The organism is Kitasatospora sp. NPDC086791, assembly GCF_040685975.1.
Taxonomy (GTDB): Bacteria; Actinomycetota; Actinomycetes; order Streptomycetales; family Streptomycetaceae; genus Kitasatospora.
In genome coordinates, this window is record NZ_JBFBOC010000021.1 from 57,672 (window position 1) to 104,684 (window position 47,013).

Here is a 47,013-nt window from a genome sequence, read left to right on the forward strand (position 1 = left end):
GTCAACTGGGTGGTCGGGTCGCCCTGGGCGCCGGCCGCCGGAGGGGTGGCGTTCGGAGTCGGGGTGGCCGTGCCCGGGGCGGTCGGGGTCGGGGTGGCCGGGGTGGTCGAGGGCTGGGCGGTCGGTGCCGCCGCGGCCGGGCCGCGGTTCTTCTCGCCCGGGGTGGGCGTGGTGGTCAGCAGCGCGGTCCGGGTGGCCTGCGTCGCCTGGATGCCCTGAGCCGGGGCCGCCGCGGCCTTGGCGGCCTTCTGGCAGAGCTGGACCCAGCCGTCGAGCTCCTGGACGGTCGTCTGGGCGTCCTTCAGGGTGTTGACCGAGATGGTCTTGTTCACGTGCGCGCGCTGGTCCTGCGGGAGCCACTTGAGCTGGATCCCGCTGTACGAGTCGCGCACCGAGGACAGGCTCAGCCCGGCCAGGTTCTGGTTGATGCCCTGGTAGACCGCGACGTGGTCGCCGTCCTCGCCGATGTAGTACTGGTCCTGGGTCCACTGGTAGCCGAAGTAGCCGGCGCCGCCGAGCAGGCCGAGCGTGACCAGGACGGCCACCGACACGGTCAGGCCCTTGCGCTTGCGCTTGCGGGGCGGCTCCTCGTCGAACTCCTCGGTGCCGTACACCGAGGGCTCGGCGGAGCCGTAGCCGTACGCGCCCTCGTAGCCCTCGGCGGGGCCGAAGCCACCCGCCGCCGGGTCGTAGCCGGCCTCGTAGCCCTCGGCGGGGCCGAAGGCGCCCTGCGGGCCGCGGCCGAGGCCCGCCGCGCGGCCGGCCGGGGTGTCCGCGATCGAGCGGTCGGCGGCGGCCGAGGACGGCGGGGCGTCGGCGACCGCGCCGACCACCACCGGGACGTCGTTGAACTGGCCGCTCATGGTGTCCGTGGCACCGACGTCGATGACGTCCGCCACGATGCAGGTGATGTTGTCCGGACCGCCGCCGCGCAGCGCGAGCTGGATCAGCTCCTGCACGGTCTGCTCGGGCGAGTAGTAGCTGCCGAGGGTGTCCTGGAGGGTCTGGTGGCTGACCGGGCCGGAGAGGCCGTCGGAGCAGATCAGGTAGCGGTCGCCGGCCCGGACCTCGCGGATCGACAGGTCGGGTTCGACCTGGCCGCGGCCGTCCAGCGCCCGCATCAGCAGCGAGCGCTGCGGGTGGGTCTCGGCCTCCTCGGGCGTGATCCGGCCCTCGTCGACCAGGCGCTGCACCCAGGTGTGGTCCTGGGTGATCTGCACCAGCGAACCGTCGCGCAGCAGGTAGGCGCGGGAGTCGCCGACGTGCACCAGGCCCATCCGCTGGCCCGTCCACAGCATCGCGGTCAGCGTGCAGCCCATGCCCTCCAGCTGCGGGTCCTCCTCGACCATCTGCCGGAGCCGGTCGTTGGCACCCTGGACGGCGTCGCCCAGCAGGGTCAGCAGGTCGGCACCCGGCACGTCCTCGTCCAGCCGGACGATCGAGCCGAGCACCTCGGAGGAAGCGACCTCGCCGGCCGCGGCGCCGCCCATGCCGTCGGCCACGGCCAGCAGCCGCGGCCCGGCGTAGCCGGAGTCCTCGTTCCCCTCCCGGATCAGTCCCTTGTGGGAGCCGGCGGCGAAGCGCAGCACCAGGGTCATGCGACCTGTGCCCCCCTCTGGGTCATGGACGGGATGCTGTCCCTCATGCGCTACTACTTCCGCAGTTCGATGACGGTCCTGCCGATACGGATCGGCATGCCCGGCTGGAGCGGAGTGGGCGCGGTCAGGCGCTGCCGGTCCAGATAGGTGCCGTTGGTGGAGCCTAGATCCTCGACCGTCCACTGCCCAGTCTGATCCGGATAGATCCTGGCATGCCGGGAGGACGCGTAGTCGTCGTCCAGCACGATGGTGGAGTCGTGCGCGCGGCCGAGCGTGATGGTCTGGTCCTGCAGCGCCACGGTGGTGCCGGCCAGCGAGCCCTGCACCACGACGAGCTGGGTCGGGCCGCCGCGGCGGCGGCCGCCGCCGGACTGGGTCTGGGGGGCGGCCGGGGCGGCCGCCGGGGAGGGCGTGGGGCGACCCGCGGCCTGGGTGGGGGCACCGCCGCCCGCCGTGGCGGACGCGCCGCGACGGGAGGAGCGGGGGTTCACCTTGGTGCCGAAGAGGTCGCTGCGGATCACCTGGACCGCGACGATGACGAACAGCCACAGCACGGCCAGGAAGCCCAGCCGCATGACCGTGAGGGTCAGTTCTGACATGACCGTCCCGCCAGTCGGTGAGCGAGGCGCGCGAACAATTCGGACACTACCCTTCGACCTGCCGGTAGACGATGGTGGTGGAGCCCACGACGATTCGCGAGCCGTCGCGGAGCGTAGCGCGCTGGGTGTGCTGTCCGTCCACCACGATGCCGTTGGTGGACCCCAGGTCGAGCACCATCGAAGGACTGCCGGGCCGGATCTCGGCGTGCTTGCGGGAGACCCCGGGGTCGTCGACCCGGACGTCCGCCTCGGTGGAGCGGCCGAGCACGCAGGCCGAACCGGTGATCTGGTGGCGGGCGCCGTTCACCTCGATCCAGCGGCGGACCGAGGTGCCGCCGTGGCCGGCGCCGGGGAGGTTGCGGACGTTGCCGCCCGCCGGGGAGGGCGCGCCCGGGGGCATCACGGGGGGCGCGGCCGGCGGCGGGGGCGCGGGCGCGTTGTACTGGCCGGCGCCGGGCTGCTGCCACGGTGCGCCGGGGGCCGGGGCGGCCGGCGGGCGGTCGTAGCCGGGCTGCTGCGGGGCGTACTGCTGGGGCTCCTCGGCGGCGAGGGTGCGGCTGCGCACCCGGTACAGGCCGGTGTCGAGGTCGTCGGCCTTCTCCAGGTTCACCTGGAGCGGGCCCAGGAAGGTGTACCGCTGGGCCTCGGCGTACTCGCGGACCATGCCGGCGAGCTCGGTGCCGAGCTGCCCGGAGTAGGGGCTGAGGCGCTCGTGGTCGTGCGGGCTGAGCTCGACGATGAAGTCGTTCGGCACGACGGTGCGGTCGCGGTTCCAGATGCTCGCGTTGTTGTCGCACTCGCGCTGCAGCGCACCGGCGATCTCCACGGGCTGGACCTCGGACTTGAACACCTTGGCGAAGGTGCCGTTGACGAGACCCTCGAGCCGCTGCTCGAACTTCTTCAGCACTCCCATGGGGCACCCCCTTCCAGGGTTCGTTCGCCTGCCTGCCCGCCGGATCCCGCGGGGGAACCGGTCGTGCCCACTTGCGGTACTTCCGTACTGATCGTATCCACGCCGGGCCCTTCCGTACGGTTCCCGGACCGTGTGGTGGCCGGGGGTGGGCTCGGACACACAGGGTGACGCATTCCGGGTACGGCACGCCAGGTGTGCCGGTCGGAGCGGCTGCCCGTCCGTCGCGCACGCGTTCGTCGGGCATCCGTTCGGGTGCGGCCGGTTCCGCCGGAGAACCGATTCGGAGCAGCCCCTCCGGCCGTGCTAATGTTTTCCACGTCGGAAGGGCCGCCCGGAAGGGAGGCCGGTCCAAAGAAGCGCGAAGACCTCATGGTACCGAGCGGTTCGGAAGATCGGTCGGCAACGAGGACAACACCCATGCGCGGGTGGCGGAATAGGCAGACGCGCTGGATTCAGGTTCCAGTGCCCGAAAGGGCGTGGGGGTTCAACTCCCCCCTCGCGCACAGCGAAGCCCCGCAGATCTACGGATCTGCGGGGCTTTTTTGTTCACCCTCCGTCGTTCCCTTCCCGGTCGTTCCTTTTCCGGCACCGGCCCGGCCCCGGGTGCGGTGGATCAGGAGCGGGTGGCGGGCAGCTCGGCGCGGACCTCGAAGCCGCCGTCCTGGGTGGGGCCGGCGACGAGGGTGCCGCCCAGCAGCTGGGCGCGCTCGCGCAGGCCGACCAGGCCGTGGCCGCCGCCCGGGAGGGTCTCGGCCGGGTGGACCGGCGGGGCGTCGTTGCGCACCTCGACCCGCAGCCGGCGGCCCTTCGCCCGGACCCTCACGTGCACCGCCGCCTCCGGGGCGTACTTGGTGATGTTGGTGAGCGCCTCCTGCACGGTGCGGTAGGCGGCCCGCTGCACCGCCTCCGGCCACGGGCGGTCGCCGGGGTTCAGCTCCGAGTCGGCGGTCAGGCCGCTCTCCTCGATCAGCCGGGGCAGGTCGGCCAACCGGGGCTGCGGGGCGAGCGGGGCGTCCGGCAGCCCGCCGGTGCCGCGCAGCACCCCGACCATCTGGCGCAGCTCGTCCAGGGTCCGGACGGAGAGTTCGCGGATGGTGCGGGCGGCGGCCACGGCGGCCGGGTCGTCGGTGCTGACCTGGAGCGCGCCGGCCTGGATGCTGATCAGGCTGACCTGGTGCGAGACCACGTCGTGCATCTCCCGGGCGAGCCGGCCGCGCTCGGTGATCAGTACCCGCTCGGCCAGCAGCCGGCTCTCCCGCTCCTGGCCGCGGGTCAGTTCGTCCAGGCGGGCGGCCAGCTCCCGGCGGGTGCGGGCGAGCAGGCCGGTGGCGGCCGGGCCGGCGGCCAGCATCACGGCCTGGATGGCGTCGAGGGCGCTGGCCCGGCTCAGCGCGATGAGGTCCGCGGGCAGCGGCCAGTGGAAGAACTCGACCAGGGTGAAGAGGACGCCGCAGGGGACCACGATCCGGGGGCGGGGGCGTTCGGCGGCCACCGTGTAGACGGCGGTGATCGGGGCCAGCCAGATCTCGTCCACCCAGGTGCCGGGCATGGTGAGCAGCAGCACCGTGACCGGGAAGCGGCGGCGCCAGAACAGGGCGACGGCGGCCAGCGTGGAGAGCGCCATCTGCCACCAGGCGGCGTCCCTGGCCACCAGCGCGGCGTCCAGCAACGAGTACAGGACGGGCAGCAGCAGCATCAGCCAGGGGGCGGTGCACCAGGCCGGCAGCCGTCTGGACGGCAGCTGGTCGGCGGTCGTCATGCCCCGTCGCCGGGCTTGGGCCGGACCAGCCCGGCCCGGTGGGCGAGGACGGCGGCCTGCACCCGGTTGGCGGCGCCGAGCTTGCCGAGGATCGCGCTGATGTGGTCCTTGACGGTGCCGGTGCCGAGGAAGAGGCGGTCGGCGATCTCGGCGTTGGACAGGCCCTCGCCGAGCAGCGCGAGCACGTCGAGCTCCCGGCCGGTGAGGGTGCGGGCGAGCGCGGTCGCCTCGGCGTCCGGGCCGCCGCCGTCCACGTAGCCGCCGATCACGGTCCGGGTGACGGTCGGGGAGAGGATGTTGCCGCCGGCCGCGAGCACCCGGACCGCGTGCACCAGTTGTTCCGGGGCGGTGTCCTTGAGCAGGAAGCCGGCGGCGCCGGCCCGCAGCGCGGCGCCGATGTACTCGTCGGTGTCGAAGGTGGTGAGCATCGCCACGGCGGGCGGGTCGGGCAGGGCGCGCAGCCGGCGCAGCACCGAGATGCCGTCGAGGTCGGGCATCCGGATGTCGAGCAGCGCCACGTGCGGGCGCAGGCGCTGGACGTGTTCCTCGGCCTGTCCGCCGGAGCAGTCGCCGACCACTTCCAGGTCGGGGGCGGAGCCGACGATCAGGCCGAGGCCGGAGCGGACCAGGATCTCGTCGTCGACGATCAGCACGCGGGTGGTGGTGATGGTGCCTCCTCGGTTCGGGCGGCCGGGTGGGGGCGGTCCGCGTGGGTCGTTTCCGAGGGTAGGGGTAGCGGGGGCGGGTCGCCGAACGCTCGGGGGGTGGCAACCCCCGCCGTTCGGCGGGGGTGGGAATCCGCTACCCGGTTCACGTAATTCTCAGGCCCGGTGGGGAACCATGGAGTTGGCTGACCCTTTCCGGCCCGCTTCCCCACCTGGGCGGACGGCCGGTCGGGCGTCGCCGGTCAGTCCGTCGGGCCCGTGCGGGCGCCCGCCGCCGGGCCGTACGCGGATGCGCCCCACCATCTGATCGTTTGGAATTGAGCTGTGTCGTCCACTGTGAAGTCGGAGCCGTCCGCCACGACCCCCGGGCCCCGGCCCGTCGGCGTGCTCGACCGCTGGCGCCCGAGGGCCGCCGTGGCCTCCGTCTGGTACCTGCGGCTGATCGCGCTGCTGAACGTGGCGACGGTGCTGCTGGTGCCCTTCCGCAACCAGGTCAGCGAGCACAACGAGGGTGAGTACTTCACCCCGTACCTGATGACCTCGGGCCTGGCCAGCGCGGTGCTGTCGGTCTTCCTCGCCGTCGCGATGCGGCGGCGCAAGCGGGCCGCCTGGATCTTCAACGCGGCGCTCGGCGGCCTGTTCGCACTGCTCTACCTGGCGCTCATGCTGGTGCCCGGCGGGCACTTCTACCAGCACCCGCTCAACTACTTCTCCACCATCCTGACCTGCCTGTTCGTGCTGGCGCTGCTGGTCGGGCGGAAGGAGTTCACCTCCAAGGGCGACAGCTCCAACCCGAAGACCGCGGCGGCCACCTTCGTCGGCGGGCTGCTGTTCGGCGGCGCGGTCGGCGCGCTGCTGGTCTGGGCCACCAACGACCTGAGCGGCGCGGGCTTCTGGGACCTCTTCCGGTACTCGATCGGCCGGATGATCACCATCACCCCGTCCGAGCACCTGCGCTCCGTGATCGCCGCGCCGACCTGGGTGAACGCCGCGATCAACGCGATGGGCGGGGCGCTCTTCCTGCTGGTGCTGTACGTGGCCTTCCGCAGCCCGCGGGGCACCGAGCTGCTGACCCCGGAGGACGAGGCGCAGCTGCGCGGACTGCTGGACAAGCAGGGCGAGCGGGACTCGCTCGGCTACTTCGCGCTGCGCCGGGACAAGGCGGTGATCTTCTCCCCCAGCGGCAAGGCGGCGGTGACCTACCGGGTGATCGGCGGCGTCTCGCTCGCCTCGGGCGATCCGATCGGCGACCCGGAGGCCTGGCCGGGCGCGATCGACGCCTGGCTGTCCGAGGCCCGCGAGCACGCCTGGGCGCCGGCCGTGATGGGGGCCTCCGAGGAGGCCGGGGTGATCTACGCCCGGCACGGGCTGGACGCGCTGGAGCTGGGCGACGAGGCGATCGTCGAGCTGGACGAGTTCTCGCTGGACGGCCGCGCGATGCGGGTGGTCCGGCAGGCGTACAACCGGGTCAAGCGGGCCGGGTACACGGTGCGGATCCGCCGCCACGAGGACATCTCGGAGGCGGAGATGGCCGAGCTGGTGGCCAAGGCCGACGAGTGGCGCGACGGGGCGACCGAGCGCGGCTTCTCGATGGCGCTCGGCCGGCTCGGGGACCCGGGCGACGGCCGCTGCGTGATGCTGGAGTGCAGCGACGGCGAGGGCGAGCTCAAGGCGCTGCTGAGCTTCGTCCCGTGGGGCCCGGACGGGCTCTCGCTGGACCTGATGCGCCGGGCGCGGGACACCGAGAACGGCCTGATGGAGTTCATGGTGATCGAGCTGCTGCAGCGCGCCGACGAGGTGGGGCTGAAGCGGGTGTCGTTGAACTTCGCGATGTTCCGTTCCGTTTTCGAGCGCGGTTCGCGCCTGGGCGCGGGGCCGGTGCTGCGGTTGTGGCGTTCGGTCCTGGGATTCTTCTCGCGCTGGTGGCAGATCGAGTCGCTCTACCGGGCGAATGCCAAGTACCGGCCGATCTGGGAGCCGCGGTACCTGCTGTTCGAGAAGAGCAGCGAGATTCCGCGGATCGGCATCGCGAGTGCGCGCGCCGAGGGTTTCATCGTCGCGCCGAGCCTGCCCGCCCTGTTCCGACGGCGGCACGCCAGGGCGGCCGTGGTGGCGCCCCGGGTGCCGGTGGCGGCGCGGGACGGGAAGGGGTAGCCCTCCGTCGGGGGGCGGAGGGGGCCGGTCGGTCGAATGGGGGTCCGGAGGGCCGATCGACCTCCCCCCAGAGGATGACCCTTATCCCCATCCGTGCCGATGTGGCTCTGTTAAGAGGCTTCTAATGTGGGAGTAGACGAGAGTTCGGGGATTCGGAGAAACGGTTGTGATTCACAGGACCCACGCGGGGGGCGTGCGAAAGGGGCCGCTGGCGCTAGCCGGAACGGCCGCTGTCGCCGAGTGGGGGACGTTGTTCGTGACGGTTCGGAACACCGTGGCGCGAAAGAAGTTCGCAGCGGTTCCGTTGGCCACGCTGGCGACGTTTCTGATCCTGCTGTTCAGCATCGTCCAGCACCTGCCGGGCGGTGAGCGTTTCGTCAACCAGATCGGGGTGGTCCGGGCGGCGCTCCCGGTCGAGGTCTCGCTGGTGCGGACCCCGCTGTCGCTGTACGTTCCGGCGCTGGACCTGCCGGTCTGGGGGGCGCTGGCCCAGGTGTTCGTGGTCTTCGCGATCGCCGAGATCGTGCTCGGCCGGCGGATGACCCTGGTGGTCGCGTACGCCTGCACCCTGGCGGGCACGCTGTTCGCCCGGGTCGGGGTGGCGATCGGGCCGGAGCACCTGTTCGGCTTCCCGAAGTGGGTCGCCTACGTGCGGGACACCGGGCCGTCGGCCGCGGTGGTCGCGCTGGCGATCTGCATCGCCTTCCGGTGCCGGGCCTGGTTCACCGCCGGCCTGGTGGTGGTCCTGATGGTCGGCGAGGCGGTCGTACTGCCGAACCTGGCGGGTCTGGAGCACGTGGTCGCGGTGATCACCGCGCTGTTGATCGCCGTCTCGGTCGAGGTCTTCGGGGACTTCTGGCCGAGGGTGCTGGCCGGGGTCGGCGCCGCCACCTCGGTGGCCGCGGCCGCCTCCCGGGAGGTCGCGGTGGAGGCCCGGCGGCGCCGGCCGGCCGGGGCCGTCATCCCCTGAGGGGAGTCGTCCGCGTTCCACGTGTTCCCACGTCCTGACGGCCGCGCACGGGCATCCGTACGCGGCCGTCAGGCGTGCGGGAGGGGCAGTTCGAACCAGACGACCTTGCCCACCGCCTTGCGGGCGGTGCCCCAGCGTTCGGCGAGCTTGGTGACCAGGGTGAGGCCGCGGCCGGTCTCGCCGAGCTGCTCGGCCGGCTCCAGCGAGGGCAGGTTGTGGTTGTCGTCGCTGACCTCGACCAGCAGCTTGTCCACCCGGATCAGCTGGAGCTGGACCCGGTCCCGGGCGACCCGGACGGCGTTCGTCACCAGCTCGCTGACCAGCAGTTCGGTGGTGTCGCTGATCGCCTCCAGGTGCCAGCCGGCCAGCTGCTCGCGGACCAGCGAGCGGGCCCGGCGGACCTCGCTCTGGTCCACGGTGAGGTCCCAGGTGGCCACCTCGGACGGGGCGACCCCGTCGAAGCGGGCCACCAGCAGGGCGACGTCGTCCTTGCGGTCGTCGGTGTGCAGCCGCTCCAGCACCACGTCGCAGGCCTGCTCGGGGCTCTGCTGCGGGTCGATCAGGTTGCCGCACAGCGCGGCCAGGCCGGCTCCTATGTCCCCGCCCCGGACCTCGACCAGGCCGTCGGTGCACAGCACCAGCATCGAGCCGTCCGAGACGTCGATGGTCTTGGCGACGAACGGCACCCCGCCGACGCCGATCGGCGCGCCGGCCGGGATCTCCAGCAGCTCGCCGGTGCCGTCCGGGTGCACCAGGACGGGCGGGACGTGGCCGGCGCTGGCCAGCTCGCAGGTCCGGTTGATCGGGTCGTAGACCGCGTACAGGCAGGTCGCGAGGTGGTCGTCGCCGAGCTTGTGGGCCAGGTTGTCCAGGTGGCGCAGCAGCTGGCCGGGCGGCAGGTCCAGGGCGGCGAGGGTCTGCATGGCGGTGCGGAAGCGGCCCATCGCGGCGGCCGAGTGGATGCCGTGGCCCATCACGTCGCCGACCACCAGGGCGACCCGGCTGCCGGGCAGCTGGATCGCGTCGAACCAGTCGCCGCCGACCTCGGCCTTCGGGTCGCCGGGCAGGTAGCGGTGGGCGATCTGCACGCCGGGGATCTGCGGCGGGCGGGTCGGGATCATCGAGCGCTGCAGGGTGGTGGCGACCCTCGCCTCGGCGCGGTGCAGCCGGGCGTTGTCCAGCGACAGCGCGGCGCGGACGGCCAGCTCCTTGAGGGTCGCGGCGTCGCTCTCGTCGAAGGGGGCGCGGTCGGGCAGCCGGAGCAGCTTGAGGATGCCCAGCACGGTGCCCCGGGCGGAGAGCGGGACGACCAGCATCGAGCGGCCGGAGACCACCGGGGCCAGCCGGACGCCGCCGAGCGCGATCGCGTAGTCGACCGCGACGTCCGCGCTGACCACCGGGACCAGCACCGGCTGGTTCAGCTGCAGGGCCATCCCGGGCGGGGTGCGGCGGGGCATGCTGACCAGCGAGCCCTCGGTGAGGACGTGGTCCCAGGCGCCGCCGGTCTCGTTGTAGACCAGGGCGACCCGGCGCAGCATGGTGTCGTCGTCCGGGCGGGCGACCGGCAGCTCGGAGTCCGAGATCAGCCCGTCCACCAGGTCCACGCAGGCGAAGTCGGCGACCCGGGGGACCAGCACCTTGCACAGCTCGTGGGCGGTGAAGCCGAGGTCCAGGGTGGTGCCGACCTTGCCGCCGACCTCGTTCAGCAGGGCCAGTTGCTCGCCGGCCTGTCCGTTGGTGAGGAACGGGCCGAGCCGTCCGCTCGGCGGGGCCTCGGCGCTCGCGGGGGCGGGGACCGGGGCGGGCGCGGCGGGGGCGTCCGGTGCCCGGTCGGTGGGTGGCGGCGGGTGGCCGTCGGCGGCCGACTCGACGGGGGCCCGGTCGATGGCGGCTCCTCCTCCGGTGGGTGCGGGTGCCTCCCGGCCGGAGGCCGGCGGCGGGACGGACGGGCTTGCGCCGGCCGCGGTGGCGCTGCCGGTGGCGCCGCTGCCGGCGGCGGCGACCGGCCGGGCGGCGGGGAGGTCGGTGGCCTCGGGTCGGTCGGTGTCGGGGACGTGTGCCTCGCGGTGGTCGGCCTCGTGCCGGGCGGCGTCGCGTTGCTCGGCCTCGCGTTGGGCCGCCTCGCGTTGGGCCGCCTCGCGTTGGGCCGGGAACGGGGCGGCCGGTCGGCGGCCGGGCGGGGTCTGCTCGGGCGGCGGCGGCGGGCCGACCCGGGCGACGCGCTGCTGCGGTGTCGGGTAGCGGCGGCTGATCCCGGCGGCCGCGTGCGCCGTCCCGGTCTGCGCGTCGGCGGGCAGCACCGGCAGCACGGTGACCGCGTCCAGCCGCAGGGCGGGCGGTCCGCCGAGCCCGATCGCGGCCAGCGTCGCCGCGCGGTGGGCGGCCGGCAACAGCCGGGCCAGCGGTTCGGGCACCCGGTCGGTGGGCGCGGTGAGCGCGGCGGTCAGTCCGTGGAAGCCGCCCCGGGCGGCGGGCGCGGCGGAGAACGGCAGCAGCCGCTCGCCGAGCGCGAGTCGGGGGCCGACGGTGCGCAGCGGCCGGGCGTCGGCGGCCAGCGCGAGCAGCCCGCCGGACGGGCCGGGCAGCGGGTAGGCCCACCAGAGCACGTCGCGCTGGTGCTCCTCGCGGTCGGTCACGGTCAGCCGCCCGGCCCAGGGGCGGCCGGCCGAGGTCAGCTCGGCGAGGGTGTCGAAGGTGTCGCAGGCGCGCCGGACGGAGCACCGGCCGAGCACCCGCGACTCGAAGGCGGGCAGCAGGCCGGAGGCGGGGCGGTCGTGGGCGATGTCGGCACGGTGCCCGAACAGTTCCTCGGCGGCGCGGCCCCATTGCGCGATCCGGCCGGACCGGTCGACCAGGACGGGGGCGAGCCGCACCAGGGCGGCCACGCCCGTCGGGTGGTCGCCCGGTGCGGGTCCGTCGGCCGCCGGACGCGGTGTGGAGTTGGACTCGGCCACCATGGATTCGGTCTGCTCCCGCCTGGCCGCCACGCCTGGAGGCGGCCGTCTCTCCGGAGGAAGGCGCGCTGTGCGGATACCAGCGAAGCACGGACCGGGCCGGGCTTGATACCGAAACGGGGAGATTCCTCAGTATCGGTTGCGTGTCGCGCGGCGCGCGCCGGTCCGTACCTCCGGTTCACCCGGACGGGGCTTTCGCGCGCGGCGGTATGGTGGCATGCCGGACCGCCGCCCGTGCGGCGGACCCGCAGGACGCAGCCGGCCGGACGAGACAGAGGCGAGAAGTGAGCGCGCAGAGCCCCGCCCGCTGGACGGACCCGGAGCGCTGGGGGCACCCCCGGCCGGAGGCTGGGGGAGAGCTGGAGGAGCGGGTCGCCGCCGCCGAGCTCGCCTGGCTCAGCATGGACGTCGACGTGCAGACGCTGCGGGTCGAGATCGACAACTTCGCCCTGATCCACCACCAGCTGCTCGGCCCGCTCTACGCCCGGCTCGACGAGCTGGACGCGCTGGTCGCCGAGGCGGTCGCGGCCCGCACCGGTCTGCCGGAGGATCTGCGCCGGGCCGCCGAGGCCCGCCGACAGGTCGAGGAACTGCCCGACCTGGACGCGCTGTTCGATTCCGTGCGGGAGCAGCGGGAGCAGTCCGGCCCGGAGGAGGCGGCCCCGCCGCCGCCCGCCGCGCCGACCCGGGTGCGGCCCGGCAAGGAGGCCCAGCGGGTCTATCGCGAGCTGGTCCGGCGCGCCCACCCCGACCTCACCACCGACCCGGCCGAGCAGCGGCGCCGCGCCGCGTTCCTGGCCCGGGTCAACGAGGCCTACGCGGTCGGGGACGCCACCGCGCTGGCGGGCCTGGCCGCCGAGTGGTCCACCGCGCCGGAGGCCGCGCCCGCCGTCGGCTCCCCGGACCGGGCGGACTGGCTGCGCCGCCGACTGGACTGGCTGACCGACCGGATCGCCCGGACCGCCGCCGAGCAGGTCCGGCTGGAGCAGACCCCGATGGGCCAGCTGCTCGCCCTCGCCCCGCAGGACCCGGACCGGCTGCTGGAGCAGCTCGCCGAGGAGCTGCTGGCCAAGGCCGCCGACCGGCAGGCCGAGCTGGAGCGGCTGCTCGGCGCCCGCGGCCCGGTGGACGGCCACGGCCACGGCCACGGGCCGGTGCACGGCCACGCGCCGGTGGACGGCCACGGCCCGGTGCCGGTGGGCGACAATGGCACGGACCCGACCGACCCCCCGCCTTCCCACGCCCAGGAGAGCCACACGATGTTCGCGCAGATCCCCACCGCCGAGGCCGCCGCCGTGCCCGCCGACGCCGTCCTGCTGGACGTGCGCGAGCAGGACGAGTGGGACGCGGGCCACGTGGACGGCGCGCTGCACATCCCGCTCGGCCAGGTGATCGCCCGGCTCGGCGAGCTGCCCGACGAGAAGCTGTACGTGCTCTGCCGGGTCGGCGGCCGCTCCGCGCAGGTCGTCCAGTACCTGGTGCAGCAGGGCCGGGAAGCGGTGAACGTGGACGGCGGGATGTACGCCTGGCAGAGCGCCGGCCGTCCGATGGTGAGCAGCACCGACCAGGAGGCCTTCGTCCTGTAGGCCCCGCGCCTTCGGCCCTTCGGGCCCGCCGCGCCCGTCACCCGGTAGGGCAGGATGGGCGCGCGAGCGCCCCGGTATCGGGCCGGGCGCCGCCCGCCGACCGGGCTGGGGAGGCCATGACGGAGACGACGGACCGGCCGGCCCGGGGGAGGGCCTGGTCGAAGCCCGCGCAGCTCGTCCTCGGCCTCGCCGGGGCGGCCCTGATCGGCGGCACCGGGCTGTTCCTCGCCGCGGTGTTCCTGCACGTCGCGCCGGCCAACTCGCTGTCCCGGCAGTACCGGGACGAGATCGACGGCGTGGTCTACCCGGAGTTCGAGCAGAACTGGAAGCTGTTCGCGCCCAACCCGCTGCAGCAGAACGTCAGCCTGGACGCCCAGGTGCGGACCGTCGCGCCCGGCGGGGCGACCACCACCCGGGACTGGACCGGCCTGACCGCGCGGGACGTCGCCGCGATACGGGGCAACCCGGCGCCCAGCCACGTCGACCAGAACCTGCTGCGCCGCGCCTGGGACTTCTACGACGGCTCGCACGACTCGCTGGACGAGACGCCGACGAACCCGCGCGGCAAGCTCGCCGAGCAGTACCTGAAGCGGATCGCGCTGCAGCGGATCGGCCGGGAGACGGACGGCGAGCGGATCCTGGAGATCCGGTTCCGGGTCACCACGGCCACCGTCGCGCCTCCGGCCTGGAGCGGCGAGGCCGCGCCGCCCGGGCCCAGGGCGCGGGAGCTGCCGTGGTGGCCGGTGGCGGACGAGGACTACCGGGGGCTGCTCGGATGAACGGGGTGTCGGAGCGGGAGCCCCGGTCGGGCGCGGTGGTGCCGCCGGAGGAGGAGGGCCGGACCGACGGCGTCCCGCGGCAGGCCGCCGCCGGGCAGCCGCCGGTACCCGGGTCGGACGGGTCGGACGGGTCGGACGGGCCGGACGGTCCGGCGGTGCGCGGGGCGGGAGTGGCCGGAGCGTTCGGACGGGCCGTCGAGGCCTTCACCGGGCGGGTGCTCGGCCGCCACCAGGCCGCCGTGGTGCGGATCGGCTTCGGGCTGGTCTGGCTCGCCTACCTGCTGCGCGAATGGCCCAACCGCCGGGTGCTGTACGGCGACCGCTCCCCCTGGTCTGCGGAGCTCGCCGAGCGGCTGCTGGGCGACGACGGCGCGTTCACCGTGCTGCCCTGGTTCGGCGGGCGGCCCTGGTTCGAACTGGTCTACCACCTGGCGGTGCTGGCGGCCCTCGCCGTGCTGCTGGGCTGGCGGACCAGGGCGAGCACCGTGCTGTTCCTGGTCACCGTGCTGTCGCTGCAGAACCGCGACGTCTTCCTCGGCGACGGCGGCGACAACGTCGTCCACCTGATGGCGGTCTACCTGGTCTTCACCCGCTGCGCCGAGGTCTGGTCGCTGGACGCCCGGCGGGCCCGGACCGGGCGGGACGGGTGGACCGGGGTGGTGCTCTGGGGCGTCCTCGGGGCCGCCCTGACGGTCTGCCAGTGCGGTGGCTTCTCCGGCGGGAGCCTGACCTGGACCGGCCGGACCTTCCCGTACCTCGGCTGGTCGCCGCTGTTCTGGGGGCTCTGGGCGGTGGCCGGCGCCTGGTGGGTGCTCGGGCGGCTGCGGCCGGACGGCGAACCGCGGGCGGTGCTCGACGCGCTGGCCACCATGGTGCACAACTGCGCGATGCTGGTGATCGCCGTCGAGGTGGTGCTGATCTACGCCACGGCCGGCTGGTACAAGGTGCAGGGCTCGCGCTGGCAGGACGGCACCGCGCTGTACTACCCGCTGCACCTGGACTACTTCACCCCCTGGCCCGGGCTGTCCGCGCTGGTCGGCTCGGCGCTGCTGCCGGTCTTCCTGATCTCCTACGGCACCGTGATCGTGCAGGTGGCCTTCCCGTTCACCCTGCTCGACCGGCGGGTCAAGAACGTGCTGCTGGCCGTCATGATGCTGGAGCACGCGGGGATCGCGGTGGTGCTCGGGCTGCCGGTGTTCTCGCTCGCGATGATCGCGGCGGACGCGGTGTTCCTGCCGACCGGCGCGCTGCTGTGGGCGGCACGGGTGCGCCGGACCCTCACCGGCCGGATCCGGCGCAGGCCCGCGCCCTAGGATGTCGGTATGTCCTGGTTCGCAGCGCTTCGTGACACCGCGCGGACCGGGCTCACCCTGGACCGGGCGCTCACCGACCCCAAGCGGGCGATGCGCGGGGCGGTCGCCGTGGCGCTGGTGCTCTTCCCGACGCTCGCGCTCGGCGGGGTCTCGCTCGCCACCTCGGCCGCGATGGGGGCGTTCATCGCCGGCTCGGCCACCTTCCAGCGCAGCTTCCGCCCCCGGGCCAGCCTCGCCGTCGCGGCCGGGGCCGGACTCGGGATCAGCACCTTCCTCGGCTACCTGGCGGCCGGTGTCCCCGGGCTGTTCCCGGTGCTGCTCGCGGTGTGGGCCTTCGGCGCCGGGCTCGCCTGGGCGACCGGACCCACCGCCGGCGTGGTCGCGACCAACACCGTCTCGGTGATGCTGATCGTCGTCCAGCTCCCGGTCAGCGCGGCCGCCGCGCTCGGTCACGGCCTGGTCGCCGCCCTCGGCGGGGTCGTCCAGGCCGCCGTCATCACCCTCTGGCCGATCGGGAGTTGGACCGCGCAGCGGGGCGCCCTCGCCGACACCTACGCCGAACTGGCCGACTACGCCCGCCGGTTGCGGCAGGACCCGACCGCGCACGTGGACCCGGCGCCGTTCATGACTGCCCGGCACGCGGCCGCCCTCACCCCCTGGCAGGACCGCCACCGGCCGGCCGAGCTGCGCGGCCTGCGCGGCATCGCCGAACGGATCCGGCCCACCCTCGCCGCGCTCGCCGATCCCAAGGTCGGCGCCCCCGGGGAAGGACCGGAACGGGACCGGGCCCGGGAGGTACTGGCCGCCTCCGCCGACGTGATGGACGCCCTCGCCCGGGCGATCCGCACCGGCGACCCGGTCCGGCTCCCCCGGTCCGCGCCCTCGCTCACCCTGACCGGGCCGGAGGACGGGCCCCGGCTGCGGGGCGCCGCCCGGCGCTCCGCCCGGCGGCTGGGCGGACTGCTGCGGAAGGCCGCGGACACCCTGGACCGCGGCGACGAGGACACCGTCACCACGCCCGTGGTCGGGGCCGGCGGGGCGCTGCACAAGCCGTCGATCGGCCGGATGCTGCCGGTCGCGCTGCGGGCCGTCCGCCGTCAGCTGCGGCCGCGCTCGGCGGTCTTCCAGCACGCCGTCCGGCTCACCGGGGTGGTCACCGTCGCCTACCTGCTGGCCCGGCTCGCCGGGTTCCACCACGGGTACTGGGCGCCGATGACCGCCGCGATCGTGATGCGGCCGGACTTCGCGCAGACCTACAGCCGGGGCGTCGCCCGGCTCGCCGGGACGGTCGTCGGGGTCGCCGTCTCCACCCTGGTGGTGCAGCTCGCCCACCCCGGGCAGTGGGTGCTGGCCGCGCTGGCGGTGGGCTGCATCGGCGGGGCGTACCTCGCGTTCCGGACCGGGTACGCGCTGACCACGGTCGGGATCTCGTCGTACGTGGTGTTCCTGCTCGGGCTGCAGGAGGGGAACCCGCTGGTGACGGCCTTCGAGCGGGTCGGGCTCACGCTGCTCGGCGGGTCGATCGCGCTCGTCACGTACGCGCTGTTCCCGACCTGGCAGACGGCCCGGCTCGGGGAGCGGCTCGCCGAGTGGCTGGCGGCGGCCGGGCGGTACGCGGGGTCGGTGATCGCCTGCTACGAGACGCCGGCCGCGCCGCGCGGCCGGGTGGTGCGGAGCGCGCTGCTGGACTCGCGGGAGGCGCGGTCCGAGCTGATCCAGGCGATGCAGCGGGCCGACGCCGAGCCGGGACGGCACGAGTCCGGGCTGGCCGACGTGAGCCGGCGCCAGATCGACCGGGCCCGGGCGGCGGTCGGGCACCTCGGGCGGGCGGCGGTGCTGCTGGAGGCCCACCTGCCGGCGGCGGACGCCGAACCGGTGGCGGGGACGGGGGAGTACGCGGAGGAGCTGCGGCTGGCCACCGCGCTCGCGGCCGGGGCGCTGCTGACGGGGCAGCCGGTGGAGTTCGGGGCGGTGCGGGACGCGCAGGCGCGGTTGGAGGAGCACCTGGCGCAGGCGCCGGCCGGGGTGCAGCGGGACGTGGTGCGGGCGGGGAGCCGGCTGGTGGTGCAGGCGCTGCGGGACCTGGAGCGGGCGCTGCGGGGGAGCGCGGAGCCCCGGTAGGCGGGTGCCGCCGCGCGGCCCCCGTTCCCTGCGCACGGCCGGGCGGGGGCACGGAGCGCGCGGAACGGGGGCCGGGAACGCGGGCCGGGTCAGGCCCGGTGGGCGGCTTCCAGCCAGTTGGCGAACTCGCAGGCGAAGTGCCACTGGTGGCCGGTGGCCAGGTGCTCGGGGGCGGCCTCCGGGAACTGGACGGTGAGGCGGATCCGCAGGCCGTCCGGGGTGTCGGCGAACTCGTGCATGACGCGCAGCACCTCGGTGCCGTCGGCGAGGGTGCCGGTGCCCCCGATGCGGACCGGGAAGGCGGCGTGGTCGGGGGCGGCGATGGGGACGTCGTCGTGGAAGTGCAGGAAGAAGCGGGCGGGGCCGGTGCCGATGGTCTCGATGATCTCGACCCGTTCGCCGGTGGAGTCGGCCAGGTAGTGCTCGGGGTTGGCGGCGAGCAGGGCGGCGCGGTCGCCGGCCCGCAGGCGGCCCTGCCACCAGGTGAGGAAGCGCTCGGCGTCGATGCCGGGCGCGGTGAGTTCGGTGACGGCGGTGCGCCAGCGGCCGGCGGAGGCGCGGGCCCAGCCGGCCAGGGCGGCGTCGGCGGCGGCGGTGTCGGGGGCGAGCAGCTCGCGGATCCGGTCGTCGCCGAGGCGCTGCTTGAGCAGGCGCAGGGCGGCGCGGGCGCGGTCGAGCTCCCAGGCGAGGACGGCCTCGCGGGGGTGGGAGGTGCCGTCGATCCCGGTGCGGACGGCCGGCGTGCCGGTGGTCGGTGCGGTGGTGGTCGGTGCGGTGGTGGTGGGCGTGTCGGTGATGGGCGTGTCGGTGGTCATGGCGTCACTCCTCAGCAGGCAACGGGAACCACGATGCGGAGAGATGTTCTCCGTTTCGTCAGCGACGGTAGCATAGGAGGAGAAAGTTTCTCCGGTTAGGGAGCTGTGGATGAGGGCCGACGCGGAGCGCAGCCGGCGCAGGATCCTGGACGCCGCCTGCGAGGTGTTCCTGGAGCGGGGCCCGGACGCCCCGCTGGACGCGGTGGTCCGGCGGGCCGGGGTCGGCCCGGCCACCCTCTACCGGCGCTTCCCCGACCGGGAGGCCCTGGTCCGGGCGCTGGTCGTCGACCTGCTGACCCGGCTCACCGCGGCCGCCGAGGAGGCCCGGCGGGCCGAGCCGGACCCGTACCCGGCGCTGCGCCGCTTCGTGCACGCCGCCGCGGACCTGCGGATGGGCGCGGCCATCGTGGTGCTGCTGGAGCGCCTGGTGGTGGACGAGGAGCTGGTGGCCGTCCGCCACGGCGCGGTGACCGCGGTCGAGGGACTGCTGCGGGCCGCGCAGGACGCCGGGCGGCTGCGCCCCGACGTCGGGATGGGCGACCTGGTGCTGCTCTGCGTCCGGCTGTCCCGTCCGCTGCCGGGCGCTCTGGCCGCGCTCGACGCGGACGGCTCGCTGGTCCACCGTCACCTGGACCTCGCACTGGCCGGGCTGGCCGCCGCCCCGGACGGCGCGACCGACCGGGATCCCGGGCGGGAACTCGGGCGGGAGCTCGGCCGGGCGCTCGGTTTCGACGAGGTGATCGCCGCGGCCGGGCGCCCCGGTGAGCCGGCCCCCGGGCGGGTGGCAGAGTGAGCGGAATGGACGACGAGGTGGTGCGGGCGTGGCGGGCGGGCGAGCGGGAGCCGGGGGCGGTGCTGCTGGACGGGTTCCACGCGCTGAAGCACGCGCTGCGGTTCGGCGGTGACGTCCGGCGGGTGCTGACCGCCGACCGGGCCGCGCTGCTGGCGCTGGCCGCCGAGCTGGCCGAGGACGTGGCCCCGGCGCTGGACGGGCTCGCGGTGGAGCTGCCGGAGGCGGCGCTGCGGACGCTGGCGCCCCGGCTGCACCCGACCGGGGTGATCGCGCTGGCCGTGCGGCCCTCCCCCGGGGCCAACCTGGCGGCCCTGGCCCGGCGGCCGCGCCGGGCGCCGGTGGTGCTGCTGGAGAACCCGCGCAACCTGGGCAACGTCGGGGCGGTGATCCGGCTGGCGGCCGGGTTCGGCGCCACCGGGGTGGTGACCACCGGCGACCTGGACCCGTGGCACCCGACGGTGCTGCGCGGCAGCGCGGGCCTGCACTTCGCCACCGCCGTCGAGCGGCTGACCCTGCCGCAGCTGCCCGCCGGGCCGCTGTTCGTGCTGGACCCGGAGGGCGCCGACATCCGGGACCTGCCGTTCCCGGACGACGCGCTGCTCGCCTTCGGCACCGAGCGGCACGGCGTGTCGGCGGAGCTCAAGGCGCGCGCCGACCAGCTGGTCGCGGTGCCGATGCAGCCCGGGGTGTCCAGCTTCAACCTGGCGACCAGCGTCGCGATGGGCCTCTTCCACTGGATGTCCGGGAAGCGCTGAGGCGCGGCGCCCGGACCGGCCGGGCACCGCGTCCCGGGCGGGGCGGTGGCGTCAGGAAAGGAGCCGGCGTCAGGAGAACAGCCGGCGCCAGGTGTCCGGCCCGGGGATGCCGTCGGCCTCGGCGCCGCGCCAGCCCTGGGCGAGCTGGAAGGCCTGGACGGCCCGCCGGTCGCTCTCGGTCCAGCGCGGGCCGGGGCCGGTGCGGTACGCGGCGCCGAAGCCCTTGCGGACCAGCCGCTCGCCGAGCTGCCGGACGTGGTCGTTGGCCCGGCCCGGGCCGAAGTACCGCGCACCGGGGAACGCGGGTGCCCCGGTGACGGGCGGTGGCGGGGGCAGCGGGGCGGGCAGGGGGGTGCCGCCGTCGATGGCGCGGCCCTTGCCGTGGACCAGGTAGTCCCAGGTGTCCTTGCCGGGGATGCCGTCGGCCTCGGCGCCGCGCCAGCCCTGGGCGAGCTGGAAGGCCTGGGTGGCCCTGCGGTCGGCCTCGGTCCAGCGCGGGCCGGGGCCCTCGGAGTAGAAGCGGGCGCCGCCGCGCCGCACCAGCATCCGGCCGAGCTCGGTGACGTACGCGTTGTTCGCGCCGGGGCCGAACCGGTCGGCGCCGGGGAAGGCGGTCGGGCCGGCGCCGTCGCCGCTGCCGCCGGACAGGCCGGTGAAGCGGTACGGGAGGTAGGAGCCGGAGTTGCTCCAGTAGGCGTACGGGGTGGTGCGCTTCCTGGTGCCGGGCGAGGTCTGCTCGTAGGCGACGTACCTGGTGCGCGAGGAGTCCGCCCAGCCGCCGAAGATCGTCACGTGCGAGCCGGCCTGCGGGTCGGCCGGGTTGTTGCGGATCAGCACGTCGCCGGGCTGGAGGTCGTTCTTGCCGATCCGCTCGGCGAAGTCCGGCAGGGTCCAGGTGGTCTGGCTGCTGCCGAGGCCCCAGGCCATCGAGACGAAGCCGGAGCAGTCCTGGCGGTAGCCGTCCGACCAGTAGCGGCCCATGCCGTACGGCACGCCCTGGTCGACCCAGCTCTGCGCGCGCTGGATGATCTGCGCCCGGGTGACCGGCCGGCCGGCGTCGGGGGCGGCGTAGGCGCGGACGCTCGGGGCCCGGCCGTTCAGGCCGCTGACCTCGCCCTGGGGGGTCTGCGGCCGGGCGGTGCCGCTGTCGCCCGGGGTGGGGCCGGGGCCCGGGGCGGGGGCCGCGAGGGCCGGGACGGCGGCGGCCGTCCCGCCGCCGAGCGCGGTGCCGACGGCGGCCACCAGCACGGCGGCCCGGCGGCGGAGGCTGCGGGCCGCGGCGTGTCCGCCCTCGTGGACCGGCGCGGCGTGCAGCCGGGCGCGGCGGCGGGCACCGCAGCCCCCGCATATGCAGTCGGCCTCCGGTTCGACCTCGTCGAACTCGATCAGCGGGGACAGGTCGGTAAGGGTCATGCTCCGCCTCTTTCCTGCGGTCTTTCCCGGTCACGGCCTGACGACGTGACAGGACTGGCCTTCCCGGGCCGACTCCGCGTGTTATCGGGACCAAAGTCCCAAAGCGGGCGGAGCGCGGCGCGGCGGATTGAGCCGGGCGGGTGACGGCTGTTCGGATTCCCGGGCGTGGCGTCGCGGCGTGGCGCCGACGGCCGGCGTCGGGGGGGTGGTACCGGGTGGGGCCGCCCTGAGCTGAGTCGCGGTCAGCGCGGGATGACGGGCGAGTACTCGGGTCCGGTCCAGGTCAGCGGGGTGGCGTCGGCGAGCTCGACCACGCCGGTGACGACCAGTTCGACCGTCCGCTCGGCGCCCGGGGCGGCCTGCCGGGCCCGCTCCGACCAGTCGGTGCGGGCCTCGCCGGTGACCAGCAGCGCCCCGCCGGTCTCCCAGTCGGGCAACAGCAGGCCGGCTCGCGGGTCCAGCTCCAGGTTGCCGAGGGTCAGGAACATGCTGTTGCCCGGGTACTCCGGCCAGCGCAGCCGGTCCGGGGCCACCGCCTCCAGGAAGCCGGGTAAGCCACCGCGGTGGGAGGCGTCCACGCTGCCGTCCGGCCCGGTGCTGGCGATGAAGAAGGTGTCCGCGGTGGCCACGGTCAGCCGCTGCGCGGTGGTCAGCCGCGGGCCCGCGGCGACCGTACGGGGCGGGCTGGCGGCCGGGCGGTCCAGCGGGGTGCGGCGCTGGATGTACTTCGGGCAGTTGGCGACCACCTGGTCGGCGGTGATCAGCAGCCCGCCCCGGCCGTCCGGGACGGCGCCGCCGTTGAGCCGCATCCGGCGCCGGCCGGCCGGGTCCAGGGCGATGGTGCCGACCCGGGCCGGGCGGGACAGTGCCCCGGCCAGCGGGTCGGCCCCGGCGGGGCGGGCGGCGACCGCCAGCGTCCGCTCGTCCGCCGCCCGCAGGAAGCCGGCCGGTCCGGCCAGCTGGGTGGCCCAGACCCGGCCGTCCGGGTCGGCGGCGCCGACGACCAGCATCCGCCGCTCGGCCAGGAAACGGGCGGCGACCGCCGGGACGGTGTCGCGGATCGACCGGCCGGCGTGGTCGGCCCGTTCGGTCCGGCCGGCCCGGGCCTGGGCGGCCCGCTCGCCGGCGTGGTACGGCGTGCTGGTGGTGGTCATGCTCGGCTCCCCGGGGTCGGTCGGACGCGGCCGTGTGCGGCGGACGGCTCCGAAGCGGACGGCTCCGAAGCGGACGGCTCCGAAGCGGTGGGCTCCGAATCGGACGGCTCGGAAACCGCTGGCTTAGAAGAAGCCGCAGGTCGGGGCGCCTGCAGTGGGAGCGGCGGCCTCGGTCTCGTCCACCCCGGTGCGGGTGTAGACCTCCAGCCGGATGCCGTCCGGGTCGGTGAAGAAGATGCCGCCGGAGGCCGAGCCCTCGGCGTGCGGCACGACGCCGTCGTAGGCGAACCCGGCGCCGAGCTCGCGCAGCAGCCGTTCGGTGGCGCGGACCTCGTCGAGGCTCTCGACCTCGAAGGAGAGGTGGTGCAGTCCGGGGTTCGCGGTGGCGAAGGTGCCGGCGCTCTGCTGCCAGAGCGTCACCACCAGGCGGCCGTCGCGGCCGAGCAGGGCGAAGCGGCGCTCGGGGTCGGTGCCCTCCTGGGTGACCTGGAGGCCGAGGGCGGCGCGGTAGAAGTCGATCGACCGGGCCAGGTCGGTGACGTTCAGGCCCACGTGGCCGGTCTGCAGGGTGCGGATCGCGGTGGTGCTGGACATGCCTGGTCACTCCCGGGGCTGGGGCTTCCGATGAGGCGTCTGCCTAACCGGTAATCATGAGAGTAGGAGTTAGGTGATGCCTCGTCAACCGGTACGTGGAGTGGAAGCGGTTAGATTCGGGGTCGGGCATGCGAAAAACCCCGCCGGACCTGACGGTCCGACGGGGCGGGGAGGAGCGGAAGGGGCGGGAGCGCGCGGGCTACGCCCACTCCCACCGGATGCCGATGTGGCCCGGCTGCTGGTCCGGGGCCAGGACGTGGGCGCTCGCCGAGGCGCCGATCCACAGCTGCTCGCGGCGGTGGTCGACGTCGGCGCCCGGCTCGCGGTCGTAGCGCTCGCAGTGCGCCGGGACGGCGGCCGGGTCGAAGTGCACCTGCAGCACGTACTCGCGCACCGGGGTGGCGAAGCGGCGGCTGTACTCCAGCGTCGGGCCGCCCGGCGGGATCTCCACCTCGTACTCGAAGACGGTGCTGTCGCCGAGGCCGAGCGGGCGGTCCAGCATCAGCTCGGCGACGGTCAGCCCGGCCTCCGGGCGGCGGCGCACCCGGCCCAGCCGGCCGTGCCGCACCGAGGTGATCTCCGGGCAGCCGGTGGCCTCCTCGTCGGCCTTGTGCACCACCAGGCAGCGGCCGACGCCGCCGACCGTGGCGCGCACCACCTGGCGCATCCGCAGCAGGTTGCCGCGCCGCTCGGCGTCCACGTAGTACGAGTCGTGGATGCTCAGCCGCTCCAGCTCGCCGGCCGACGGGGCGTCCAGCTCGGCGAAGATCGAGGCGATCTCCTGCTCGCCCGGCCAGACGTCCTCCAGCCCGAGGTGCAGGGTGTTGGCCGCGGCGGCCCAGCGGCCGCGCGGGCGGGGTGGGCCGAGCAGCGAGGAGAGCGCGCTGTGCGGCAGCCCGAGGAGTTCCTCCAGCAGGTGGACGGCGCGCAGCGAGCTGGCCCGCTCGGGCTGGCTGCGGCCGCGCCGCCAGTAACTCAGCGTCGTGACGCTGACCCTGACACCGCGTTGGGCGAGGGCCGCGCGGATCCGGTCCAGGCTGAGGCCGCTGGCCTCGATGGCCAGGTGCAGGGTGTCCGCGAAGCCGCCGACCGGGGCGAGCCGGCCGGGGGCCGGCGCCGGTGCCGGGGCGGGCGCGGGGGCCGGGCTCGGCGCGGGTGTCCGGCCCGGCGCGGGCGCGGGCGGCCCGGGGCGCTCCGGGTGCGACCCGACCAGCCGAAGCCGCGCGGCGTCCTGAGGTTGCTGTGCGGCCATGCGGTGACCCTCCCCACCAGGTGAGTTCGGTGGGACCGGACCGACGCCGGGGCGCGCCGCCAGCGGCTTCACCGAGCTTTGGGGAACCCTATGCACGGTCGAGAGGCTACGTCATCAGTCGTGCGTATGACAGTGGTCACGGCAGGTCAACCGGATGGTTAGCGATCTTGAAACAGTCCGGAAACACGTCTCCTGCCGCGGCCCCCGCCGGGCGGGCCGGTCGGACGTGACACCGCCGGGGCGGGCCCAGTCGGCGCCGCCCCGGCGGGGGCATCGGTGGTGCGGTCCGGCGGCACCCTGGGTGACCGGGTGCTACCGGAAGGTGATCACTTGACGTTCAGGGCGACGTCGTCGATCACGAAGCTGGTCTGCAGGGACGAGTCCTCGGTGCCGGTGAACTTGATGGTCACGGTCTGGCCGGCGAAGGAGGTCAGGTCCAGGGTGCGCTGCACGTAGCCGGCGGCGGCGTCCACGTTGGAGTAGGTCGCCAGCGTGGTGCTGTTCGCCTGGACGGTCAGCTTGTCGTACGCGGTGGAGCCGGTCTCGGCGGTGTCGATGTGCAGCCAGAAGGTCAGCTTCGCGGAGGCGCAGCCGGCCGGGATGGAGACGGTCTGCGACATGGTGTCGGTGTGGGCCGAGCCGTAGCCGTTCAGCCAGGCCTTCCAGCTGCCCGAGTGGGCGGCCTGGGAGGAGCTGTTGTCGACCACGCCGCTGGAGGTGGTCCACGGGGCGGCGGCGCCGGTCTCGAAGCCGCCGTTGCCGACCAGCTGGGCGGCGGTGCAGCCGCCGGACGGCGGGGTGGTGCCGCCGCCGAGCAGGGCGGTGGTCAGGGCGTCGGCGACCGGGGAGCCCCAGCCGGTGACCTGGTCGTACCCGGCCTTGGCGGAGAAGTCCTGGTTGGCGCCGGTGGTCACGTCGTGGAAGACGCTGCCGTAGCTGCTGCTGTTCGCGACCGTGTACAGCCGCGGGCTCGCCTCGCCGAGGACCGGCTGCCCGGCGGCCTTGGCCTTCTGGTTGAACTGGGCCGCGTAGCCGGACCAGAGCGGCGCGGCCGCGCTGGTGCCGCCGTAGACCTGCCAGCCGCCGGCCGTGTAGATCGAGAAGCCGCTCGCCGGGTCGGCGTTGGAAGCGACGTCCGGGACGGTGCGCATGGTGCCGTTGACCCCGGTGCCGGTCTGCCAGCTCGGCTTGGCGAACACGGTGGAGACGCCGCCGCCGGCGGTGCTCCAGGCGCTCTCCGAGGAGTAGGTGTTGCCGCCGCCCACCTTGAGGTTGGTGCCGCCGACACCGGTCTGGTGCGGGCTGGAGGCCGGGAAGTCGACGGCCTTCACGGTCGCGCCGCTGGTGGAGCGGGTGCAGTCGCGCGAGCCGTCGTCGCCGGAGGCGGAGAAGATCGAGATGCCCTGGGCGGCGGCCTGCTTGAAGGCGTTGTCGACGGCCGTCATCGAGGCGGCGGTGGTGTCCGGCTCGCAGGAGCCCCACGAGATCGAGATGACCGAGGCCCGGTTGTCGGCCACGATCTTGTTGGCCATGTCGATCTCGCCCTGGTCGCTGTTCGGGGCCTCGTAGACCAGCTGGGTGGCCTTGGGCGCCGCGCCGCGCACGATCTCGCTGTCCAGCTCGACCTCGCCCTGGCCCTGGCCGGGGGCGGAGTCGTAGTTGGCGCCGTCCACCGAGACGGTGGAGACGGCCGGGCCGGTCAGGCCGAACTGGGAGTCGTAGGTGGTCAGGTTCGAGGACTGGTAGCCGTCGAACTCCCACAGCGCGACCGTGGTGCCGGTGCCGTCGGCGCCGGTCTTGTTCAGGTTGTACGCGCCGGTGTACTGCGCCGGGGACATGCCGCTCGGGCTGGCGGTGGCGGCGTTCGGGGTGATCGCGTTCGGCGTGGCCAGGCGGTTCTTGCGCACCGCGTGGTTGTCCAGGCCGCTGAGGCCCTGGACCACGGAGGCCAGGTCGGACGGGATCGAGGCGGCGTCGTCGTTGGCGAAGAAGGCGCGCTGCAGCTGCGGGTCGACGTACGCGCTCTCGTGCGTGCCGAAGGCCTGCGAGACCTGCGCGGCGGTGCCGTGGGCGTTGACGACCTGGCGGTTGGCGCTCACCTCGGTGACGGTCAGGCCCTGCTGGGCCAGGTAGGTCTTGACCTGCTCGACGGCGGCCTGGGTCGGGCCGAACCGCGCGGTGAACTGCTCCGGCGTCAGGTAGTGGCCGTACTCGGGGGTGCCGGGCGTGGTGACCGCGGTGAGGAAGCGGTCCAGGGCGTCGGTGTCGCGCAGCTTCAGGCTGACGGCCACCGAGATCTGCTGCTCGGCCGGGACGTCACCCTTCTTCTCCGAGTGGGCGACCGCAGGGTTCACGGTGTTCGGCAGGGCGACGCGCGGGGTGGCGTGGGGAGTGGCGGCCTGCGCGGTGGAGACGCCGAGCGAGACGGCGGTCAGCGGCAGCACGGCTATCGCGGCGGCGAGAGCAAGGGAACGGGGGCGCAACGGATCCTCCTCCGGCCGGCTGTGGGGGCCGGCAAGGGGCCAAGCGTTCCGGGGTCGAGAACGCTGGCTAGAACATGACAGAACCGGTGTGCGAAGTGATCCATGACCAAGCAATTCGTTGCTAAAAAACAGTCAAGTGTGGAGGCCGGGAAACTCGGTGATTCCATACAGTGAATGACCGGAATTCACGGGCCGGTCCACACCAATTCCCGCTCCGGGGCGCGGACGTAGAATCGGGTCGAGCCGAGGGAGGACGATGACTGACGTGATGGCGGACCCGAGGGACCCGCGGCCGCTGATCGGCGAGCCGCTCGCGCTCGACCTGCTCAACACGCGCTGGGCAGGGAGGCCCGTCAACGACCTGCTCGCCGGGGTCGAAGGCTACGGGATCTGGCTCTCCTCCGCCGGGCTGGGCGACCGCTGCGCGGCCGACCAGGCGGGACTCGCGGCCGTCCGGCAGGCCCGGGAGGCGATCCTGCTGGCGGCCCAGGACGCCCGCGAGCAGGGCGAGTTGAGCGCCGCCGCGCGGGACGGACTGGACGCGGTGCTGGCCCACGGGCGGATCCGGCGGACGGCCGGACCGGGCGGGGCCGAGGACCGGGTCGAGCCGGACCGGCCGGAGTGGCTGGCGCCCTGGCTGGCCGCGGACGACTTCCTCACGCTGCTCGGACAGGGGGCGTCGCGGGTGAAGCAGTGCGCGCACGAGGCATGCATTCTGCATTTCTTCGACGTTTCGCAGAACGGGCGTCGGCGGTGGTGCCGGATGGCGGTGTGCGGGAATCGCGCGAAGGCGGCGCGGCACTATGTGAAGGCGCGCGGCTGACGGACGAACCGGACGACGGGTCGGGGCGGCGGTGTTCGGACGGTACGGCGCGGGCGTCGGCGAAGCGGAGCTCCGGCGTTCGGACGGCGCGGTCCGGGCGGGCGCGCGCGCCCGCCCGGACCGGGGGTCAGGCCGGGGCGCCGAGCCAGTCGGTGAGGGCCGCGCGGAGTTCGTTCTGGCCGGGGTCGACGGCGCCCCAGGCGACGTAGCCGTCCGGGCGGATCAGCAGGACGGTGTCGCGCAGCTTGCCGTGCGGGTCGGCGGGCGCGGCGGAGACCATGCGGTCGGTCCAGGGCTCGGCGGCGGCCAGTTCGTCGTTGCTGACCAGGACGAACGTTCCGGCACGCAGCGCCTCGTAGAGCCGCTCGGGGGCGGCCGGGGCGCCCTCGACGGGCTTGCTGAGGGCGGTCAGCCGCAGGTCCGGGACGCGCTTGCCGACCTGCGGGTGGGAGTCCTTGGGCGCGGGGTAGGAGATGCCGATGCCGGAGACCAGCCGGGCGCCGCGCTCGGTGACCAGGTCGAGGTGGCCGCCCAGCGCGGTGAGCGCCCCGCGCAGGGCGCGGGTGGGGGCGGATTCGGCGAGGGCGAGCCGGATCAGGGCGCCGGAGGTGCGCAGCACCGTCTTCCCGACCGGGTGCCGCTCGGTCTGGTAGGTGTCCAGCAAGGCGTCGGTGGCCCGGCCGCGGAGGACGGCGGCGAGTTTCCAGGAGAGGTTGGCGGCGTCCTGCAGGCCGGTGTTCATGCCCTGGCCGCCGGCCGGGGAGTGGCAGTGGGCCGCGTCGCCGGACAGGAAGACCCGGCCGGAGCGGTAGTTGGGGACCTGCCGCTCGTCGCTGTGGAAGGTCGAGCTCCAGCGCACCTCGCGCAGGCCGAAGTCCTCGCCGAGGATGGCCCGGGTGAGGGCGGTGAGCTGCTCGGGCGTGGGGGCGGTGCCGTCCGGGAAGCGCTCGTTGCGGTCCCAGGCGATGATCCGGAACCAGCCGTCGCCGAACGGGGCGATGAAGGCGAAGCCGGTCTCGTTGGCGCCGACGGTGATCGCCTCGGTGGGCTCGTTCTCCAGCCGGACGTCGGCCAGCACCACGGAGTCGACCACCGATTCGCCGGGGAACGGGATGCCGAGCAGGTCGCGGACGGCGGAGCGGACGCCGTCGGTGCCGACCGCGTACGCGGCGCGGTGGGTCCGCCCGTCGGCGGTCTCCAGCGTCACGCCCTCGGCGTCCTGGCGCAGCCCGGTGACCTCGGCGCCGCGCAGCAGGGTCGCGCCGGCCTTCTCCGCGCGCTCCAGGAGCAGCCGTTCGACGTTGTACTGCGGGGTGATCAGGACGAACGGGAAGCGGGTCGGCAGCGAGCCGAGGTCGATGCCGAAGCGGCCGAACATCCTCAGCGCGCCGAGCGGGTGGCCGGTGGCGATCAGGTCGTCGGCCAGGCCCCGGGCGTCCAGCAGCTCCAGGCTGCGGGCGTGCACGCCGAAGGCGCGGGTGAGGTTGGACTCGGCGGCCCGCTTCTCCAGCACGGTGACGCCGACGCCGGCGGCGGCGAGGTCGCCGGCGAGCAGCAGCCCGGTGGGTCCGGCGCCGACGATCAGGACGTCGGTTTCGGTCGTCGGCTTCACGGTCATGTATCAGCTCCCGTTGTTCGGAGGTCGGTTGGACGCCGTTCCCGGCGTTCTCCCAGCCTCCATCATCGCGGGCCCGGTGGGAGCTGTGAACCGCCGGGCCCCGGCGGTGGGTGACCGCCGGGGCCCGGGAGCGCCGGCACGGGTGCCGGCGCGGTGCCGATGTGGGTGCCGATGCGCGTGCCGCCGTGGGTGCTCGGCGGCACCGCCGCGGGTGCTCAGCGGTGCCGGCGGATCTCCACCGTGCGGAACCGGTTGGCGACGAAGGCGCCGTCGCAGTAGGCCGAGTTGGCGGCCGGGTTGGCGCCGGTGCCGTGCAGGTCGGAGAAGGCGGCGGTCTGGTTGGGGAAGACGCCGCCGGTGAGGTTGAGCGAGAGCGAGACGCCGGAGTCCAGCGCGGCCTCCACCAGCAGGGCCTCCACCTCGGGCGAGGTGGTGTAGCCGGAGGCGGTCATGGCGCCCTTCTCGCGGACCGTGGTGCGCAGCAACTCGATGCCGGCGGCGGTGGATTCGACGGCGACGGCGAAGGAGACCGGGCCGAAGCACTCGGTGCGGAAGACCGAGCGGTCGTCCGGCTTGTCGGCGTCCAGCTTGACCAGGGCGGGGGTGCGGAGGGTCGCGCCGGGGAAGTCCGGCGAGGTCACCGCGCGCGGGGCGAGGGCGAGTTCGCCGTACTCGCCGCCGGCCGCGGCGGCCGAGCGCTGCAGCACGCCGGGGTTGACCACGGCGCCGAGGATGGCGGCGGCGCGGGCGTCGTCGGAGAGCAGGCCCTCGATCGCGCCGGCGAGGTCGGCGACCACCTCGTCGTAGGTCTTGTCGCCCTGGTCGGTGCCGATGCCGCCGCGCGGGATCAGGACGTTCTGCGGGGTGGTGCACATCTGGCCGCTGTAGAGCGAGAGCGCGAAGGCCAGGTTGCCCAGCATGCCCTTGTAGTCGTCGGTGGAGTCGATCAGGACGGCGTTGACGCCGGCCTTCTCGGTGTACACCTGCGCCTGCTTGGCGTTCTCCTCCAGCCAGTCGCCGAAGGAGGTGGAGCCGGTGTAGTCGATCATCTTGATCTCGGGGCGGACCGCGAGGGTCGCGGCGACGGTGCCGCCGTCGTGCTCGGCGGCCAGGCAGACCAGGTTGGGGTCGTAGCCGGCCTCGGCGAGCACCTCGCGGGCGGTGCGGACGGTCAGCGCGAGCGGCAGCACGGCCCGCGGGTGCGGCTTGACCAGCACCGGGTTGCCGGTGGCCAGCGAGGCGAACAGGCCCGGGTAGCCGTTCCAGGTCGGGAAGGTGTTGCAACCGATCAGCAGCGCGAGGCCGCGCGGGACGACGGTGAACTCCTTGGTCATCACCAGCGGATCGCGCTTGCCCTGGGGCTTGGTCCAGTCGGCCCGCGCGGGCAGCCGGGTCTGCTCGGCGTACGCGTAGGCGACGGCCTCCAGGCCGCGGTCCTGGGCGTGCGGGCCGCCGGCCTGGAAGGCCATGCCGTAGGCCTGGCCGGTGGTGTGCATGACGGCCTGGGCGAACTCGTGCGAGCGGGCGTTGATCCGGTGCAGGATCTCCAGGCAGACGGCGGCGCGCTCCAGCGGGGTGGCGGCGGCCCAGCCGGGGCGGGCGGCGGTGAGCGCGGCGATCAGCGCGTCCGGGTCGGCGTGCGGGTAGGTGATGCCCAGCTCGACGCCGTACGGGGAGGCCTCGCCGCCGACCTGGTCGCCGTCGGTGGGGTGGCCCTCCAGCACGAAGGGCCGACCGAGCAGGGCGTCGAAGGCGGCCTTGCCGTCCGCCGGGCCGCTCTCGCCGTACGCCTTCGGGAACTCGGGGTAGGGCGACCAGTAGTCGCGCTCGGCGGCGGCGGCGAGCGCGGCGTCCAGGGTGGCCTGGTGGCGCTCGACCAGCTCGCTGACGAGGGGGTGGGTGACCGCTGCGGACATCTGTGCGCTCCTCAGGGGGGAGGACGGGACACGTCACAGAGTAACCGAACGATCGGTCGGCTCAAGGGGGTGCAGCGGGTCGGATTCCGCCGGAACGGACGGAGGGCGCGTCCGTGGCGGACGCGCCCTCCGGGGGTGCGGGGAACCCGGCTCCGGGGAGCCCGGGGTTCAGGGGGTCAGTTCAGGGGGTCAGGGGTTACGGCACGCCCAGCTCGAAGAGCACGTACCCGCCGTACCAGCCGGAGGCGAGCGCGCCGGTGCCCAGCACGGCGGCCAGCACCGGCCAGCTGAGCTTGCGCATCCCCACCGCGAGCGCGATGAGCAGCGGGAACGCCGGCAGCAGGTAGCGCGAGGTGTTGCCGAAGATGCCCAGACTGCCGAGCACCGAGACGATCGTGGCCAGCGTGTAGGCGGTCAGCACCAGCGGCGGGCGCAGCCGGATCATCAGCACGATCAGCACCGGCAGGGTGAGCACGATCAGGGTCGCCAGCAGGTCCGGCACCGGGAACGCGAAGGGGTAGTCGTTGCGGCCCAGCAGCACGCCGCGGATCGCGTGCCAGGTGCCCTGGCCGCCGTCGAAGTAGTGCAGCCAGGCGTCGTGCTGCAGCCGGAAGTAGCCGCCCCACTCGCCCATCCGCCAGCCCACCCAGCCGACGTAGCCGAGCAGGCCGACCGGGGCCAGCAGCAGCGCGGTCAGCGGGCGCAGCACGCCGCTCTCCCGCCGGTACAGCTCGACCAGCGCGGCCAGGCCCACCGCGCCGATCAGCGCCGCCGCGGTCGGCCGGTTGAGCCCGGCGACCAGGGTGATCACCCCGGCCGCGACCCACTGCCTGGTCATCACGCAGTAGCAGGCCCAGACGGCCAGCGCGACGAAGGTGGAGTCCGAGTAGACCGCCCACTCGGCGCCCGAGCCCGGGGCGATCGCCCAGATCCCGGCCGCGATCACGCCGGCCCGGACGTCCCCGGACAGCTTCTCCACCACGGCGTAGATCCCGGCGGCGGCGAACAGCGAGGCCACCACCGACACCAGCATCCCGGCGCCGTACAGGCCGAAGGGCGTGACCTCCGAGGTCAGCCGCATCAGGCCCGGGTAGAGCGGGAAGAAGGCGGCCGAGTTCTGCTCGACGTTGAAGCCCTCCGGCCCCGCGATCGGGACCAGCGCCGGGTGGTAGCCGAACTGGGCCACCTGCTGGTACCACCAGCCGTCCCAGCTGGCCAGCACGTCCCAGGGGTTGGCGCCGCCGCCGAACCGGGCCGGCTTCTTCGCGTAGTCGCCGGCGAAGGAGAGCAGCTTCATGAACGCGGTGAAGCCGATCAGCTTGAGCAGCGCGTAGCACCACACGGCCGGGCCGAAGCGGACCACCAGCGCCCGGGCGCGTTCCTGCCAGCCGCGCGACTCCGCCGGCTCCCCGCTGCGCTGCTCGGGCACGTCGGAGGCGACTGCCGGTATTGCGTTCATCAGCCGTGGACCCCAGCCTGCTCTGGACGTGGACGTGGACGGATCGTCCGCAGAGTCTAGGGCCTGCGTCCTCCGGCTGGTGTGGACCACAGCGGGCCGGTGCGGGCCGGTGCGGGCGGGGGCGCGGGCCGGTACGGCGGAGGTTCCGGACGTGCGCGGGCCGGTGCCCGCCGGGCGGACCCGATCGACTACCCGGTCGGGCGGCCGGGGATACTCGGAGGATGGCCGATCACACCACGCGCACCGCCTACACCGTGGAGTCACTGCTCGCGGTGACCGTCGACGTCTTCAACGAGCGCGGTTACGACGGCACCTCGATGGAGGACCTGTCCCGGGCGGCCGGGATCTCCAAGTCCTCCATCTACCACCACGTCCGCGGCAAGGAGGAGCTGCTGCGGCTGGCGGTCGGACGGGCGCTGGACGGCCTGTTCGGGATCCTGGCCGAGCCGGCGGCGGTCGCCGGCCCGGCGGTGGAGCGGCTGGAGCACGTGGTGCGGCGCACCGCGGAGGTGCTGCTGGCGGAGCTGCCGTACGTGACGCTGCTGCTGCGGGTGCGCGGCAACACGGCCACCGAGCAGTGGGCGCTGGAGCGGCGCCGGGACTTCGACCACCAGGTCGCGGAGCTGCTGCGGGCGGCGGTCGCGGACGGATCGCTGCGCGCGGACGTGGAGCCGCGGCTGGCCACCCGGCTGCTGTTCGGGATGATCAACTCGATCGTGGAGTGGTACCGGCCGGGGCTCAAGGCCGCGGACGGGGTCGCGGACGCGGTGGTGCACCTGGCCTTCGACGGGCTGCGGGCGCGGTAACCGGCCTGCTGCCGAAGGTCGAAGGTCGAAGGCCGGCGGTCGCCGGCCGGGGTGCCGTCAGGGGGTCTGTGGGTCCGGGGGGACCTGGTCGGTCTCCTCGAAGACCAGCATGGTGCGGGTGCCGAGCACCTGGGGGATGGACTGGATGCGGTTGAGCACGAGCTCCCGCAGCGCCCGGTTGTCGGCCGTGTGCACCAGCAGCAGGACGTCGAAGTCCCCGCCGACCAGCGCGATGTGCGCCACCCCGGGCAGCTCCAGCAACTGCTCGCGGACCGTGCGCCAGGAGTTCTGGACGATCTTCAGGGTGATGTACGCGGACGCGGCCTGACCTGCCCGTTCGTGGTCCACCCGGGCGGTGAAGCCGCGAATGACGCCGTCCTCGACCATCCTGGAGATCCGGGCGTACGCATTGGCCCGGGACACGTGCACCCGCTCGGCCACCGAGCGGATCGAGGCGCGACCGTCCTGCTGCAGCAGCCGCAGGATCGACCGGTCGACCCGGTCGAGTCTGGACATCTGTTCAGCCGACATGACCCCCCACCCTCACCGATTGGACACACTGCCACCAGTCGACCGCCGCTCAGGCCGAATGTCCACCACCTTGTCACGCTTCTGGTCAAGATGAACAGACGACCGAACAATCGGTAGGGAGCCCCCGCCACCCCTGGAGGTGCCCCGAGATGACCGTTCTCGACCACAGACACCACACGGGCGTGCCCGGCTGGTCGCCCGGAGCCACCGCCCCGCGCACCGACCCGGCCCCCCTGCTCCCGGACCCCTCCCCCGTCCGGGTGCTCGGCACCCCCGCGCTGGAGAAGTACGACCCGGCGCTGCTGCGCGAGCTCTACCGGCGCCTGGTCGTCGGCCGCCGCTACAACCAGCAGGCGACCACCCTGACCAAGCAGGGCCGCCTCGCCGTCTACCCGGCGTCCACCGGCCAGGAGGCCTGCCAGGTCGCCGCCGCGCTGGTGCTCGACGAGCGCGACTGGCTGTTCCCCAGCTACCGCGACACCCTCGCCGTGGTCTCCCGGGGCGTCGACCCGCTGGAGGCGCTGACCCTGCTGCGCGGCAACGCCCACACCGGCTACGACCCGCGCGCCAGCCGTACCGCCCCGCTCTGCACCCCGCTCGCCACCCAGGCCCCGCACGCCGTCGGGCTGGCGCACGCCGCCCGGCTGAGCGGCGAGCCGGCCGTGGCGCTGGCGATGCTCGGCGACGGCGGCACCAGCGAGGGTGACTTCCACGAGGCACTGAACTTCGCGGCCGTCCTGGGCGCCCCGGTGGTCTTCCTGGTGCAGAACAACGGCTACGCGATCTCCGTCCCGCTCAGCGCGCAGTCCGCCGCGCCCAGCCTGGCGCACAAGGCCGTCGGCTACGGCATGCCGGGCCGGCTGGTGGACGGCAACGACGCCCCCGCCGTGCACTCCGTGCTGGCCGAGGCGGTCGAGCGGGCCCGCAGCGGCGGCGGCCCGACCCTGGTCGAGGCGCTGACCTACCGGATCGAGGCGCACACCAACGCCGACGACGCCACCCGCTACCGCACCGAACCCGAGGTCGCCGCCTGGCGCGAGCACGACCCGATCCTGCTGATGGAGCGCGCGCTGCGCGGCCTCGGCGTGCTGGACGACCGGCTGGTGCAGGAGGCGGCGGAGGAGGCGGAGGCGCTGGCGGCCCGGATGCGGGCCGAGTTCCACGCCGACCCGGAGCTCGACCCGATGTCGCTGTTCGCCCACGTCTTCGCCGAGCCGACCCCGCAACTGCGGGAGCAGGCCGCCCAGTTGTCCGCCGAGCTGGCCGCCGAAGCCGAGGTGCAGCACTGATGTCGACCGCCCACCCGTCCGCCACCCCCACCCTCGGCCGGGCCGCCGCGCCGCTCCCCTCCGGTGCCCGCACCGCCTCCATGGCGCAGGCGCTCAACTCCGCGCTGCGGGACGCCATGCGCGAGGACCCGGCGGTGCACGTCCTCGGCGAGGACGTCGGCGCGCTCGGCGGCGTCTTCCGGATCACCGACGGGCTGACCGCCGAGTTCGGCCCGGACCGCTGCCTGGACACCCCGCTGGCCGAGGCGGGCATCCTCGGCACCGCGATCGGCATGGCGATGTACGGGCTGCGCCCGGTGGTCGAGATGCAGTTCGACGCCTTCGCCTACCCGGCGCTGGAGCAGCTGTTCTCGCACGTCGCCAAGATGCGCAACCGCACGGCGGGCCGGCTGCCGATGCCGATCACCGTCCGCATCCCCTACGGCGGCGGGATCGGCGGGGTCGAGCACCACAGCGACGCCTCCGAGGCCTACTACACCAGCACCCCCGGCCTGCACGTGGTCACGCCCGCGACGGTGGCCGACGCGTACGGGCTGCTGCGCGCCTCGATCGCCTCCGACGACCCGGTGGTCTTCCTGGAGCCCAAGCGGCTCTACTGGGGCAAGACCGAGTTCGACCCGGCGGCGCCGGTCGAACCGATCGGCCGGGCCGTGCTGCGGCGCACCGGGACGTCCGCCGTCCTGATCACCTACGGCCCCTCGCTGCCGGTCTGCCTGGAGGCGGCCGAGACGGCGAAGGCCGAGGGCTGGGACCTCGCGGTGCTGGACCTGCGCACCCTGGTGCCGTTCGACGACGAGACGGTCTGCCGGGTGGTGCGCTCGATCGGCCGGGCCGTGGTGGTGCACGAGGCGACCGGCTTCGGCGGCACCGGCGCGGAGATCGCCGCGCGGGTCACCGAGCGCTGCTTCCACCACCTGGCCGCGCCCGTGCTGCGGGTCACCGGCTTCGACATCCCGTACCCGCCGCCGATGCTGGAGCACCACCACCTGCCCGGGGTGGACCGGATCCTGGACGCGGTCGCCCGGCTGCAGTGGGAGGACTGATCGTGATGCCCGTCGTGCGGGAGTTCCGGCTGCCCGACCTCGGTGAGGGACTCACCGGGGCGGAGGTGGTGCGCTGGATGGTCGAGGTCGGCGAGGTGATCGCGGTCGACCAGCCGGTGGTGGAGGTGGAGACGGCCAAGGCCGTGGTGGAGGTGCCCTGCCCGTACGGCGGGGTGGTCACCGCGCGGTACGGCGAGGAGGGCGAGGAGATCGCCGTGGGCGCGCCGCTGGTGACGGTCGCGGTGGCGGCGGCGGGCGGCGGCGCCGAGGAGCCGGTCGGTTCGGTCGGTTCGGTCGGTTCGGTCGGTGAGCGCGCCGAGCGGTCCTCCGCCGAGGTCGAGCGGCCGCTGGTCGGGTACGGCGTCGCGGAGACCGGGAAGGGCGGGCGGCGGCGCCGGGTCATGGTGGTCGCTCCGGGCGCTGCTGCGGCGGTGGCTGCTCCGGCCGTGGCCGCGCCGGTCGTGGCCGCTGCGATGCCCGCCGGTCCGGCCGTGGCCGCGCCGGTCGTGGTGCCGGTGATCTCGCCGCTGGTGCGGCGGCTGGCCCGGGAGCAGGGGGTCGACCTGGCCGCGCTCACCGGGAGCGGGCCGGACGGGCTGATCATGCGGGCGGACGTCGAACGGGCGGTCGCTGCCAGGGTGGCCGCGCCGGCCGTCGCCCGGGCGGCCGACCGGCCGGTGGCCCGGCCCGTCTCCTCCGGTGCTCCGGAGACCGTCGTCCCGCTGCGCGGGCTGCGCAAGGCGGTGGCCGAGAAGCTCAGCCGCAGCCACCGGGAGATCCCGGCAGCGACCTGCTGGGTGGACGTCGATGCCAGCGAACTGATGTCGCTGAGGCGGCAGTTGAACGCGGCACCGGGTCCGAAGGTGAGCGTGCTGGCACTGCTGGCGCGGATCTGCACGGTCGCGCTGGCGCGCTTCCCCGAGCTCAACTCCTCGGTGACCGAGGACGGTTCGGGCATCGTCCGGCATGCGGCGGTGCACCTGGGCTTCGCCGCGCAGGGCGAACGCGGTCTGGTCGTCCCGGTGGTGCGCGACGCGCAGGCCCGCAACACCGAGCAACTCGGCGAGGAGCTGAGCCGGTTGACCGGGGCGGCGCGCGACGGCTCGCTCACTCCGGCCGAACTGACCGGCGGCACCTTCACGTTGAACAACTACGGGGTGTTCGGCGTGGACGGCTCCACCCCGATCCTCAACCACCCGGAGGCGGCGATGCTCGGGGTCGGCCGGATCGTCGCCAAACCCTGGGTCCACCAAGGGGAGTTGGCGGTGCGCGAGGTGACGCAGCTGTCGTTCACCTTCGACCACCGGGTCTGCGACGGCGGGACGGCGGGCGGCTTCCTACGGTTCGTCGCGGACTGCGTGGAGCAGCCGGGGATGCTGTTGCGGCAGCTCTGAGGGCCGCGACCGCGGGAGGACGACGGTTGCCCTGGGCGTACGGGGGGCCACCCAGGGCAACCGCGATCGAGCGAGAGTAGCGCGTTCCCGGGCCGGGTGTCCGGGCTTCGCGTGATTTGTCGGATGAGTACTTCGGGCGTGCCACGCTGCCTAGGCGTCAGCAGAGACAAGCCAGGTGGTGGCGCAGGCCGGCCGGAGGCGAAACGATTCTCTTGGGTACTCGAAACGTAGCGGTGAAGTCCCGCAGAACACTCCTGGTCCGCACCGGGCACGGCTCGGCGGGGGCCACCTCCGTCCCGGGCCTGCCGGAGCTCCCGCCCCAGGGGCCGCCGTCGCCGGAAGCACCGCCGTCGCCGGAGACGCCGACGCCGACGCCGACGCCGACGCCGGAGACGGCCGTACGCCCGCCGATGCCGCTGGACCCGCCGGACCTGCCGCCGGTGACACCCGCGGAAGCGCCCGTCGCCGTCCTGCCGCCGGTGCCGGGCGCCCCCGGGCCGGCGCCCGTCCGCCCGGTGCCGTCGTCGGTGCCGCCCGCACCGTCCGTGCCGCCGATGCCGTCCGTGCCGCCGGCCATCCCGGCGCCGAGCCACCCCGAGGCGGTCTCGGTCACCGGCACCTCGCCGGCCTTCCGCCCGCTGTTCACCGACGCTCCCGGGCTCAACTGGGCCGGCCCCGGCGACAGGTGGAGCGACGCCTGGGCCGTGCCGACACCGCCGGCGCAGCCCCCGGCCGCACTGCCCCCTGCGGCGCTGCCCGCCGCACTGCCCGCCCCCGTACAGCCCGGCCCCGCGCAGGCCGTCGTCCCCGCCGTCGAACTGCCGCCCACCGCCCGGGACATCGAGCTGATCCGGGCCAGCCTCGCCGCCGTCGAGCCGGTCGCCGACCGGGCCACCGCGCACTTCTACGCGCTGCTCTTCCTCCACCACCCCGAGGTCCGCTCGCTCTTCCCCGCCGCCATGGACGTCCAGCGCGACCGGCTGTTCCGTGCCTTGCTGGCCGCCGCGCGCGGCGCCGAGGACCCGGTGGCCCTGCGCGCCGGCCTGAGCGGGCTCGGCTGCGGCCACCGCCGGTACGGCACGCTGACCGCCCACTACGCCCCGGTGGGGGAGTGCCTGGTGCAGGCGCTGGCCCGGTACACGGGCGGCCGCTGGGACGCCGACACCGAGCTGGCCTGGCGCCGCGCCTACCGGCTGATCTCCTCGATCATGATCGAGGCCGCCGAGGAGGCCGCCCGCACCTCGCCGCCCTGGTGGCAGGGCGAGGTGGTCCGGCACGAGCGCGTCACCCGGGACATCGCGGTGATCACCGTCCGCCCGGACCAGGCGTACCCGTTCCGGGCCGGGCAGTACACCAGCCTGGAGACACCCTGGTGGCCGCGGGTCTGGCGGCACTTCTCCTTCGCCTCCGCCCCCCGTCCGGACGGGCTGCTGACCTTCCACGTCAAGGCCGTGCAGGCGGGCTGGGTGAGCAACGCGCTGGTCCACCGGGCCGCGCCCGGGGACGTCCTGCGGCTGGGGCCGGCGGCCGGCGCGATGACCCTCGACCACACCGTCGGGGCGGACCTGCTCTGCCTCGGCGGCGGCACCGGCATCGCGCCGGTCCGCGCGCTGGTCGAGGAGGCGGCCGAGTACGGCGGGTACGGCCGCCGGATCGAGGTGTTCTACGGGGCCCGCCGCGCCGCCGAGCTGTACGCGCTGGACGGGCTGCGCGAGCTGGCCCGGCTCCACCCCTGGCTGACGGTCCGGCCGGTGCTGTCCGGGGCCGGCCCCGCCGACGGTGCGCTGACCGGCGAACTGCCCGAGGTGGTCAGCCGGTTCGGCCCGTGGACGGGCCGGGACGCGGTGCTCAGCGGCCCGCCCGCGATGGTGCGCCGGGGCGTCGGGGTGCTGCTGCGCTCCGGGGTGCCTGCCGAGCGGATCCGGCACGACCTGGTCGGCGACCTGGCCGCCGGGTGATCACCCGCGACCACCCGGGATCACCCCAGGTCGGGCGCGAGCAGCGCACGGATGCCCTCGATGTTGGCCGCCAGGTAGGCCCGCAACCGGGGCGGGACCACGTTGACCGAGGTGACCCCCTCCCGGGTGAACGGCAGCCGGACCACCTCGTACTCGCCGTTCGGCTCCGTCACCTCCGGGCCGTGCCGCCGGCTGAGGTCCATCGAGGCGAGCCGGCAGACGAAGAAGTGCTGCACCTTGACCCCGTGCGGGTGCAGGAGCGTGTCGTCGTCGTGGGTGTGGCTGATGGTGTCGACGAAGGCGGGCACCACGTCCACGACCTTGCCGCCGAGCTCCTCGTCCACCTCGCGGTGCAGCGCGTCGACGACCGTCCGGTCACCCGGTTCGACCCCGCCGCCGGGGGTGATCCAGTACGGGTGCGGCGCACCCGGCCGGACCCGCCGGATCAGCACGATCGAGGCCGGGCCGTGCGGATCGTCCGGGTCCAGCTCCAGCAGGATCGCCCGGGCGGTGCGCTTCACGACCGGGCGCGGTGGCGGGGTTCGGTTCTCGGGGCCCATGGCCACCTCCGGGGCAGGAGCGTTGTGCGGGAGTCTCCCGCGCCGGGAATGCGTCGAAACCCCGGGAATGGGCCGAAACGCCGACCCGGTCGGATACGTCCGTTCGGGGAGCCGTTGTGCTGCAATGGGCGACCACCGGGCACCCGGGAGGGCCGTCGCAACCCCGTCGCAACCCCGCCGAACCGCCGAACCGCCGAAATGTCGAACCCGTGTCCGGCCGCCATCGGACCCAGCGCACCGACCGTCCGGGCAGAACGAGAGGTACTGGCGCCATGCAGCACAGCAGCACAGTCCAGGGCCACCTGGTGATGGACCTCGTGCTCTCGCACGAGCTCTCCCTCCGCATCCTGGCGGACGTGGCGTACGAGGCCGGCGATCCGTTCGCCGTCCGGTTCACCTTCCACCTGCCCGGCAGCGCCCCGGTGACCTGGTTCTTCGCGCGGGACCTGCTGCTCGACGGGATCAGCGGCCCGGCGGGCGAGGGGGACGTGCGCATCCACCCGGTCGGCGAGGAGCTCTCGGAGGTCCGCGTCGTGCTGCGCTCCCCCGACGGCGACGCCGTGCTGCGGGCCTCGTCGGCGCCGCTGATCGCCTTCCTGGCGCGCACCGACCGGCTGGTGCCGGTGGGGCAGGAGCTCACCGGGCGGGAGCTCGACGCCAAGCTCGCGGACATCCTCCGGGGGCGTGAGAACGCCGGGTGAGCGGCCGCGGGGCCGGCCGCCGACGACGGGACGGCGAAGGGGCCCGTACCCGGGTGTTCCACCGGGTACGGGCCCCTCGCGCGGGTGCGCACGACGCCGGTCAGTCGTCGTCCAGGGCCAGGTGCAGACCCCAGGCCACCAGGCTGATGATCAGAGAACCGACGAGCGCGGCCCCGAAGGTGGTCACGTGGAAGTCCAGTTCCAGTTTCCCCGACGCCCACGAGGTCAGCATCAGCATCAGGGCGTTGATCACGAAGGTGATCAGGCCCAGCGTGAGGATGAACAGCGGGAGCGAGAACAGCTTGACCACCGGCTTGATCAGCCAGTTGACGATGCCGAAGACGACCGCCACACCGAGCACCGTGAGTGCCTTGTGCTGCCAGTCCGCCGTGCCCTGGGCGAGTTGTATGCCGCTGACGATCCAGGCGGCGACCCAGATGGCCGCCGCGTTGATCAGTGTCTTGATGACGAAACCCTTCATGCCGCCCAAGCCTGACAGGCGACCCGGTCCCGGGGGAACCACCACGCGGCGGGTTGGTGTTGAATGCCCCTGGTCCCGGAGGTGGACGAGGAGGGGAGGACGGCGGCGGTGAAGCTGTTCCGGCTGGACGAACTGGACGCCGAGCGGGCGGCCAACGACGGCGGGTACCTGAGGTTCCTGCGCGAACCGCGGATGTCCGCCGGGCTGTACGCGCTCTCCCCCGGCGACACCGACCCGCAGACCGCGCACGAGCAGGACGAGATCTACCAGGTGATCAGCGGCCGGGCCGAGTTGACCGTCGGTGCCGAGACCGCGACCGTCGGGCGCGGCACCGTGGTCTACGTCCCGGCCGGCGCCCCGCACCGCTTCCACCACGTCACCGAGGAACTGCGGGTGCTGGTGGTGTTCTCGCCGCCGGAGGACTGACACCCGGTACCGGGGAGTGACGTCCGGTGCCGGGGCGAGCTCGCCTAGGGTCGTCCGCATGACCCGCAGCCTCACCGAAGAACTCTGGGCGGCCATCGAGCCGGTCTACGCCGAGATCCTGGCCCACCCCTTCCTCGCCGGCCTCACCGACGGCACCCTGCCGCGCGAGGCCTTCCGCCACTTCGTCGTCCAGGACTCGCACTACCTGCGCGACTACGCGCGCGCCCTCGCCGTCTGCGCCGCCAAGGCGCCCGGCGAGGAGGACGTCCGGGCCTTCGCCGACGACGCGGTCGGCGCGCTGGCCGCCGAGCAGGGCATGCACGCCGAGTTCCTGACCGCCTTCGGCGGCACCGCCGACCAGGCCGCCGCCGAGCCGGTGCTGCCCACCACCCGGGCCTACACCAGCTACCTGCTGGCCACCGTCTACGGCGGCTCCTTCGCCGAGGCGGTCGGCGCGGTGCTGCCCTGCTACTGGATCTACGCCAGGGTCGGCGAGGCGCTGCTCGCCCAGGGCTCCCCCGACCCGCTCTACGCCAAGTGGATCGCCACCTACGGCGACGAGGCGTTCCAGTCGGTGGTCCGCCGGGTGCTGGCGCTCACCGACCGGCTCGGCGAAGAGCTCGCCCCGGCCGAACGCCGCAAGGTGGTCGAGCACTTCGTGACCACCTCGCGCTACGAGTGGATGTTCTGGGACGCCGCCTGGCGCGGTGAGCGCTGGCCGGTCTGACCGGCGGCGGGCCCGCGCTCCCGGCCGTTCGGCGGGGGTCTCCCAGGGGGTGTCCCCGTAGACCCGCAGGGGGTGTTCCCGGGGGTCGGGGTCGGGGTGATCTCGGGGTTCTCTCCGGGCCGTTGGGCCTCGTTCCGGCACTCGGGCCCCCGTACGATCGAAGTACGAAAGCAAGCGGGATGCGGCACCGGACGGCGGCCGACCCAGGGGAGAAGAGGAACGGACATGGCTGAGCTCTGGAAGTCGCTGCCCTCGTGGGTGCGTAACATCGTCATCCCGGTGCTGGTCCTGGTACTGGCCTGGAACGTCGTGGCCTTCGTCTTCGGCGTGGTCGGGGCGCTGCTGAGCATCGTGATCAAGCTGCTGGTGGTGGTCGGCATCGCGGCCGCCGTGGTGATCCTGGTGAAGAAGGCCGCCAAGGGCTGATCCCTCCCCGATCGCCGCCCTGAGGCCCGGTCCCCGTCACGGGGAGCCGGGCCTCGGCCGTTCACCCGGCTCCCGGGCCCGTTGCCGGCCCACTGCGGGCCCACTGCGGGCCTGCTCCGGCCCTGCTCTGGACCTGCGGCTATCGGCTCGCTACCGTGTTGGGCGTCATGTGCAGGCAACACCGCCTGCGACGCGGGAGCTCGGAGCACCGGGCTGAGAGGGCGCTGACCGGGACGTCGACGGACGGACCGACGGCTGCGTCGACCGCAGGAACCTGACCGGGTAATGCCGGCGTAGGGAGTAGAGGTCAGATGACCACGTTCGACGCACAGCCGCAGTCTGCCCGGAGCGCCCCCAGCAGCGAGCGCACCGGCTACCCGACACCGGCCTGGCGCAAGGCCTACCGCGAGGGATCCCGCCCCGACCTGCGGGTCCCCTACCGCGAGGTGCGGCTCACCAACGGCCGGGCCGTCCCGCTGTACGACACCTCCGGCCCGTACACCGACCCCGCGTACGAGCCCGACGTGCGGCGCGGCCTGCCCGCGCTGCGCGACCCCTGGATCCGCCAGCGCGGCGACGTCGAGGAGTACGACGGGCGCGAGCCGCGGCCCGAGGACGACGGCATCAAGCACACCGCCCCGCGCGGCGGGAACCTGCGCAACCTGGACGCCGTCTTCCCCGGCCGTCCGCGCCGCCCGCTGCGCGGCCGCGACGGTGCGGCCGTCACCCAACTCGCTTACGCCAAGCGGGGCGTGGTGACACCCGAGATGGAGTTCGTGGCGCTGCGCGAGGGCCTCGCGCCCGAGTTCGTGCGCGCCGAGGTGGCCCGCGGCCGGGCCGTCATCCCGGTGAACGTGAACCACCCGGAGGTGGAGCCGGCCGTCATCGGCACCAACTTCCTGGTGAAGATCAACGCCAACATCGGCAACTCGGCCGTCACCTCCTCGATCGAGGAGGAGGTGGAGAAGATGACCTGGGCCACCCGCTGGGGCGCGGACACCGTCATGGACCTCTCCACCGGCCGCAACATCCACACCACGCGCGAGTGGATCCTGCGCAACTCCCCCGTGCCGATCGGCACCGTGCCGCTCTACCAGGCGCTGGAGAAGGTGGACGGCAAGGCCGAGGAACTGAGCTGGGAGGTCTACCGGGACACCGTCGTCGAGCAGTGCGAGCAGGGCGTCGACTACATGACCGTCCACGCCGGCGTGCTGCTGCGCTACGTCCCGCTGACCGCCCGCCGCAAGACCGGCATCGTCTCGCGCGGCGGCTCGATCATGGCCGCCTGGTGTCTGGCGCACCATCAGGAGAACTTCCTCTACGCCAACTTCGAGGAACTCTGCGACATCCTCGCCTCCTACGACGTCACCTTCTCGCTCGGTGACGGCCTGCGCCCCGGCTCGATCGCGGACGCCAACGACGAGGCGCAGTTCGCCGAGCTGCGGACCCTCGGCGAGCTCGGCCGGATCGCCCGCGAGCGCGACGTCCAGGTGATGATCGAGGGCCCGGGCCACGTCCCGATGCACAAGATCAAGGAGAACATGGATCTCCAGAAGGAGATCTGCGACGAGGCGCCGTTCTACACCCTCGGCCCGCTGACCACCGACGTCGCCCCCGGCTACGACCACATCACCTCCGGCATCGGCGCCGCGATGATCGCCTGGTGGGGCACCGCCATGCTCTGCTACGTCACGCCCAAGGAGCACCTGGGCCTGCCCAACCGCGACGACGTCAAGACCGGCGTGATCACCTACAAGATCGCCGCCCACGCCGCCGACCTCGCCAAGGGCCACCCCGGCGCCCAGGAGTGGGACGACGCCCTCTCCGACGCCCGCTTCGAGTTCCGCTGGGAGGACCAGTTCAACCTGGCCCTCGACCCGGAGACCGCCCGCGACTTCCACGACGAGACCCTCCCCGCCGAACCCGCCAAGACGGCCCACTTCTGCTCCATGTGCGGCCCGAAGTTCTGCTCGATGAAGATCTCCCAGAAGATCCGCGACGAACACGGCGACGGCGCGACGGCCGTGGCGTCCGGCTACGACGCGGAGGCCGAGGCCGGCATGCAGGCCATGTCCGAGGAGTTCAAGGCCCAGGGCAACCGGGTCTACCTCCCGCTCGCCGACTGACGGCGGCGCCGAGGCGCTGCGCCGGGATCCCCGAAAGGGGTGTCCGGCGCAGCGCCGCGAACGTTCGGGTGCGCAGGTGGACTCCGGTCGGCGGATTTCTCGGGTGTGGGTCAGAGCCCGAGGATTTCGCGGATGAGGTCGAGCTTGCGCTCCGGGGAGAGATCCTGGGGACGGCCTTTGAGCAGGCCGTTCAGGACCGCTGGGACGTCGGAACCGTCGGGGGCCTGGATGGCATCGATGACTTGGCAGCGCAGGCCGCCGTCCCGGACGAACACCCATACGTCGTGTTCCTTCCGCGGCTCGCCGTTCTCCCTCGGGGAGAGCCGCCACGTCGGGAACCAGCCGAGCCCCTCTTCGGTGAGACACTCGGCCAGTTCTTCCAGGACGTACTTGCCGAGTCTTCGGTAGCCGACTTCCGCGCGCAGTTCACCCAGGGTGACCCTGAGCAGGCCGCCTGCGGCGCGGCAGCGCTCGGCCACCGTGTCGGCGTCACCGGTGGCCGCAGTGAGCGCCTCTTCCAGCGGATTCGTTAGGTCGTTCATGATCGGGCCAACGATTGGGATCACGGGCCGATACGTGATTCACCGGCCTGGGCGCGGCCAAGAGGAAAAAACGGTACTGCTACGGCGCTGGCGGCGGCCGTCGGCTGCCAGGGGAGGGCAGATCCGGGCATTTAGTGCGTAAACGAACGATGCTGCGGCGGTGGAGGTCATTCCTCGATCGGCGCTGGTGTGTCACTCCGTTGCATCTTTATCACTCTCTTCTTTTCATGTTGTTGTTGCACGGTGTAGTGAGTTGGTGACTCTCCATCACGTGTCCTGGTCGGCTCCCGCTCGTCGAAAGCCCTCCGGCGCGAGTTCGAGGGCGTGAGGCCTGACCGGAAACCACCAGCAGCGCTTCGAATGCCCACTTCGGGTGACGGAGTTCAACGGCGACAAGAAAGGTCCTGTCCTATGGCAGTCGATGCCATGTTGTCCGCTCCACCGGGACGAGGGCGTAGACGCGCTCGACTCGCGGGGGCGTCCGTCCTGCTGTCCGGACTGACGTTGCTCGCGGCGGCCGGCCTGGTCGCCAGCCCCGCGCACGCAGCAACCGCACCGGTGGGGCTGGGGACTGACACCAGCTATGCGATCCTGGCGGGCTCGACCGTCACCAACACCGGACCCAGCGTCATCAACGGCGACCTGGGGCTCTTCCCGGGCACCAGCGTGACGGGCTTTCCCCCCGGAACCGTGAACGGGGTTCAGCACGTCAACGACGCGCAGGCGGCGCAGGCCCAGTCCGACCTCGTCATCGCCTACAACGATGCCGCCGGCCGGGCCCCCACGGCCATCCTGACCTCGCCCGGCGACATCGGAGGGCTGACGCTGACGCCCGGCGTCTACAAGGCGAGTTCGTCGCTGAACCTCACCGGAACCGTCACCCTCGACGCGATGGGCGACCCGAACGCCGTCTTCATCTTCCAGATCGGCTCCACCCTCATCACAGCTCCGTCGAGCGTCGTCAGCCTGGTCAACGGAGCACAGCCCTGCAATGTGTTCTGGCAGGTCGGTAGCTCCGCCACCATCGACGTCGACTCCTTCTTCAAGGGCAACATCCTGGCCCTCACGTCCATCAGCGTGAACCACGCCTCGGTGATCGAAGGCCGCGCCCTGGCGCGCAACGGCGCCGTCACTCTCGACGACAACACCATCACGAGGGCGGCCTGCACCGTCGGCCCGCCCGGACCGAGCGGCCCGCCCGGACCGAGTGGGCCCCCTGGACCGAGTGGCCCCGCCGGTCCTCCCGGTGCCGCCGGTTCCCCGGGTGCACCCGGCCCCAACGGCGCTCCGGGCGTGGCGGGCTCCCCGGGTGCTCCGGGCGCCCCCGGTCCCAACGGTGCTCCGGGTGCTCCCGGTGCCAACGGTTCGCCTGGTGCTCCGGGCGCTCCCGGTCCCAACGGCGCTCCCGGCGCCCCCGGTGCTCCGGGTGCTCCTGGCCCCAACGGTGCTCCGGGTGCTCCCGGTGCCAACGGTTCGCCTGGTGCTCCGGGCGCTCCCGGTCCCAACGGCGCTCCCGG

The 47,013-nt window shown here is 74.0% G+C and carries 39 protein-coding genes, 1 tRNA gene and 1 riboswitch (1 of these 41 cut by a window edge); of the genes, 21 read left to right on the forward strand and 19 right to left on the reverse strand.

Annotated features, from left to right (window positions below; genetic code table 11):
* The 3 genes in view from AB0Q99_RS24620 to AB0Q99_RS24630 are tightly spaced (at most 53 nt apart) and all read right to left on the reverse strand, a layout consistent with a single transcriptional unit that may run on beyond the window.
* Positions 1-1,598 carry the 5' portion of a protein phosphatase 2C domain-containing protein gene (locus AB0Q99_RS24620; RefSeq protein ID WP_363575212.1) on the reverse strand. 43 nt of this gene lie to the left of the window's left edge, so 1,598 of the gene's 1,641 nt are visible here — the first part of the coding sequence; the start codon lies at positions 1,596-1,598; the stop codon falls past the left edge of the window.
* A gap of 53 nt (positions 1,599-1,651) precedes the next feature.
* A complete protein-coding gene (locus tag AB0Q99_RS24625) occupies positions 1,652-2,197 on the reverse strand; it encodes an FHA domain-containing protein (protein ID WP_363575214.1) in 546 nt (181 codons plus the stop codon).
* 46 nt (positions 2,198-2,243) lie between these two features.
* Complete coding sequence (locus tag AB0Q99_RS24630) at positions 2,244-3,110, reverse strand: DUF3662 and FHA domain-containing protein (RefSeq protein WP_363575216.1); 867 nt, start codon at positions 3,108-3,110, stop codon at positions 2,244-2,246.
* A 419-nt stretch (positions 3,111-3,529) separates the two neighbouring features.
* Between AB0Q99_RS24630 and AB0Q99_RS24635 the strand changes: the two genes are divergently transcribed.
* Positions 3,530-3,613, forward strand: a tRNA-Leu gene (locus AB0Q99_RS24635).
* A 110-nt stretch (positions 3,614-3,723) separates the two neighbouring features.
* Here the strand turns inward: AB0Q99_RS24635 and AB0Q99_RS24640 are convergent.
* The gene (locus AB0Q99_RS24640; RefSeq protein ID WP_363575218.1) at positions 3,724-4,869 is read right to left on the reverse strand and encodes a histidine kinase; all 1,146 of its coding nucleotides are present in this window, start codon (positions 4,867-4,869) and stop codon (positions 3,724-3,726) included.
* Entirely contained in the window at positions 4,866-5,516 is a 651-nt protein-coding gene (locus AB0Q99_RS24645; RefSeq protein ID WP_363575282.1) for a response regulator transcription factor, read from the reverse strand. Before AB0Q99_RS24645 ends, AB0Q99_RS24640 begins: the two co-directional genes overlap by 4 nt.
* 402 nt (positions 5,517-5,918) lie before the next feature.
* Here AB0Q99_RS24645 and AB0Q99_RS24650 point away from each other — a divergent pair, with 402 nt between their 5' ends.
* Entirely contained in the window at positions 5,919-7,688 is a 1,770-nt protein-coding gene (locus AB0Q99_RS24650) for a phosphatidylglycerol lysyltransferase domain-containing protein (RefSeq protein ID WP_363575284.1), read from the forward strand.
* A 274-nt stretch (positions 7,689-7,962) separates the two neighbouring features.
* Positions 7,963-8,658: a hypothetical protein gene (locus AB0Q99_RS24655; protein ID WP_363575219.1), complete on the forward strand. Its 696-nt coding sequence runs from the start codon at positions 7,963-7,965 to the stop codon at positions 8,656-8,658.
* 68 nt (positions 8,659-8,726) lie between these two features.
* On the opposite strand, the gene AB0Q99_RS24660 is transcribed toward AB0Q99_RS24655, so the two are convergent.
* Positions 8,727-11,645, reverse strand: a complete 2,919-nt coding sequence (locus AB0Q99_RS24660; protein ID WP_363575221.1) for a SpoIIE family protein phosphatase — start codon at positions 11,643-11,645, stop codon at positions 8,727-8,729.
* A 251-nt stretch (positions 11,646-11,896) separates the two neighbouring features.
* Between AB0Q99_RS24660 and AB0Q99_RS24665 the strand changes: the two genes are divergently transcribed.
* The 4 genes from AB0Q99_RS24665 (at position 11,897) to AB0Q99_RS24680 (ending at position 17,411) form a co-directional block, all read left to right on the forward strand.
* The gene (locus AB0Q99_RS24665) at positions 11,897-13,198 is read left to right on the forward strand and encodes a rhodanese-like domain-containing protein (protein ID WP_363575223.1); all 1,302 of its coding nucleotides are present in this window, start codon (positions 11,897-11,899) and stop codon (positions 13,196-13,198) included.
* Positions 13,199-13,314: 116 nt separating this feature from the next.
* Entirely contained in the window at positions 13,315-13,977 is a 663-nt protein-coding gene (locus AB0Q99_RS24670) for a DUF5819 family protein (RefSeq protein WP_363575225.1), read from the forward strand.
* A complete protein-coding gene (locus AB0Q99_RS24675) occupies positions 13,974-15,290 on the forward strand; it encodes an HTTM domain-containing protein (protein WP_363575227.1) in 1,317 nt (438 codons plus the stop codon). Before AB0Q99_RS24670 ends, AB0Q99_RS24675 begins: the two co-directional genes overlap by 4 nt.
* Before the next feature lie 9 nt (positions 15,291-15,299).
* Positions 15,300-17,411 (forward strand): FUSC family protein, encoded by a 2,112-nt coding sequence (locus AB0Q99_RS24680; RefSeq protein ID WP_363575229.1) that lies wholly within the window; start codon positions 15,300-15,302, stop codon positions 17,409-17,411.
* Positions 17,412-17,500: 89 nt separating this feature from the next.
* Here the strand turns inward: AB0Q99_RS24680 and AB0Q99_RS24685 are convergent, their stop codons facing one another.
* Entirely contained in the window at positions 17,501-18,226 is a 726-nt protein-coding gene (locus tag AB0Q99_RS24685) for a hypothetical protein (RefSeq protein WP_363575231.1), read from the reverse strand.
* A gap of 109 nt (positions 18,227-18,335) precedes the next feature.
* Here AB0Q99_RS24685 and AB0Q99_RS24690 point away from each other — a divergent pair, with 109 nt between their 5' ends.
* Together AB0Q99_RS24690 and AB0Q99_RS24695 are read left to right on the forward strand one after the other, a co-directional pair.
* Complete coding sequence (locus AB0Q99_RS24690; protein WP_363575232.1) at positions 18,336-19,019, forward strand: helix-turn-helix domain-containing protein; 684 nt, start codon at positions 18,336-18,338, stop codon at positions 19,017-19,019.
* Positions 19,020-19,024: 5 nt separating this feature from the next.
* A complete protein-coding gene (locus tag AB0Q99_RS24695; protein WP_363575234.1) occupies positions 19,025-19,774 on the forward strand; it encodes an RNA methyltransferase in 750 nt (249 codons plus the stop codon).
* A 69-nt stretch (positions 19,775-19,843) separates the two neighbouring features.
* Here the strand turns inward: AB0Q99_RS24695 and AB0Q99_RS24700 are convergent, their stop codons facing one another.
* The 5 genes from AB0Q99_RS24700 to AB0Q99_RS24720 all read right to left on the reverse strand — a co-directional run bounded on the left by AB0Q99_RS24700 (position 19,844) and on the right by AB0Q99_RS24720 (position 26,670).
* Positions 19,844-21,187: a peptidoglycan-binding protein gene (locus AB0Q99_RS24700; protein ID WP_363575236.1), complete on the reverse strand. Its 1,344-nt coding sequence runs from the start codon at positions 21,185-21,187 to the stop codon at positions 19,844-19,846.
* A 242-nt stretch (positions 21,188-21,429) separates the two neighbouring features.
* Entirely contained in the window at positions 21,430-22,341 is a 912-nt protein-coding gene (locus AB0Q99_RS24705) for a pyridoxamine 5'-phosphate oxidase family protein (RefSeq protein ID WP_363575238.1), read from the reverse strand.
* 123 nt (positions 22,342-22,464) lie between these two features.
* On the reverse strand, positions 22,465-22,935 hold the full coding sequence (locus AB0Q99_RS24710) for a VOC family protein (protein ID WP_363575240.1): 471 nt from the start codon (positions 22,933-22,935) through the stop codon (positions 22,465-22,467).
* A gap of 199 nt (positions 22,936-23,134) precedes the next feature.
* Positions 23,135-24,187, reverse strand: a complete 1,053-nt coding sequence (locus AB0Q99_RS24715) for an XRE family transcriptional regulator (RefSeq protein ID WP_363575241.1) — start codon at positions 24,185-24,187, stop codon at positions 23,135-23,137.
* A gap of 326 nt (positions 24,188-24,513) precedes the next feature.
* Positions 24,514-26,670, reverse strand: coding sequence for a protease pro-enzyme activation domain-containing protein (locus AB0Q99_RS24720; protein ID WP_363575243.1), 2,157 nt, complete (start codon positions 26,668-26,670; stop codon positions 24,514-24,516).
* 256 nt (positions 26,671-26,926) lie between these two features.
* On the opposite strand from AB0Q99_RS24720, the gene AB0Q99_RS24725 reads away from it, so the two are divergent.
* Positions 26,927-27,493: a CGNR zinc finger domain-containing protein gene (locus tag AB0Q99_RS24725; RefSeq protein WP_363575245.1), complete on the forward strand. Its 567-nt coding sequence runs from the start codon at positions 26,927-26,929 to the stop codon at positions 27,491-27,493.
* Between the two features lie 127 nt (positions 27,494-27,620).
* Here AB0Q99_RS24725 and AB0Q99_RS24730 read toward each other — a convergent pair whose 3' ends face one another.
* The 3 genes from AB0Q99_RS24730 to AB0Q99_RS24740 form a co-directional block, all read right to left on the reverse strand.
* On the reverse strand, positions 27,621-29,111 hold the full coding sequence (locus AB0Q99_RS24730) for an FAD-dependent monooxygenase (RefSeq protein ID WP_363575247.1): 1,491 nt from the start codon (positions 29,109-29,111) through the stop codon (positions 27,621-27,623).
* Positions 29,112-29,326: 215 nt separating this feature from the next.
* Complete coding sequence (gene paaN, locus AB0Q99_RS24735; protein WP_363575249.1) at positions 29,327-31,027, reverse strand: phenylacetic acid degradation protein PaaN; 1,701 nt, start codon at positions 31,025-31,027, stop codon at positions 29,327-29,329.
* Between the two features lie 196 nt (positions 31,028-31,223).
* Complete coding sequence (locus tag AB0Q99_RS24740) at positions 31,224-32,486, reverse strand: hypothetical protein (RefSeq protein ID WP_363575251.1); 1,263 nt, start codon at positions 32,484-32,486, stop codon at positions 31,224-31,226.
* A gap of 221 nt (positions 32,487-32,707) precedes the next feature.
* On the opposite strand from AB0Q99_RS24740, the gene AB0Q99_RS24745 reads away from it, so the two are divergent.
* A complete protein-coding gene (locus AB0Q99_RS24745; RefSeq protein WP_363575252.1) occupies positions 32,708-33,292 on the forward strand; it encodes a TetR/AcrR family transcriptional regulator in 585 nt (194 codons plus the stop codon).
* Between the two features lie 57 nt (positions 33,293-33,349).
* Here AB0Q99_RS24745 and AB0Q99_RS24750 read toward each other — a convergent pair whose 3' ends face one another.
* Positions 33,350-33,823 carry an Lrp/AsnC family transcriptional regulator gene (locus AB0Q99_RS24750; RefSeq protein ID WP_363575254.1) on the reverse strand — a complete coding sequence of 158 codons (474 nt, stop codon included), beginning with the start codon at positions 33,821-33,823 and terminating at the stop codon, positions 33,350-33,352.
* 149 nt (positions 33,824-33,972) lie between these two features.
* On the opposite strand from AB0Q99_RS24750, the gene pdhA reads away from it, so the two are divergent.
* The 4 genes from pdhA (at position 33,973) to AB0Q99_RS24770 (ending at position 39,507) form a co-directional block, all read left to right on the forward strand.
* Complete coding sequence (pdhA, locus tag AB0Q99_RS24755) at positions 33,973-35,112, forward strand: pyruvate dehydrogenase (acetyl-transferring) E1 component subunit alpha (RefSeq protein ID WP_363575256.1); 1,140 nt, start codon at positions 33,973-33,975, stop codon at positions 35,110-35,112.
* 80 nt (positions 35,113-35,192) lie between these two features.
* Positions 35,193-36,155 carry an alpha-ketoacid dehydrogenase subunit beta gene (locus tag AB0Q99_RS24760; RefSeq protein WP_363575285.1) on the forward strand — a complete coding sequence of 321 codons (963 nt, stop codon included), beginning with the start codon at positions 35,193-35,195 and terminating at the stop codon, positions 36,153-36,155.
* 5 nt (positions 36,156-36,160) lie between these two features.
* Positions 36,161-37,549 carry a dihydrolipoamide acetyltransferase family protein gene (locus AB0Q99_RS24765; protein ID WP_363575258.1) on the forward strand — a complete coding sequence of 463 codons (1,389 nt, stop codon included), beginning with the start codon at positions 36,161-36,163 and terminating at the stop codon, positions 37,547-37,549.
* A gap of 233 nt (positions 37,550-37,782) precedes the next feature.
* On the forward strand, positions 37,783-39,507 hold the full coding sequence (locus AB0Q99_RS24770; protein WP_363575260.1) for a globin domain-containing protein: 1,725 nt from the start codon (positions 37,783-37,785) through the stop codon (positions 39,505-39,507).
* A 20-nt stretch (positions 39,508-39,527) separates the two neighbouring features.
* Here the strand turns inward: AB0Q99_RS24770 and AB0Q99_RS24775 are convergent, their stop codons facing one another.
* Positions 39,528-40,067, reverse strand: a complete 540-nt coding sequence (locus AB0Q99_RS24775) for an NUDIX domain-containing protein (RefSeq protein WP_363575261.1) — start codon at positions 40,065-40,067, stop codon at positions 39,528-39,530.
* 272 nt (positions 40,068-40,339) lie between these two features.
* Here AB0Q99_RS24775 and AB0Q99_RS24780 point away from each other — a divergent pair, with 272 nt between their 5' ends.
* On the forward strand, positions 40,340-40,768 hold the full coding sequence (locus tag AB0Q99_RS24780) for an SsgA family sporulation/cell division regulator (RefSeq protein ID WP_363575263.1): 429 nt from the start codon (positions 40,340-40,342) through the stop codon (positions 40,766-40,768).
* 100 nt (positions 40,769-40,868) lie between these two features.
* Here the strand turns inward: AB0Q99_RS24780 and AB0Q99_RS24785 are convergent, their stop codons facing one another.
* Positions 40,869-41,249 (reverse strand): phage holin family protein, encoded by a 381-nt coding sequence (locus AB0Q99_RS24785; protein WP_363575264.1) that lies wholly within the window; start codon positions 41,247-41,249, stop codon positions 40,869-40,871.
* 108 nt (positions 41,250-41,357) lie between these two features.
* Here AB0Q99_RS24785 and AB0Q99_RS24790 point away from each other — a divergent pair, with 108 nt between their 5' ends.
* From AB0Q99_RS24790 to thiC, 4 genes are all read left to right on the forward strand, one after another.
* Positions 41,358-41,675: a cupin domain-containing protein gene (locus tag AB0Q99_RS24790; RefSeq protein ID WP_363575287.1), complete on the forward strand. Its 318-nt coding sequence runs from the start codon at positions 41,358-41,360 to the stop codon at positions 41,673-41,675.
* 58 nt (positions 41,676-41,733) lie between these two features.
* A complete protein-coding gene (gene tenA / locus AB0Q99_RS24795; protein WP_363575266.1) occupies positions 41,734-42,402 on the forward strand; it encodes a thiaminase II in 669 nt (222 codons plus the stop codon).
* A gap of 225 nt (positions 42,403-42,627) precedes the next feature.
* Positions 42,628-42,828, forward strand: a complete 201-nt coding sequence (locus tag AB0Q99_RS24800) for a DUF5326 family protein (protein ID WP_363575268.1) — start codon at positions 42,628-42,630, stop codon at positions 42,826-42,828.
* 182 nt (positions 42,829-43,010) lie between these two features.
* A riboswitch (TPP riboswitch) is annotated at positions 43,011-43,145 on the forward strand.
* The gene (gene thiC, locus AB0Q99_RS24805; RefSeq protein WP_363575270.1) at positions 43,140-44,954 is read left to right on the forward strand and encodes a phosphomethylpyrimidine synthase ThiC; all 1,815 of its coding nucleotides are present in this window, start codon (positions 43,140-43,142) and stop codon (positions 44,952-44,954) included. (Overlaps the previous riboswitch by 6 nt.)
* Before the next feature lie 110 nt (positions 44,955-45,064).
* Here thiC and AB0Q99_RS24810 read toward each other — a convergent pair whose 3' ends face one another.
* Complete coding sequence (locus AB0Q99_RS24810; protein ID WP_363575272.1) at positions 45,065-45,496, reverse strand: hypothetical protein; 432 nt, start codon at positions 45,494-45,496, stop codon at positions 45,065-45,067.
* Positions 45,497-46,054: 558 nt separating this feature from the next.
* On the opposite strand from AB0Q99_RS24810, the gene AB0Q99_RS24815 reads away from it, so the two are divergent.
* Positions 46,055-47,013 (forward strand): ice-binding family protein (locus AB0Q99_RS24815; RefSeq protein WP_363575274.1); only part of this gene is annotated, 959 nt, incomplete at its 3' end.

What these genes read in the sequence shown, in the direction of transcription:
- AB0Q99_RS24705 (WP_363575238.1), bottom strand. Translation starts at nt 22,341, where the DNA reads ATGACCACCACCAGCACGCCGTACCACGCCGGCGAGCGGGCCGCCCAG.
- AB0Q99_RS24775 (WP_363575261.1), bottom strand. Translation starts at nt 40,067, where the DNA reads ATGGGCCCCGAGAACCGAACCCCGCCACCGCGCCCGGTCGTGAAGCGC.
- tenA (WP_363575266.1), top strand. Translation starts at nt 41,734, where the DNA reads ATGACCCGCAGCCTCACCGAAGAACTCTGGGCGGCCATCGAGCCGGTC.
- AB0Q99_RS24710 (WP_363575240.1), bottom strand. Translation starts at nt 22,935, where the DNA reads ATGTCCAGCACCACCGCGATCCGCACCCTGCAGACCGGCCACGTGGGC.
- AB0Q99_RS24695 (WP_363575234.1), top strand. Translation starts at nt 19,025, where the DNA reads ATGGACGACGAGGTGGTGCGGGCGTGGCGGGCGGGCGAGCGGGAGCCG.
- AB0Q99_RS24780 (WP_363575263.1), top strand. Translation starts at nt 40,340, where the DNA reads ATGCAGCACAGCAGCACAGTCCAGGGCCACCTGGTGATGGACCTCGTG.
- AB0Q99_RS24785 (WP_363575264.1), bottom strand. Translation starts at nt 41,249, where the DNA reads ATGAAGGGTTTCGTCATCAAGACACTGATCAACGCGGCGGCCATCTGG.
- AB0Q99_RS24690 (WP_363575232.1), top strand. Translation starts at nt 18,336, where the DNA reads ATGAGGGCCGACGCGGAGCGCAGCCGGCGCAGGATCCTGGACGCCGCC.
- AB0Q99_RS24630 (WP_363575216.1), bottom strand. Translation starts at nt 3,110, where the DNA reads ATGGGAGTGCTGAAGAAGTTCGAGCAGCGGCTCGAGGGTCTCGTCAAC.
- AB0Q99_RS24715 (WP_363575241.1), bottom strand. Translation starts at nt 24,187, where the DNA reads ATGGCCGCACAGCAACCTCAGGACGCCGCGCGGCTTCGGCTGGTCGGG.
- AB0Q99_RS24670 (WP_363575225.1), top strand. Translation starts at nt 13,315, where the DNA reads ATGACGGAGACGACGGACCGGCCGGCCCGGGGGAGGGCCTGGTCGAAG.
- thiC (WP_363575270.1), top strand. Translation starts at nt 43,140, where the DNA reads ATGACCACGTTCGACGCACAGCCGCAGTCTGCCCGGAGCGCCCCCAGC.
- AB0Q99_RS24765 (WP_363575258.1), top strand. Translation starts at nt 36,161, where the DNA reads ATGCCCGTCGTGCGGGAGTTCCGGCTGCCCGACCTCGGTGAGGGACTC.
- AB0Q99_RS24680 (WP_363575229.1), top strand. Translation starts at nt 15,300, where the DNA reads ATGTCCTGGTTCGCAGCGCTTCGTGACACCGCGCGGACCGGGCTCACC.
- AB0Q99_RS24810 (WP_363575272.1), bottom strand. Translation starts at nt 45,496, where the DNA reads ATGAACGACCTAACGAATCCGCTGGAAGAGGCGCTCACTGCGGCCACC.
- AB0Q99_RS24740 (WP_363575251.1), bottom strand. Translation starts at nt 32,486, where the DNA reads ATGAACGCAATACCGGCAGTCGCCTCCGACGTGCCCGAGCAGCGCAGC.
- AB0Q99_RS24685 (WP_363575231.1), bottom strand. Translation starts at nt 18,226, where the DNA reads ATGACCACCGACACGCCCATCACCGACACGCCCACCACCACCGCACCG.
- pdhA (WP_363575256.1), top strand. Translation starts at nt 33,973, where the DNA reads ATGACCGTTCTCGACCACAGACACCACACGGGCGTGCCCGGCTGGTCG.
- AB0Q99_RS24800 (WP_363575268.1), top strand. Translation starts at nt 42,628, where the DNA reads ATGGCTGAGCTCTGGAAGTCGCTGCCCTCGTGGGTGCGTAACATCGTC.
- AB0Q99_RS24730 (WP_363575247.1), bottom strand. Translation starts at nt 29,111, where the DNA reads ATGACCGTGAAGCCGACGACCGAAACCGACGTCCTGATCGTCGGCGCC.
- AB0Q99_RS24745 (WP_363575252.1), top strand. Translation starts at nt 32,708, where the DNA reads ATGGCCGATCACACCACGCGCACCGCCTACACCGTGGAGTCACTGCTC.
- AB0Q99_RS24675 (WP_363575227.1), top strand. Translation starts at nt 13,974, where the DNA reads ATGAACGGGGTGTCGGAGCGGGAGCCCCGGTCGGGCGCGGTGGTGCCG.
- AB0Q99_RS24760 (WP_363575285.1), top strand. Translation starts at nt 35,193, where the DNA reads ATGGCGCAGGCGCTCAACTCCGCGCTGCGGGACGCCATGCGCGAGGAC.
- AB0Q99_RS24700 (WP_363575236.1), bottom strand. Translation starts at nt 21,187, where the DNA reads ATGACCCTTACCGACCTGTCCCCGCTGATCGAGTTCGACGAGGTCGAA.
- AB0Q99_RS24640 (WP_363575218.1), bottom strand. Translation starts at nt 4,869, where the DNA reads ATGACGACCGCCGACCAGCTGCCGTCCAGACGGCTGCCGGCCTGGTGC.
- AB0Q99_RS24750 (WP_363575254.1), bottom strand. Translation starts at nt 33,823, where the DNA reads ATGTCGGCTGAACAGATGTCCAGACTCGACCGGGTCGACCGGTCGATC.
- AB0Q99_RS24625 (WP_363575214.1), bottom strand. Translation starts at nt 2,197, where the DNA reads ATGTCAGAACTGACCCTCACGGTCATGCGGCTGGGCTTCCTGGCCGTG.
- AB0Q99_RS24725 (WP_363575245.1), top strand. Translation starts at nt 26,927, where the DNA reads ATGACTGACGTGATGGCGGACCCGAGGGACCCGCGGCCGCTGATCGGC.
- paaN (WP_363575249.1), bottom strand. Translation starts at nt 31,027, where the DNA reads ATGTCCGCAGCGGTCACCCACCCCCTCGTCAGCGAGCTGGTCGAGCGC.